The organism is Paenibacillus sp. NAIST15-1 (assembly GCF_001894745.1).
Taxonomy (GTDB): domain Bacteria; phylum Bacillota; class Bacilli; order Paenibacillales; family Paenibacillaceae; genus Paenibacillus_B; species Paenibacillus_B suaedae.
In genome coordinates this window covers 115,343-173,013 of sequence record NZ_BBYF01000002.1, presented here as the reverse complement: position 1 = coordinate 173,013, position 57,671 = coordinate 115,343, and the positions used below count along the sequence as shown (strand labels likewise).

At 45.1% G+C, this 57,671-nt stretch carries 49 protein-coding genes (2 of these 49 running past the window's edge); 13 read left to right on the top strand and 36 right to left on the bottom strand.

Going from position 1 to position 57,671, the window contains the following annotated elements:
- Positions 1 to 2,338, bottom strand: partial view of a bifunctional acetaldehyde-CoA/alcohol dehydrogenase gene (gene adhE, locus PBN151_RS04430; RefSeq protein ID WP_065291931.1) — the 5' portion only. Its footprint begins 290 nt before the window's first position; only the first 2,338 of its 2,628 coding nucleotides appear in the window; it begins with the start codon at positions 2,336 to 2,338; the stop codon falls past the left edge of the window.
- Positions 2,339 to 2,750: 412 nt separating this feature from the next.
- Between adhE and PBN151_RS04425 the strand changes: the two genes are divergently transcribed.
- Complete coding sequence (locus tag PBN151_RS04425; RefSeq protein ID WP_021253026.1) at positions 2,751 to 3,470, top strand: Crp/Fnr family transcriptional regulator; 720 nt, start codon at positions 2,751 to 2,753, stop codon at positions 3,468 to 3,470.
- 159 nt (positions 3,471 to 3,629) lie between these two features.
- Here the strand turns inward: PBN151_RS04425 and PBN151_RS04420 are convergent, their stop codons facing one another.
- The 8 genes from PBN151_RS04420 to PBN151_RS04385 form a co-directional block, all read right to left on the bottom strand.
- Positions 3,630 to 5,039, bottom strand: a complete 1,410-nt coding sequence (locus PBN151_RS04420; RefSeq protein WP_072727872.1) for an alpha-L-fucosidase — start codon at positions 5,037 to 5,039, stop codon at positions 3,630 to 3,632.
- Between the two features lie 272 nt (positions 5,040 to 5,311).
- Positions 5,312 to 6,052, bottom strand: coding sequence for a hypothetical protein (locus tag PBN151_RS04415; RefSeq protein WP_072727871.1), 741 nt, complete (start codon positions 6,050 to 6,052; stop codon positions 5,312 to 5,314).
- Between the two features lie 153 nt (positions 6,053 to 6,205).
- The gene (locus PBN151_RS04410; protein ID WP_072727870.1) at positions 6,206 to 8,197 is read right to left on the bottom strand and encodes an ABC transporter permease; all 1,992 of its coding nucleotides are present in this window, start codon (positions 8,195 to 8,197) and stop codon (positions 6,206 to 6,208) included.
- Positions 8,169 to 8,948 carry an ABC transporter ATP-binding protein gene (locus PBN151_RS04405; RefSeq protein ID WP_021253030.1) on the bottom strand — a complete coding sequence of 260 codons (780 nt, stop codon included), beginning with the start codon at positions 8,946 to 8,948 and terminating at the stop codon, positions 8,169 to 8,171. Before PBN151_RS04405 ends, PBN151_RS04410 begins: the two co-directional genes overlap by 29 nt.
- Before the next feature lie 210 nt (positions 8,949 to 9,158).
- Positions 9,159 to 10,232: a sensor histidine kinase gene (locus PBN151_RS04400; protein WP_072728486.1), complete on the bottom strand. Its 1,074-nt coding sequence runs from the start codon at positions 10,230 to 10,232 to the stop codon at positions 9,159 to 9,161.
- Between the two features lie 8 nt (positions 10,233 to 10,240).
- Complete coding sequence (locus PBN151_RS04395; protein ID WP_021253032.1) at positions 10,241 to 10,945, bottom strand: response regulator transcription factor; 705 nt, start codon at positions 10,943 to 10,945, stop codon at positions 10,241 to 10,243.
- Between the two features lie 232 nt (positions 10,946 to 11,177).
- Positions 11,178 to 12,038 (bottom strand): DegV family protein, encoded by an 861-nt coding sequence (locus PBN151_RS04390; protein WP_021253033.1) that lies wholly within the window; start codon positions 12,036 to 12,038, stop codon positions 11,178 to 11,180.
- 178 nt (positions 12,039 to 12,216) lie between these two features.
- Positions 12,217 to 12,591: a winged helix-turn-helix transcriptional regulator gene (locus PBN151_RS04385; RefSeq protein ID WP_021253034.1), complete on the bottom strand. Its 375-nt coding sequence runs from the start codon at positions 12,589 to 12,591 to the stop codon at positions 12,217 to 12,219.
- Positions 12,592 to 12,821: 230 nt separating this feature from the next.
- Between PBN151_RS04385 and PBN151_RS04380 the strand changes: the two genes are divergently transcribed.
- The 6 genes from PBN151_RS04380 to PBN151_RS30980 all read left to right on the top strand — a co-directional run bounded on the left by PBN151_RS04380 (position 12,822) and on the right by PBN151_RS30980 (position 19,972).
- Positions 12,822 to 14,084, top strand: a complete 1,263-nt coding sequence (locus tag PBN151_RS04380; protein WP_072727869.1) for a CapA family protein — start codon at positions 12,822 to 12,824, stop codon at positions 14,082 to 14,084.
- A 123-nt stretch (positions 14,085 to 14,207) separates the two neighbouring features.
- A complete protein-coding gene (rbsK, locus tag PBN151_RS04375) occupies positions 14,208 to 15,128 on the top strand; it encodes a ribokinase (protein ID WP_072727868.1) in 921 nt (306 codons plus the stop codon).
- Between the two features lie 28 nt (positions 15,129 to 15,156).
- Positions 15,157 to 16,281 (top strand): GNAT family N-acetyltransferase, encoded by a 1,125-nt coding sequence (locus PBN151_RS04370; protein ID WP_072727867.1) that lies wholly within the window; start codon positions 15,157 to 15,159, stop codon positions 16,279 to 16,281.
- A 277-nt stretch (positions 16,282 to 16,558) separates the two neighbouring features.
- Complete coding sequence (locus PBN151_RS04365; protein ID WP_072727866.1) at positions 16,559 to 17,566, top strand: LacI family DNA-binding transcriptional regulator; 1,008 nt, start codon at positions 16,559 to 16,561, stop codon at positions 17,564 to 17,566.
- A gap of 291 nt (positions 17,567 to 17,857) precedes the next feature.
- A complete protein-coding gene (gene nhaC, locus PBN151_RS04360; RefSeq protein WP_072727865.1) occupies positions 17,858 to 19,258 on the top strand; it encodes a Na+/H+ antiporter NhaC in 1,401 nt (466 codons plus the stop codon).
- Positions 19,259 to 19,798: 540 nt separating this feature from the next.
- A complete protein-coding gene (locus PBN151_RS30980) occupies positions 19,799 to 19,972 on the top strand; it encodes a hypothetical protein (protein ID WP_155987320.1) in 174 nt (57 codons plus the stop codon).
- A 76-nt stretch (positions 19,973 to 20,048) separates the two neighbouring features.
- Here PBN151_RS30980 and PBN151_RS04355 read toward each other — a convergent pair whose 3' ends face one another.
- Complete coding sequence (locus PBN151_RS04355) at positions 20,049 to 20,921, bottom strand: AraC family transcriptional regulator (protein WP_072727864.1); 873 nt, start codon at positions 20,919 to 20,921, stop codon at positions 20,049 to 20,051.
- Positions 20,922 to 21,097: 176 nt separating this feature from the next.
- Between PBN151_RS04355 and melA the strand changes: the two genes are divergently transcribed.
- The gene (gene melA, locus PBN151_RS04350) at positions 21,098 to 22,396 is read left to right on the top strand and encodes an alpha-glucosidase/alpha-galactosidase (RefSeq protein WP_072727863.1); all 1,299 of its coding nucleotides are present in this window, start codon (positions 21,098 to 21,100) and stop codon (positions 22,394 to 22,396) included.
- Positions 22,397 to 22,475: 79 nt separating this feature from the next.
- On the opposite strand, the gene PBN151_RS04345 is transcribed toward melA, so the two are convergent.
- Positions 22,476 to 23,198, bottom strand: coding sequence for a TerC family protein (locus PBN151_RS04345; RefSeq protein WP_021253042.1), 723 nt, complete (start codon positions 23,196 to 23,198; stop codon positions 22,476 to 22,478).
- A 389-nt stretch (positions 23,199 to 23,587) separates the two neighbouring features.
- On the opposite strand from PBN151_RS04345, the gene msrA reads away from it, so the two are divergent.
- Entirely contained in the window at positions 23,588 to 24,574 is a 987-nt protein-coding gene (gene msrA, locus PBN151_RS04340) for a peptide-methionine (S)-S-oxide reductase MsrA (protein ID WP_072727862.1), read from the top strand.
- A 245-nt stretch (positions 24,575 to 24,819) separates the two neighbouring features.
- Here msrA and PBN151_RS04335 read toward each other — a convergent pair whose 3' ends face one another.
- Positions 24,820 to 25,689, bottom strand: coding sequence for a protein phosphatase 2C domain-containing protein (locus tag PBN151_RS04335; RefSeq protein ID WP_072727861.1), 870 nt, complete (start codon positions 25,687 to 25,689; stop codon positions 24,820 to 24,822).
- 29 nt (positions 25,690 to 25,718) lie between these two features.
- Entirely contained in the window at positions 25,719 to 26,285 is a 567-nt protein-coding gene (locus tag PBN151_RS04330; protein ID WP_072728485.1) for a hypothetical protein, read from the bottom strand.
- A 281-nt stretch (positions 26,286 to 26,566) separates the two neighbouring features.
- Between PBN151_RS04330 and PBN151_RS04325 the strand changes: the two genes are divergently transcribed.
- A complete protein-coding gene (locus PBN151_RS04325) occupies positions 26,567 to 27,415 on the top strand; it encodes a DegV family protein (RefSeq protein WP_072727860.1) in 849 nt (282 codons plus the stop codon).
- A 71-nt stretch (positions 27,416 to 27,486) separates the two neighbouring features.
- On the opposite strand, the gene PBN151_RS04320 is transcribed toward PBN151_RS04325, so the two are convergent.
- The 10 genes from PBN151_RS04320 to PBN151_RS04275 form a co-directional block, all read right to left on the bottom strand.
- The gene (locus tag PBN151_RS04320) at positions 27,487 to 28,095 is read right to left on the bottom strand and encodes a hypothetical protein (protein WP_072727859.1); all 609 of its coding nucleotides are present in this window, start codon (positions 28,093 to 28,095) and stop codon (positions 27,487 to 27,489) included.
- 62 nt (positions 28,096 to 28,157) lie between these two features.
- Positions 28,158 to 29,915, bottom strand: coding sequence for a sensor histidine kinase (locus PBN151_RS04315; RefSeq protein ID WP_072727858.1), 1,758 nt, complete (start codon positions 29,913 to 29,915; stop codon positions 28,158 to 28,160).
- Positions 29,916 to 29,929: 14 nt separating this feature from the next.
- On the bottom strand, positions 29,930 to 31,510 hold the full coding sequence (locus PBN151_RS04310) for a response regulator (protein WP_072727857.1): 1,581 nt from the start codon (positions 31,508 to 31,510) through the stop codon (positions 29,930 to 29,932).
- Positions 31,511 to 31,678: 168 nt separating this feature from the next.
- On the bottom strand, positions 31,679 to 33,358 hold the full coding sequence (locus tag PBN151_RS04305; RefSeq protein WP_083544924.1) for an extracellular solute-binding protein: 1,680 nt from the start codon (positions 33,356 to 33,358) through the stop codon (positions 31,679 to 31,681).
- An 86-nt stretch (positions 33,359 to 33,444) separates the two neighbouring features.
- Positions 33,445 to 34,341 (bottom strand): carbohydrate ABC transporter permease, encoded by an 897-nt coding sequence (locus PBN151_RS04300; RefSeq protein ID WP_028533157.1) that lies wholly within the window; start codon positions 34,339 to 34,341, stop codon positions 33,445 to 33,447.
- A gap of 31 nt (positions 34,342 to 34,372) precedes the next feature.
- Positions 34,373 to 35,347 (bottom strand): ABC transporter permease, encoded by a 975-nt coding sequence (locus PBN151_RS04295; RefSeq protein ID WP_028533158.1) that lies wholly within the window; start codon positions 35,345 to 35,347, stop codon positions 34,373 to 34,375.
- A gap of 213 nt (positions 35,348 to 35,560) precedes the next feature.
- A complete protein-coding gene (locus tag PBN151_RS04290; RefSeq protein ID WP_083544920.1) occupies positions 35,561 to 37,396 on the bottom strand; it encodes an ABC transporter ATP-binding protein in 1,836 nt (611 codons plus the stop codon).
- 310 nt (positions 37,397 to 37,706) lie between these two features.
- On the bottom strand, positions 37,707 to 38,270 hold the full coding sequence (locus PBN151_RS04285) for a thioredoxin domain-containing protein (protein WP_072727856.1): 564 nt from the start codon (positions 38,268 to 38,270) through the stop codon (positions 37,707 to 37,709).
- Positions 38,271 to 38,280: 10 nt separating this feature from the next.
- Positions 38,281 to 38,772, bottom strand: a complete 492-nt coding sequence (locus PBN151_RS04280) for a MauE/DoxX family redox-associated membrane protein (RefSeq protein WP_072727855.1) — start codon at positions 38,770 to 38,772, stop codon at positions 38,281 to 38,283.
- Positions 38,773 to 39,060: 288 nt separating this feature from the next.
- Positions 39,061 to 40,302, bottom strand: a complete 1,242-nt coding sequence (locus tag PBN151_RS04275; RefSeq protein ID WP_072727854.1) for a metallophosphoesterase — start codon at positions 40,300 to 40,302, stop codon at positions 39,061 to 39,063.
- A gap of 244 nt (positions 40,303 to 40,546) precedes the next feature.
- On the opposite strand from PBN151_RS04275, the gene PBN151_RS04270 reads away from it, so the two are divergent.
- Positions 40,547 to 41,362: a DeoR/GlpR family DNA-binding transcription regulator gene (locus PBN151_RS04270; protein WP_021253081.1), complete on the top strand. Its 816-nt coding sequence runs from the start codon at positions 40,547 to 40,549 to the stop codon at positions 41,360 to 41,362.
- A gap of 43 nt (positions 41,363 to 41,405) precedes the next feature.
- On the opposite strand, the gene PBN151_RS04265 is transcribed toward PBN151_RS04270, so the two are convergent.
- Positions 41,406 to 42,308: a LysR family transcriptional regulator gene (locus tag PBN151_RS04265; RefSeq protein WP_072727853.1), complete on the bottom strand. Its 903-nt coding sequence runs from the start codon at positions 42,306 to 42,308 to the stop codon at positions 41,406 to 41,408.
- 279 nt (positions 42,309 to 42,587) lie between these two features.
- Here PBN151_RS04265 and PBN151_RS04260 point away from each other — a divergent pair, with 279 nt between their 5' ends.
- Positions 42,588 to 43,109 carry an HPP family protein gene (locus PBN151_RS04260; protein ID WP_083544913.1) on the top strand — a complete coding sequence of 174 codons (522 nt, stop codon included), beginning with the start codon at positions 42,588 to 42,590 and terminating at the stop codon, positions 43,107 to 43,109.
- A 70-nt stretch (positions 43,110 to 43,179) separates the two neighbouring features.
- Here PBN151_RS04260 and PBN151_RS04255 read toward each other — a convergent pair whose 3' ends face one another.
- From PBN151_RS04255 to PBN151_RS30975, 10 genes are all read right to left on the bottom strand, one after another.
- Positions 43,180 to 45,087, bottom strand: a complete 1,908-nt coding sequence (locus PBN151_RS04255; protein ID WP_072727852.1) for an ABC transporter permease — start codon at positions 45,085 to 45,087, stop codon at positions 43,180 to 43,182.
- Positions 45,062 to 45,826: an ABC transporter ATP-binding protein gene (locus PBN151_RS04250; protein ID WP_072727851.1), complete on the bottom strand. Its 765-nt coding sequence runs from the start codon at positions 45,824 to 45,826 to the stop codon at positions 45,062 to 45,064. The genes PBN151_RS04255 and PBN151_RS04250 overlap by 26 nt, the downstream gene beginning before the upstream one ends.
- 187 nt (positions 45,827 to 46,013) lie before the next feature.
- Positions 46,014 to 47,921 (bottom strand): ABC transporter permease, encoded by a 1,908-nt coding sequence (locus tag PBN151_RS04245; RefSeq protein WP_072727850.1) that lies wholly within the window; start codon positions 47,919 to 47,921, stop codon positions 46,014 to 46,016.
- Positions 47,896 to 48,660 carry an ABC transporter ATP-binding protein gene (locus PBN151_RS04240; RefSeq protein ID WP_072727849.1) on the bottom strand — a complete coding sequence of 255 codons (765 nt, stop codon included), beginning with the start codon at positions 48,658 to 48,660 and terminating at the stop codon, positions 47,896 to 47,898. The genes PBN151_RS04245 and PBN151_RS04240 overlap by 26 nt, the downstream gene beginning before the upstream one ends.
- Before the next feature lie 219 nt (positions 48,661 to 48,879).
- Positions 48,880 to 49,542, bottom strand: coding sequence for an ABC transporter ATP-binding protein (locus PBN151_RS04235; protein WP_072728481.1), 663 nt, complete (start codon positions 49,540 to 49,542; stop codon positions 48,880 to 48,882).
- A 10-nt stretch (positions 49,543 to 49,552) separates the two neighbouring features.
- Positions 49,553 to 50,830 (bottom strand): hypothetical protein, encoded by a 1,278-nt coding sequence (locus PBN151_RS04230; protein WP_072727848.1) that lies wholly within the window; start codon positions 50,828 to 50,830, stop codon positions 49,553 to 49,555.
- Complete coding sequence (locus PBN151_RS04225) at positions 50,827 to 51,675, bottom strand: ABC transporter permease family protein (RefSeq protein ID WP_175560607.1); 849 nt, start codon at positions 51,673 to 51,675, stop codon at positions 50,827 to 50,829. The genes PBN151_RS04230 and PBN151_RS04225 overlap by 4 nt, the downstream gene beginning before the upstream one ends.
- Before the next feature lie 197 nt (positions 51,676 to 51,872).
- Positions 51,873 to 52,301, bottom strand: coding sequence for a hypothetical protein (locus PBN151_RS04220; RefSeq protein WP_072727846.1), 429 nt, complete (start codon positions 52,299 to 52,301; stop codon positions 51,873 to 51,875).
- Between the two features lie 193 nt (positions 52,302 to 52,494).
- Complete coding sequence (locus PBN151_RS04215; RefSeq protein ID WP_072727845.1) at positions 52,495 to 52,794, bottom strand: hypothetical protein; 300 nt, start codon at positions 52,792 to 52,794, stop codon at positions 52,495 to 52,497.
- Between the two features lie 79 nt (positions 52,795 to 52,873).
- Positions 52,874 to 53,035 carry a hypothetical protein gene (locus tag PBN151_RS30975; RefSeq protein ID WP_175560606.1) on the bottom strand — a complete coding sequence of 54 codons (162 nt, stop codon included), beginning with the start codon at positions 53,033 to 53,035 and terminating at the stop codon, positions 52,874 to 52,876.
- Positions 53,036 to 53,240: 205 nt separating this feature from the next.
- On the opposite strand from PBN151_RS30975, the gene PBN151_RS04210 reads away from it, so the two are divergent.
- Positions 53,241 to 55,433 (top strand): HelD family protein, encoded by a 2,193-nt coding sequence (locus PBN151_RS04210; protein WP_072727844.1) that lies wholly within the window; start codon positions 53,241 to 53,243, stop codon positions 55,431 to 55,433.
- A gap of 129 nt (positions 55,434 to 55,562) precedes the next feature.
- Here the strand turns inward: PBN151_RS04210 and PBN151_RS04205 are convergent, their stop codons facing one another.
- Positions 55,563 to 56,867 carry an ATP-binding protein gene (locus PBN151_RS04205; RefSeq protein ID WP_227774387.1) on the bottom strand — a complete coding sequence of 435 codons (1,305 nt, stop codon included), beginning with the start codon at positions 56,865 to 56,867 and terminating at the stop codon, positions 55,563 to 55,565.
- 5 nt (positions 56,868 to 56,872) lie between these two features.
- A protein-coding gene (locus PBN151_RS04200) for a hydroxysqualene dehydroxylase (protein WP_072727843.1) crosses the window boundary here: on the bottom strand, positions 56,873 to 57,671 show its 3' end. The gene runs 860 nt beyond the window's last position; only the last 799 of its 1,659 coding nucleotides appear in the window; the start codon falls outside the window, past its right edge; the stop codon is at positions 56,873 to 56,875.

Sequence of the window (57,671 nt, the reverse complement as noted above, 5' to 3'; positions counted from 1 at the left end):
CGAAGTGGTCGTATTTCGGGAACGAAGCGTACTTCGTTGGTTTCTTCGCATTGTAGCGAATGACATGAGGCATGAGAATCGCATTCGTGCGACCATGTGCAGTATGGTATTGCGCCCCCCATTTATGCGCCAAGCTGTGGTTGATGCCTAGGAACGCATTCGCGAATGCCATACCAGCAAGTGTCGATGCGTTGTGCATTTTCTCGCGCGCTTTCGGACATGCTTCATGATGAGATTTCACCAAGTTCTCGAACACGAGCTGAATGGCCTTAATTGCCAGACCATCAGTATAGTCGCTTGCCATTACCGATACATACGCTTCAATCGCGTGCGTCAAAACGTCCATTCCCGTATCAGCAACTGCCGTCTTCGGCAAGCTGTACACGAACTCTGGGTCAATAATCGCTACGTCCGGCGTCAGCTCATAATCAGCTAGCGGATATTTCGTATTGCCTTTTTCCTTATCCGTAATAACCGCGAACGAGGTTACTTCCGAACCAGTACCCGAAGTCGTTGGAATTGCGACGAACTTCGCCTTCTGGCCAAGACGTGGATACTTGAATGTACGCTTGCGGATGTCTAAGAACTTCTGCTTCAGGTTATCGAATTCAGCATCTGGATGTTCGTAGAACAGCCACATGCCCTTCGCTGCATCCATCGGCGATCCGCCGCCCAAGGCGATAATGCAGTCTGGCTCGAAGCTGAGCATCATTTCTGTACCGCGTTCCACTGTCTTCGTCGAAGGATCTGGCTCGACATCCGAGAACACTTCAATGACGACTGGGTTGCGGCGTTGACGCAAATAGTATTCCAGCTTCTCCACGTAGCCCAACTTCACCATCATTGGGTCGGTAACAATCATGACACGGCTAATATCCGGCATCTTCGCTAAGTATTGCGTTGCACCCTTCTCGAAGTAAATCTTATTTGGCACCTTGAACCATTGCATATTCACTGTACGCTTCGCCACCCGTTTAATATTCAGCAAATTGACCGCTGTTACGTTCGAAGAAGTTGAGTTGCGGCCATACGATCCGCAGCCAAGTGTCAACGAAGGAATATTGGTGTTGTACAAGTCTCCAATCGCGCCATGAGTAGAAGGAGAGTTGACCAGAATGCGGCCTGTTTGCAGACGGTCGGCGAACTTACGAATTACCTCGTCATCATTCGAGTGGATGACCGAAGAGTGACCCATGCCGCCAAAGGCCACGATTTCAGCCGCGCGGTCAACGCCTTCTTCTGCGGTCTTCACCTTGTAGCAAGCAAGCACGGGGCTCAGCTTCTCTGCAGACAGTGGGAACTTCGGCCCCACACCATCCAGCTCAGCTACAAGTATTTTCGTTGTATCTGGTACTTGAAGTCCGGCCATCTCAGCAATTTTCTTTGCAGATTGGCCCACGATGTTCGGATTCACCGCACAGGTGTCTGTCTTCATTGCCATCGCTTGGAGCTTGCCGGTCTCTTCCTTGTTCAAGAAGTAGCAGCCCTGAGCGGTCATCATTTTCTTCGTTTGCGCGTAAATCGGCTCTTCAATGATGACAGCTTGCTCGGATGCGCAGATCATGCCATTATCGAACGTCTTGGACAGAATCAAATCTGTTACCGCTTGATTCAGATCTGCCGTCTTCTCGATGAAGCATGGAACGTTGCCTGGGCCAACGCCTAAGGCAGGCTTGCCGCAGCTATAAGCGGAGCGAACCATACCAGCACCGCCTGTCGCCAGGATTAGCGCCACATCAGGGTGGTTCATCAAGCCGTTAGTCGCATCCATCGACGGATACTCAATCCATTGGATACAATGCTCAGGAGCACCATATTTCACAGCTGCCTCATGCAGGATGCGAGCTGCTTCCGCACTGCATTTCTGAGCGGATGGATGGAAGCCGAAAATAATCGGGTTGCGTGTCTTTATCGCGATGAGCGCCTTGAACATGGTTGTTGAAGTTGGGTTCGTTACCGGCGTAATCCCCATGACAATTCCAACCGGTTCCGCAATCTTCATATAAGCGCCCTGCGGATTGTCCTCGATGACACCTACCGTTTTGTCATACTTGATATAGTTGTGGATATATTCAGTTGCGAAAATGTTTTTCGTAATTTTATCTTCATACACACCGCGGCCCGTTTCTTCAACAGCCATCTTGGCAAGCATCATATGCTTATCCAAGCCAGCGAGTGCCATTTGCTGTACGACCTTGTCGATCTGCTCTTGGTTCATGTCCATAAATGCTTCCTGCGCCTTATTCGCGCGGTCAATCAGTTGCTGAATGTGCTTCGTAACATCGACTTGCTCCGTTTTTTTCTCTACAGTTGGTTTCGTTTCTTGTTTTGTCGCCATTCTCTCCGCCTCCATTCATGGATACCTTGCAATGAACCTAAGAAAGGGGTTCTCTATACGGTGTGTCTGCTGTTCTGTTACGGTCCTTTTCTGAGGTTCGTGTTGGACACAATTGTTTGTGAATCATTTCACACTTTCATTGTACCCATCTTTTTCGTATTGGTATGTGATTATTTTCACAACATTGATTGATTTTGCTTATTTTTTTATTTCTCCCCGATTTTATTTGATTGGCGTGATATTAATCACTCGATTTAACCAAACTGTAAATAATTTTAATCGTAAATAAATTGACAACTGCGTGCGGAACATCCATGATAGTAATACGTATTCATATAGTGAAACTTGTCACATGGAATTCTTTGGGTCAAAATTACTAAAATTTGAAATATGTAAATTGGAGGGGAACAGAGTGACTAACATCACCGACAAATTTGGAGAGCCCTGCAATACCTCTTGTTTCTCAGAACAGAATGTAGAACGATTAATCAATATCGGTAAAGAACGTACCTATCCTGACAGCTCTCATCTCTTCTGGGAAGGAGATCTATCTGATAAGCTGTTCCTCCTGAAGAGCGGACGTGTAAAAATCACAAAGTCTACGGATGAAGGCAAAGAGCTAATCCTGTACATGTATCAAGCTGGGGATTTGGTCGGCCAAGTTGATCCATTCCATAGTACAAAGCACACTTTCACAGCGGAAGTCCTTGAAGAAGCTGAGGTATTGCTTATTGAGCAGAAGGATATTGAGATTCTCATATGCCAGCACTGCGACTTCTCAATTGATTTCATGAAGTGGATGGGTATCCATCACCGACTGACTCAGACCAAGTTCCGCGATCTAATGATGTATGGTAAACCTGGCGCGCTATGCTCCACTCTCATCAGATTGTCCAATACTTACGGTGAAGAATTAGAAGACGGCGGTCTCCTGATCAACAAAAAAATTACACATACCGATCTATCGAATATGATCGGCGCTACTCGTGAGAGCGTCAATCGTATGTTAAGCGATCTTCGCAAACGCGATGTTATTGAATATGAGAATGGTATGATTGTCATTCGCGAATTAGAACACCTGCGGGAAGTATGTCATTGTGAAATGTGCCCGAATGAAATTTGCCGCATCTAATACAAAACGCCCTCATGCAAGTTCATGGCATGAGGGCCTTACTTCTGTTTACCTCTACAGATAGGGTACTGCTAACGGTTTCCCGGTATGAATAAGGAACATGTCCATTCCATTCTACTCCCTACCCACTGTACTTACCTCACTGATCTTCTAATACACTTAATTGGCTGTGAGACGGAAAACATGTGCAATTGGTGCCTTGCCCCCTACTTCATGTGCGGGCAGCTTTACATGCAATCCTGCTTCGTCAGAATGGAACGGAAGCTTCTCCTCTGTCCCTACCAAATGAATTGCCGTTACCTTGTCTGTATACGGAAGAATGATGTTATCGTTAACATTAGTATCCTCAGACGGATATAAATACGTGCAATATACCGTATCGTCCTTGCGTGTAAAGGCGCAGCGCTGTGTAAAGTAAGGAGCGCAGATGCGCGTTCCATAGACGGCTTCCCCATAGGTGCCCATCCACGCGCCAAGTTCCTTGATGCGAGCAATCGCACCCTCAGGAATCCGACCATCAGGCTGTGGCCCAACATTTAGAGCCAGATTTCCTCCCTTGGCGACTACCTCCATCAGAATATGAACAAGCTGTCGGGTTGTCTTGTACTTGTCCTCAAAACGGAAGGAGAAGGATGTTCCCATCGTAATGCAGCTTTCCCATGGTACATTCATCGCTTCACTTGGAATCGTCTGTTCCGGCGTAATAATGTTCTCATATGGTCCTCCAACCGTACGGTCGGCAGATAGCAGCCATGGCTGCTTCTCTCTAGCCTTCTCCACGACTTCTCCGAGACGGATATCCTGAGATACACGGCTCTCCTTGCATACCCAGCCAGCATCCAACCACAATACATCGATACGCCCGTAGTCTGTTAACAGCTCCATGATCTGTTCATGAGTAAACTGAACGAACTGCTCCCACAATTCAGGATACTCCTGTGGATTATAGGACGGGCCCCGCCACGTTGGGTTGCTTCGCTCCATCCCTGGTGCCCAATAGGTAGGTGTATGCCAATCTGCCTTAGAGAAATAGGCTGCAATCGCCAATCCTCTGTCACGGAATGCATCAAAAAGATGCCTACATACATCTGCGTACTTATGGGTATGGAATGGCGTCTGTGCACCCGTTATCCGATAGTCTGTTGTTTTTGTGTCCCACATGCAAAAACCATCATGATGCTTCGTCGTAAAAATCAAATACTTGAAGCCGCCTTCAACAGCAAGATCCGCCCATAATTCAGGCTGAAAGCGCAGCGGATTAAATGTCTTATTTAGATCGAAGTATTGCTGCTTCAGCTCTTCGGCATCATAATCCCAATCCACACTATCTCGCGACCACTCTTCATCGACATCACTAAGCGCCCACGACTCTACGATACCGAGCTGGGAATAGGTTCCCCAATGCATCATTAAGCCCAGCTTCTGATCCTTGAACCATTCCAGCTGTTCAAGCAACTCAGGGCGATCTGGCTTCACCCATTCGTCCTCCGCACTGAAGTTATGTACCCCTTGCTGAACGATCTGCTCATCCTCACGTTGTTCTGCCTGTTGCTGAATGGTTTCACTCATCTCGCTTATCCTCCTCTGTCTGTTCATTGATGAAATCGAACCATTGTACTAACAAAAATATCTATTTCTAGTTAACCAGAAACCGCTCTCAATCTGCAATACAAAAACAAGGACACAAGAAATTTGCGGGGAAAATGAATAAACGAGCGGAAAATTCTATAAATGATGTCTTTGTCAAGGATCGTGCACATCATGCATCTCAACGCAAAAAAGCCCCCAACATGAGACGCGCGTCCCGCGCTCACATTGAGGACTGTATGGATATGCATCATTTATGGAGTGATGATGAATTCAATCTGGTCCTCTGGCTTCAGAACAAGCTTCCGTCCCTCGACCACCGTCATCTTCTTCCCATTTACCTTTAAGGCAAAGTCTATCGTTTTTTCCATTTTCCGCTGACCGATGTGCAGCACTTGCTTGCCGTCATCTGACAAGGAGATTTGTGCAAACTCATCAATTAAATCGTTTACATTCATATTCTCTTTCCAGCTGACCACATAGGTATTGGTCATTTCTGGGATCGTAGTGCCTCCGTCGATACTCAATGTCAGTCCTGCAGCAGGCAGGGAATTCGTCTTGACATCCATTCGCTTCACAAACACAACAACTGTATCACCGGGGCCAACGATCTTCTCCATCGCTGCAGGTTGCCTAAGTTCTTCATCATTGACCACGATGCCCCATCCCATCTTCGTATCCAGGGCAACATCTCCGACGGACATGATCACACCATCCTCTTCAGAGATCTTTACAATTCCTGTCTGCTTCAAGGAATCGGTAACGGTCATGCCTGACTTCCAATCAATTTCAATGCGTTCTGACAAGTTCGGTATATAGGAACCGCCCTCGATAGTAACTGTCACCTTCGAAGCCGGACTAGATTGCTCTTCTGCCTGCTGCTCCTGCTCAGTTGTCTTGGAGCAAGCAGTGATTATGCATATCAACAACATCAGTACAACAAGAACTTTGGAGTGTTCGGCGTAGTTGCGAATGCGTAGCCATCGTCTTTTCATTACGTCAACTCACTTTCTTGCCTTCTCTACCTATAAACATACAGGTTTCTTAGTCTATTATGCAATAAGATGAGCAAGAAATCGTATCAATCCCGTAACAAAATCCGTCGGATTTACAACTCGTTCGACATAAATACGAGAGTTGGCCCTTATTTATACAACTACTTCCTCCAATATTTTCCTCATATAGGTTTTTCGTGCAGCGAAGAAGAAGAGCGCCTGCATCACAACGAACATGCTCACGACTGTCAATGCATACCCCATCATGTTCGAATTAACCAGGTTGCTCAGTGTCTTCAAGGCGAACAATGTATGAACGCTCCCTACCATGCATGGTGCGAAGAAGATAAGTCCTACTTGGAACGTAACAACACGACGGATTTCCGCAATCGACAAACCAATTCGCGTTAACCCCTTGAAGTATGCCTGATCATCCTGCAGTTCGGTGAACAATTTGAAGTAGATGACACTTCCGCTCGCGATAAAAAATAACAAACTAATAAACAATCCGATGAACATCCCTAGAGAGGACACTTGGTTCGTGCTGCTCCAATCATACACCCTGCTTGAGATTCTGATACTGTCATCTTCCTCTTCGTTAAACGACACGTGCTCCCGGATCTTTTTGTCTAAGGCCAAGGAATACTCCCAATCCGACCAATTGAATGCATGTCCATATCGAGCTCGGTCAGCCGGCGCCTTATCGAAAAATGGGGCAAACAAATCATCGCTAACGACTAACACATTGTAAACGCCTACGCCTGAATTGATTACATTTCTTGTGGTCTTTTCCCGAATATGCCCGGATACCTTTGTATACGTATCACGAATATGCCCCGATACCTTTGCAGACGTTTCACGAATCATGATCGTTACAGGCCCTGGATATCCCAAATATAGTTTCGAATCACTTGGTTCATCCACATTCAGGGGCTTACGAAGAACAAGAACCATCTCATTGTTCATAAGGGAAAGGGGTTGTCCCCCATCCATTGCAATGATCCGATTATAATCAGACACACTAACCATAGCTCCATAGTTCTCAGACAACTCTTGCGTATAATACACTTCAACATACCTGAAGTCAGCATCTTGTTCTATCTCGTTCTTTGTGCTGTCCCCCCAAGCCTTTATCATTTCTGGTTTGATCGGTTGCTGTCTGTCCTTCGTCCAGGTAATGACGTAGCTTTGCGGCATATCATTCAACTGCTGCCGCTTCATTGTCTGATCGAACGCATAAAAGCTTGCGGTAGCTGTCAACACTACTGCACACAAAATGGATACATTGAACAGCACACGGGCATTATCCTTCAGCTTGAATGCTGCTTGTGAGATATTCAACAAATTGGTTCTTCGATAATAGACGCGCTTATTTCGCTGCAGTATGCGGATAATGGCTACACTGAACTGCGTGTAGAAGAAATAGGTGCCCAGCACCGTGAATCCTAATATCGGTAACGCGGTTAGGCCGAACAACTGTATAGTTGTAACATAAGCCAGACTATATCCCAGCGCTAGCGAAAATACAGAGAGAATGACGAGCACCCATGAGAATTTAGGCGGTGATTTCGGCTCTTTGTGCGCCCGTATGAGCTCAACAATTTGACTGCGCCCTACTTTTCTCAATGAATACACGGTAATACACGTAAACAAAATCAAGTAACCTGCCGATGTCAGTAGAATCGCTTTCGGAACAATATAAAAAGTAATCGGGGTATCGACAGCCAGTATGTGGGATAAAGCCATCAAAAACAGCTTCGTCATAAAGGCGCCGATTCCCATTCCTACTGCAATGGCTAGGATGGAAATAATCATGTTCTCATAAAATACGAGTCTTCGTAACTGCAGCTTGGTCATTCCGAACAGAGTGAGTAAACCGAATTCCTGCTGTCTGGATTTCAAAAATGCAGAGCTTGAGTATAACGTAAAGAAAAAAGAGAAGATGATGATCAAATACTCGCACATCATCATTACTTCTCGAATTCGATGTCCACCAGGCACTTGTCCATTAACTACGTCAGGATGGTAAATAAATGCTGCATACATAAAGAAAATCATTACCGCGAAAACACTGCTCAAAAAATAAGCGCTGTATCGATGCCAATTCCCCTTGATATTACTTGTAGCGAGCTGTCGGAATGTCATCGAAGTTCCCTCCTAGCAAGCTTAGCGAGTCTAAGATGTGCTGGAAGAAAATCTGTCGATTGGCACCACGTCGCAGTTCGGAGAACAATCTGCCGTCCTTAATGAATAAGATTCGTTTGCAATAACTCGCCGCAAAAGCATCATGCGTGACCATCAATATGGTCCGATTCGATCGCTCATTCAAATCTTCGAGCGCAGTCATAACATCCTTCGCAGCCTTGGAATCTAAGTTTCCTGTCAGCTCATCCGCGAGAAGCAGAGATGGCTGATGAATGACTGCTCGTGCAATCGCCGTCCGCTGCTTCTGACCACCTGAAATTTCATAAGTACGCTTATCCAATATATGATCAATGCCAAGCCAGCTCGCCGTTTCCAACAGTCTGCGCTCAATCTCTCTAGCCGAGATGCCGTCAAGAGCAAGCGGCAATATAATATTCTCCCGAATACTTAACGTATCCAGCAGATTGAAGTCTTGGAAGACATAACCGAGTTCTCTTCTACGAAAATAGGCCAACTTCCGATTGCTCAGCTTCGCCGGATCCGTCCCGTTAATAAACACATCTCCAGAAGTTTGCTTGTCTATCGTAGCTAATATGTTCAACAGTGTCGTCTTGCCACTGCCTGATGGCCCCATAATCCCAACAAATTCCCCTTCATCGATCGTTAGATTGATATCTTGAAGAGCCGTATAGGTCATGTTTCCTCGTGTTCCATATACTTTGGATAATTGCTTAGCTTCTAATACAGGCATAGGTGTCCGCCCCTTCCTCCTTGCTTACGCTCCAGAATCCTCATGTATACACACAGTATACCCTTTCCCTTCTTCCTGCCAACATCGAATTGGCTTTCAATCCCCTCTACCACCTTACAAAGTTGTCACATTCGCCTGATCCTATAACAATAGCCCTCTTCCTCATGGAAAAGGGCTTCAGGGTAAGCGTTTGTTCATCGGGTCATGTACTTAGTGCAATCGCTCCAGCAACTGATGGTGCATAGCTCTAGACTCGAACTTTATCGTTACTGTCGTGCCTTCATTCAGCTTCGATGCAATACTGATTGTGTGTCCCAGCTTGGCGCAAACTTGTCTAACCAAGTAGAGTCCCATACCGGTTGCATCCCCTTCCTTACGGCCATTCTGACCGGTGAAGAATGCATCAAATACACGCGGCAAATCCTCAGGAGCAATACCAATTCCTTCGTCTTGAACATGCAGGAGTATTGAGTCACCTTCCCGCTCCACCTTAAACATTAACGATTTGGAGCCCTCTTTGTCCCTCATATATTTAATCGAATTCGTTACAAGCTGTGTTAAGACGAAGTTCAACCATTTCTCATCACTATCGACAATCACATCATCGGCTTCAATCTTCGGGAAAATTTTATGCTTAATCAGCGATTTTTTATTCTCATTCACAACCTGCCGGATGACCTGCTTTAGATTCAATCCCCCAACATGAAGATCCAGCTCGAACTTGTCCAGTCGTGCCGTACTCAGCATCATGTCCAGACCTCTCGTAAGACGATCAGCCTCTTCACTCACACTCCGCAGCAGCGACTCAATCTGAGACTGATCAAGCTCATATACTGGCTGCTGTGTAAGCAAATGAATAACAGACACCGGAGTCTTCATATGATGAACCCATTGGTTCGTGAAGTGAACATGCTTCTCTCGGTCTTTCCGCATCGTAAGCAGTTCGTTCATAAATGAGCGATATTGACGTGATAGAAGCGCATGCATTCGTCTCTGCTCTAATGTGCTTGGATGCTGCAAACAAAGCGTGAAGTCACTATCACTTGCATTCGTCTCTGCATTGTACATTTCCTTGTACCAGCGCCGTTGATTCGTATAATCATAGACTAAACCAATCATAAGAATGAACACAGCAAGTATGAAGATATAGATGAGACTTTCCTTCGCAGCAAATCGCTGCCCAATGCTAAGATCTAGCCACACAACAAGCAATGCAATCGCTATCGCTAAGAAGCACGTTAAGATAATTACAGTTCGGTCTCTTACATATTGGAGAAAGGTCATTCCCGGCTTCATTCATTCACCCATGTAGCTGACATGCGATACCCTTGGCCTCGCACTGTCTCTATTGCCTTCGCAATTCCAATCTCCTCCATCTTCTTGCGAACGCGGGTAACATTCACGGTTAGCGTATTGTCATCGACGAAGTCCACATCATCCCATAACGTCTCCAGCAATGTCTCTCGAGATACGATATAGCCAATCCGTTCCATAAGGCAAGCAACGAGAAGAGCCTCATTCTTCGTCAAGTCCACACGCTTGCCTGACCATTCAAGGGTGTTCTTCGCCCGGTGCAGTGTTAAGCCTTGGACAATCAGCTCTTCACCATTGCCCCCACCATTAGCTGCGTATTCCCCATAGGTTCGGCGCAGAACTCCTTTTACTTTGGCTAGAAGGACGTCGAGATGGAATGGCTTCGTAATAAAGTCATCGCCGCCATTTTCAATCGCCATTACTTGATCCATTTCTCCCGTACGTGCTGAGACGAATATGATGGGTACATTCGTCTCACTGCGGAATTGTCGACACCAATAGAAACCATCGAAGGCCGGCAAATGGATATCAAGCAAAATTAAATCTGGATTGATTTCCAGCATTTCATCCTTTAATTGGCTGAATTTTGTCGCACGAGCTACATTGTAATTGTATTTTTCAAGAGAAGACTGCAAGATCGATGCAATCTTATCATCATCTTCCACGATCATAATTGTATACATAACAATACCCCCAGTTCGCGAACGTACTTCTATCTATTTTGTTGCTTTCTTGTTTCCATCATAACATAAACTTCTTTTAATCTAGAAACGAACTATCCACCTGAATGCCTATGTACGCAGATTCAGTAGAGCTGAATCTCTCCATACAATGAACACAACAGAACAAAGCTCCCGCTTCTTAAGACGGGAGCTTATCGATGTGTTCCTTCAATAAATCATATGTTGGAAATATTTACGTTGTCTGTGGCAGTTCTTGATACGTGATGAGTACCCCGCCTTCACCTGCATAGGTGCCGATGACTGGGCCCATATTCACGAACAGAACTTGATCGAAGTGATATTTGTCGAGCAATTCCTTCATAAAGGCCTTGGCCCGCTCTTCACAATTGGAATGTGCAAAGGCAATCCACTCTTTGTCAACATGGTTCCATGCGTCCCCAACCTTCTCAATCAGTCGGCGGAGCGTTTTCTGTGTGCCTCGTATCTTCTCCATCACCTCTATGGAACCCTCTTCGCTTGCCTCCATGAGCAGCTTGATGTTCAACATAGAAGCGACCGTGCCCTTGAACTTGCCCAAGCGTCCGCCACGAATGACATTATCGAGGGTATCCAGGGTGAAGTACGTGCGAGTGTGCTTCACTTGGTGGCTCACGGTATAAGCAACCTCATCAAGTGTCTTCCCCGCTCCAGCCAGCTGTGCCGCACGCACGGCAAGCAAGCCAAGGCCAGCAGATGCTGTCTTCGTATCTATAACTTCAATCCGGTTCGGATGACCTTCTTCCTCGTACATCGTCTTTGCCATTAATGCATGATTGTAAGTGCTGCTTAAGCTAGAGGTCAAGGAAAGGACCAATATATCTTTATCAGTGCCAAGCGATTGATACATATGGTAGAAATCAGCTGGCGACGGACTGGATGTCTTCGGCAGATCCTCCTCCTCTCGCATACGCCCATAGAATTGAGCGGTATCCATATCAGAGGTCAGCACCTCTTGTCCGAAACGTACATATAGAGGTACTACATGGATGCCGAACTGCTGGACGATCTCTGGAGTCAAGTCTGAACTTCCGTCCGTAATGATGTGAATGGTCATGTCATTCTCCTGTCCTAAAGTAAAAGTAAGTTAGTATCGCTCATTCCGCTTAATTATACGAGCTTGTCCATACGTTTACAACGTCAAAAAGTAGGCAATCTTGTGGACACAGCAAAAATGCCGAGCACTAACCTGCTGTCAAGTTAGGCTCGGCATCCGATGAGCTGTCCACTGCGCATTATTCTTGATCCGAATGCTGTAAGGTAGAGCTAGTCTCATCGCAGCATCCGATTGATTCGTTCACCCACTGCTCCGCCCACTGCCCTATGGCTTCCATTACTGGCTGAAGAGCCAATCCTTTGTCCGTAAGCGTATATTCAATGCGTACAGGCGTCTCTGGATACACATTACGAACTACAATCCCTGCCGCTTCCATGTCTTTCATGCGTTCACTCAACATTTTGTCGCTCATGGTAGGAATGAGTGCGGAGATATCCTTAAAGCGCTTCGGCCCGCTCAATAGCACCTGAATAAGCAGCCCGTTCCAACGCTTTCCCAAAATGCAGAATGCCGCTTCGAATCGGGGACACATTCCCAACTGATCTGATTGCATCCGTTCATCCCTCCTTCTATACTTACAAAATGTAAGCATATTTATTTTACCATAGCTGATTCGAAAAGAAAACGCGACTGACATCATTTATTACAAAATTTAATGGACTTGCAAAGAATCTGCAACTTTTTTGGTACGTACGATCATTATAATAGTATGGTGAAAACTTACAATCCATTATTTATTTAATCCGAAAATATCGGGTACTTGCAGAGCTGAGGAGGCTTCCATTGAATTCATATCGCGAGAGCAGGAAAGAGCGGCATGCCCGCATAAAGAAGCAGAGGGCGCGCAAACTGAAGCAATTAGCCGGGGTGGGATTGCTGGTAATTATCGGCCTTGGCTGCATGCTCGCGCTGACAGTGGCCATGCGCACTGTAGAGAACCAGCCTGATTTGGTTTCTCCACCTAATGAAAGTGTGACTCCTACGTCCCCACTGGAGCCAAATCACGAGCAAAAAAAGAAGAACATTGCAGCAAAGGACGAATCAAGTAAATTTGTGTTGCCTCCTTCGCATGATCCCATCCGAATTGTCTTTGCAGGAGATGCACTCATGGATTGGTCCGTCAAGGAAACCATTCGCAAAAAAGGACCTGATTATCCATTTGAATACGTCAAGGACGAGGTCAGCAGCGCCGATTTTGCAGTTGTAAATCTGGAGACAGCTATCACACACCATACCGAGAAGGATACGAATCAACTGTATAATTTCAAGTCCGATCCGGAATCCTTGCAAGGAATTAAAAATACCGGGTTTGATCTGGTTACGATCGCTAACAATCATACCCTCGATTTTAAACAGAAGGGATTTCTCGACACACTATCATACTTGGAGCAATATGACATCCCCTATGTAGGCGGCGGAAGAAATAAAGAAGAAGCGTATCGGGCGCATACGGTGAAGATTAAGGGTCAAACAATTAAGATCCTCGCCTTCTCCCGATTTATCCCTCAAACGTATTGGTTCGCCGGAGAGAAGCGGCCAGGAATTGCGGAAGCGTATAATAAATCAAGTGTTCTCCCTGTTATCAAAAAAGAACGTAAAGACTGTGATTACTTGCTTGTGTATCTCCATTGGGGGGTTGAGAAAAGTCATCGTCCAGAACCATGGCAGCGTACCTATGCGCGTGAAATCATTGATGCCGGTGCAGATGCCATCATCGGCAGTCATGTCCATGTTCTGCAGGGATTCGAATTTTATAAGGGCAAGCCAATTGCTTATTCGATCGGCAACTTCTTATTTCCAGATTATGTGCGAGGAGACAAAGCGGATACAGGGCTGTTGAATCTAACGCTGAATCAAGGAGATATCTCAATGCACTTCACCCCTTACTTCATCTATAAAGACCAAATAATTAAGAAAGATGAGGCTTATGATCGAAAGCAATTAAAGTATTTGGAATCCATCTCGTTTGATGTTAAAATGGACGGCAAACAGGTACGGGATGCAGTGAAGGCAAATGGGCGCGCAACTGCTCCGCCAACACGCTAACCATGCTAGATATGCCGACATCTCGGTCATAAGACGCGAACCTGTACGCAGGATTCGCGTCTTATTGTATGTAAGGCATAATGCCGCAGCATACACAGCAAGCAAGAGGAAGGAAGATGTAATGTGACACAGCCAAAAATAACAATCATCGGAAGCTTGAACATGGATCTCGTAACGGTCACCTCCACAGTGCCAGCACAAGGTGAAACGGTAACTGGTCAATCGTTCGCGACCATGTACGGAGGGAAGGGCGCCAACCAAGCGGTAGCCTGCGCACGTCTAGGGGCTGATGTCAGCTTCATCGGATGTGTCGGTAATGACACATTCGGCACAATGATGTTAGATAACTTGAATCGTGAAGGCATACATACTGAAGCTGTTGAAGTACTTCGTGATGTATCTTCAGGAACCGCTTCCATTATTGTGAAGGATGGAGATAATCGCATTATTGTTGTACCGGGTGCAAATGCACAGGTAACAGCTGAACGAGTTCGCAAACACGCCGATGTCATTCGCCAATCGGACATCATCGTTCTGCAGCTTGAGATTCCTCTTCCTTCGGTACGAGCTGCCATCGAGATCGCGGCTGAGTCAGCAATCCCTGTCATCCTTAATCCAGCGCCAGCAATGGAACTGGATCATCAATTGCTCAGCCAAGTCACTGTGCTCACGCCGAACGAGTATGAGCTTGCCGAGCTTCTCGGGCAAGCGGATCAGGCAGGCGCCTTCGATTGGCAATCTGCTCTGCAAGCGATGCCAGGTAAAATCGTGTTAACCAAAGGGGCTGATGGAGCCTATTGGTCAGACGCCAAGGGACAACTTCACCATAGTCCAAGCCACCGGGTCGACGTTGTTGATACTACGGGAGCTGGTGACACATTCAACGGCGCTCTGGCCGTAATGCTTGCGGAAGGCCGCTCTATGGAGGAAGCAATTCCGTTCGCGACAGCCGCAGGGGCATTGTCTGTAACCGTATTCGGCGCGCAGGGAGGAATGCCGACTCGAGAGCAATTGACGCATTGGATCGCGCAGCACCAAGAGTAATAGCCCATTTATAAGGAGGAAGCAATATATGGCAACGATTCGCATGCTGCAGGCACTTGATTATGATGCTGCAGCCAGATTGTCTGATGAAGTGTTTCGCAATGAAAAGCAGATGTCGATGGCACATAGTTTTTCGTACTTGTTCTCCCCTATTACCGCTCACTCATTTGGTGCGTTTGAGGACGGGGAACTGCTCGCACATATGGGATTGCTTCCATCGGTTGTCCGTATCGGACGATCTCGACTACCTGTATTCTCACTCGGCTCGGTATGCACATCCGAGGCTGCTCGCGGCAAAGGATTCGGTACGGATCTGCTGCACAAGGTTCAAGATCATGTTGCTTCTACAGGCGGAGTGATGATGTTCGTGTCTGGAGGACGATCGCTCTATACTCGCAATCGTTGTTATCCTTTCGGTCAAACACAGATTTATACGGTTACCGCAGATGCAAATGTTGCTGAAGAAGCGGGTGTTACAGCTCGCGTTCTTACTGAGAATGACTGTTTTGCTTGGTATGAACTTGCGCAGGAACGAGAAGCTGCTTTTGACTTAAGCTTATGGGATATGCACGGACTTGAGCATGGCGGTGCATTCGCTTCCTGCGTCATGATGAAGCCTAAGGTATACGTACTGGAACGCAACGGTCACATTACTGCATACATCTATATCCTATTCCCTTCTGCCAAACAGCAGGATGCTGCACCTCGTGTATATGAGTATGGCGGCGCCGCTGAAGAGGTTGTATACTTGCTGCAGCTTGTAATGAAACAGAAGCAAATCACTGCTTCCAAAGTGAATGTACCATGGCAGGATACGGAAGTCAGCACTTGTCTGCGCGGCTATTCTTCGGAAGAGGAGCCAAACCAAGGGACGTTGTATGTTCCAAGCATGGAGCGACTATTCCGCTATATGCAGAACTGGTGGAGTGATCAAGGGGCGCTGGCCGTGCATATTCAGGTCACAGAGCTTGAAGGCGGCACCGTTCGCCTTGAGTATCCAGATGCAGCGTCAGTTGAGCTTACTGAGAGTCAATTGTTCTCCCTGCTATTCGATCCGAAAGCAACTGACATTCTCCCGCCTGAATGGCCTTCTGCCGAGCAATTGAAGATCACAATACCACTTCCTTATACGATCGGACTTTTTTACGTATAACTTAATGTTCTCATCATCATTTCTTCTATCGCAGTAGTACTGCTTCAAAGCGCACTAAAATTAGTGCGCTTTTACTTTTGAAGTATACAAAGTTCCACACTGTTTCGCCTTTCCTCAAGCTTTCCTCTTGATGTGAACCTGAATTTTCGCATACAATGAACAAAAGTAGTAGGATATAATCAGAAGGTGAATCCTAGAAATGACTACCCCTTAAACTTCCAAATACCCACATCCCGATGCAGCCTTCTTTTAATTTGTATAATAGGAGCATTTTCATATGGCTACCATTTATGATATTGCGAGACAAGCCAACGTCTCTGCAATGACCGTATCACGCGTCATTAATAATACAGGCAGGGTCAGCGAAAAGACCCGAACCAAAGTTAAGCAAGTGATGGAAGAGATGCAGTACATACCAAATTCAGTTGCTCGCTGTCTCGTCACCCAAGAGAGCAAAATATTATCTCTACTAATTACAGATATCACAAACCCATTCTTCACAACAATGGCCCGCGGAGCGGAAGATGCCGCCATGCAGCATGGATATCGTCTTATGTTCGGCAATAGTGATGAGAGCTTAATGAAGGAAAAAGACTATGTTCAAATGATACTGTCCATGCGGGTGGATGGTGTCCTATTCGCGCCCAGTGGAGACCAATCCAAAGAACATCTGGAATGGCTGACAAGACAAAATGTCCCGTTCGTGCTGCTTGATCGTGAGGTTCCAGGGATCGATTGTGATGCAGTACTCGGGGATAGCCGTGGCGGTGCCAAACAGATGGTCAGTGAATTAATTCGGTATGGACATCGACGGATTGCCCTATTGAACGGGTCTGAAGAAGTATCGACCGCCAGGGAGCGCAAAGCAGGCTATATCGCCGCCTTGCAGGAAGCCGGCATCCCATTTGACGAACAACTATGCATGCAAATGGGCTATTTACATGATCGGGATGCGCTCGATTTATCTCATTGGACGGAATTGGAGCCGCAATCTCGCCCTACGGCTATCTTTGCTGCCAACAACATGCTTGCGCTCTCTATCTTTACTGCGCTGAATCATGTCGGACTGCGAGTTCCGGATGATATCTCGATCGCTTGCTTTGACGATTTTGGGTGGGTAGAAGAAGCGAATCCGTTCTTTTCTGTTGCTTCACAGCCTGCATATCAATTTGGAGAGACCGGAATGCAGCTGCTGCTTGAGCGAATCAAGGATCGGGATCAAGCCTCCCGCCGAATTATTTTACCCTGCCAAGTCCACATGCGGCAATCTGTACGACAGCTATAGAACCATAATAAGCTCGAGCACGTTCACGGCCTATTCGAACGGGATTTCATCCCTGTTCAGAACAGGCCGTTCTTTTTTGTCCAGTGAATACCACGCAGCTGCCCCAATCATGTTCCTTGCCTCATTCTCCGACTCGAATGTATTTTCTTACCTGTAGACCTATTAGATCAAGCGTACTAGAATGAAAACATTGACGCTTCTTTTGCTTTTATGCATAAAAGCGTGTATGTATAAAAGTATCTATCCGATCTTTACATACTAGAACGTTATCCATCAAGGAGTTGAATAACTATGAATACGAATGATGAACAATCGGTAAAGCAGCCACTCCGCTTCGTGCAGAGTGTTACCATCTTTGCAGTCATCATCGCCATTTTACTGCTTACGATACTTGGCTGGGGTGCACAGCCGCACATCCCACTGCTAACAGCAACTGTTGCCGCAGGCTGTCTGCTCTTGCTATTCGGACAATCGTGGAATCTAGTAGAACGAGCATTGATTAAGGGACTTCAAGCTTCTGTTATGCCTGCCTTGCTCCTATCTCTTATCGGAATCCTGATTGCAGTATGGATGATGAGCGGGACAGTTCCTACGCTACTCGTATATGGAACCTCCTGGTTTCAGCCTCAATGGTTCACGATTAGCGCTCTGCTGCTTACGGTTATCGTCTCCATGTTCGTCGGCAGCTCAGTGACGACAGTCGGAACATTCGGCGTAGCCTTGATAGGCATGTCGGATTCCATGGGCGTCCATCCCGCAATCGTAGCAGGGGCTGTCGTGTCTGGTGCCTGCTTCGGGGATAAGATGTCTCCGCTCTCTGATACGACGAATTTCGCCTCTGCCGTTGCACGTGTCAGTATGCCTGATCATATTCGCAATATGACGAAGACAACCGTACCTGCTTTCCTTATTACCTGCATCGCCTTTTTATTTTTCGGTTCTTCCGCTCAATCCAATATGGATCAATTGCTGGCGATGCAGCAGGATATCCGCAGTGTATTTCATATTCATCCGCTAACCTTACTGCCGCTTGCTGTCGTGCTTATCGCTGCATTTAAGCGATTGCCAATCATCATTACGATGCTGTTCGGTATTGGATCGGGTCTGCTAGTTACTGCGCTCATTCAAGGAGACGTAAATGTCCCACAATGGATGGAAGTGATGCAGGGAGGATTCCAAGGGTCATTCCAGATGGAGGAAGTAAGCCGCATCGTGAACCGAGGTGGCCTTCAGTCTATGACTTGGGCAATATCGCTCATTGCGATTGCCTTCGCTCTGGGAGGATTGCTGCAGCATGCAGGCATCATTGAAACGATGTTCAATCGTCTGATTGCACCTGTAAAGACCAAGGAAGGACTTGTTGTCACAAGCGGACTTAGTTCAATCGGGGTGAACATGATTACAGGGGAACAATACATGTCGATTCTGATTCCGGGCCAATTGTTCGAATCCGAATATGATAAGCGCGGCATTCCACGACTCACCTTATCTCGTACATTGGAGGATTGCGGAACATTAGTGAATCCACTTATTCCTTGGGGGGTCAGCGGTGCAATGATGACAAGCGCTCTTGGTCTTACCGTACTGGATTACATGCCATATGCTTTCTTCCTGTGGGTATCCCCACTGGTTACATTTGCTTTTGCACTATTGCCCGGGTTAAAACGTGTGACACTCGGTAATTCACAATAGCAACTTCATTGCAGGTCATCAGTCGCAACGAGATGATGACTAAGCGGTAGGATACAGAAGACCCTATTGCTTCTTCCAATCCAGTTATGATACTGTCTTCTTAACTAGTCATGGATTATAGACAGGAAGGAGGGGATAAGATGCGCCTTATACATGCCCGTATGCCAAGGTATATATTGCTTGTACTTAGTGTGCTTGCTATCGTATGTACAGCACTTACCCCTCTTGCTTCGAATGAAACGATGTTCATGCATCCTGATGAATCCGCATTTACGTATCCCGAGCATGTAAGCTCTGTAGTAGGCATTCATCAGGTTCAGTCTATTAAGCATTTTTCCATGCCTTTATGGTTCATCTTATTCATTCTCTATATCGCGATCGCCCTCTTGAGGAGCCGGCTGCCCAGTTACAGATTTGATACGCCGTATATGATTTTACTGCGCAGTCAATTCTTGAGGCCTCTCAAATTCACTTCTAGGTTCGTGGCTCGTCCCCTCGCCTGTACAACTCAACAATCACTTACAGACGAGGAGAATAACAATGACGACAACGAACACGAACACGGAGAAACAAATGAAGCAAGAGAGCGGGCCTTCCGGCAAAGAGCAAGCATTGAAAACAGATATACAGGTTCTTAATCGGGATTTGAAGCATATGATATGGTTTATTATCCTGTCAGCGGTAGTCATTACCGCACTTTATTTTCTCATGTAACGAACGAACTACAAGCATCCCATTCAGCAGAGGCTTTGTGGGATGCTTTTTTATGGATCATATCGCGAAAGCGCATTCAAAAATATAGACATCCTGACGGCTTTCCACTCTGCATCTCAGTTCGATGTGAGGAAGGAGAGTGTGAATACCATTTTTTATACAATTTCGAGAAATAAAGAGCATCTTCGTAGCCGACAGCCGCAGCAATTTGCTCGATTGTTAACCTTGTCGTCATCAGCAATGTTTTGGCGCGCTCCATCCGGATGCGCAGCAAAAACTGCATAGGCGATTCCCCCATTTGTTTGCGGAACATCTTCGATAAATAGGTGCGGTGATAGCCTAGCGTATGTGCAAGTTCGTCTATGGATATGGATTTATCAAACTGCAGCGACAGCCAGCGAGCTGCTTGTTCTACCTGACGTTCGATATCGGAGCGTTTATCATCGTTATTCGCATCAGAACCTTTGTCAGTAGTACGTGCATATTCAGCAAGAACAACACGCATATAGCCCTCAGCTTCCATGTCCCCAGCACTGCCTCCTATTTGAAGTGCTTTATATACATTCCGGAACAACGCTTCTACTCGATGTATGCGATAGCCTTGAACAACTGGTGCATGCGGCCCAATACCGATTATCGCCAACAGCTGTTCGACACCGCTGCCGCGATATCCTATCCAGCGGTACTGCCAAGGATCTGCTTCATCAGCTACATAATGATGAAGCTCCCCCGGGAAGATGAAGAAGCTCTCTCCTGCCCCAACTTCATAGGCAACCCCTCTAATCGTAAATTTCCCTCTGCCAGACTGTACACAATGCACGATCCCGTAATCATGAACGCTAGGACCTACGTGGTGCAGAGGTTCCGTGATTGATTGGCCGCAGAACAATACGGACAGTTCTCCCCTGGAAGGTGCTTCATTAATTGCGAGATTTGCTCGTTCACCCATCCGGTTCCCTCCTAACTGACAACAATCCTCCATATTCACATTCGTTTTCCCCATACCAAGCCTTAATCGATTCAGATACATTAATTGTACAACAATCATTTCCAAGTTGCATCACACCATGCCGATGTTCCCTTACATTTCATGACAGCAGCTCGGAACGAAAGGAGACAAGATGTATGAGTAAAATTACATTTCTCGGAGCAGGAAGCACCGTATTTGCCAAAAACGTATTAGGTGACTGCATGCTCACTCCATCACTGCAAGGATTTGAGCTTGCCTTGTTCGATATTGACCACGAGCGTCTTCGTGATTCCGAGAGCATGTTGACCAACATGCTTGGAACGACTGGCAGCACCTGCCGAGTTGTTGCCTACAGAGACCGCAAAGAGGCACTGCGCGGCGCTAAATATGTAGTGAATGCGATTCAAGTTGGCGGGTACGATCCATGTACAATTACAGACTTCGAAATTCCGAAGAAGTATGGCCTTCGCCAAACCATTGCAGATACGCTCGGAATTGGGGGTATCTTCCGCAATCTGAGAACGATCCCTGTCATGCTTGATTTCGCCAAAGATATGCAGGAAGTATGCCCAGATGCTTGGTTCCTGAACTATACAAATCCAATGGCCGTGTTGACCAATGTGATGAATACATACGGCGGGATCAAAACAGTAGGACTCTGTCATAGTGTTCAAGTATGCGTACCTTGGCTGTTCCATGATCTTGGCATCGACAGTGAAGGTGTAAGTGCGAAGATTGCAGGCATTAATCACATGGCGTGGCTGCTTGAGGTAACTCGCAACGGCGAGGACTTATATCCAGAAATTAAACGCCTTGCCTTGGAGAAACAAAAGACAAAGCACACCGACATGGTACGTTACGAACTTATGTTCAAATTCGGCTATTACGTGACGGAATCCTCCGAGCATAACGCTGAATACCATCCATACTTCATTAAGAAACAGTATCCAGAACTGATCGAGAAGTATAACATTCCTCTTGATGAATACCCTCGACGCTGCATCAACCAAATTGAAGGTTGGAAAAATATGCGTGAACAGCTCGTCAATAACCAGCATATCGAACACCACCGTACCCATGAATATGCCTCATATATTTTCGATGCTATGGAAACAGGAACACCATTCAAACTAGGTGGTAACGTTATGAATACGGGACTTATCACCAATTTGCCGCGCAATGCATGTGTTGAGGTTCCATGCTTCGTTGATCGCAACGGAGTTACACCTACCTATGTTGGCGATCTGCCGCCACAGCTTGCAGCGTTGAACCTCACGAATATCAATACTCAGCTTCTTACGATAGAAGCTGCAATTACAGGGAAGAAGGAGCATATCTACCACGCGGCCATGCTCGATCCGCATACGGCAGCAGAGCTTAGTCTAGATGATATCGTCTCCTTATGCGATGATCTGATCGAGGCTCACGGAGATTGGCTTCCGAAGTTCGTATAGGGAAGAACTCATGCAAAAGCGGTACAGTTGATCGACAACTGTACCGCTTTTTCTACTGCTATATCTTGATGACCGTACATCATTCCCCTTGTGCGCGTTTATGCACTTGTGATGCCTGCGCTGCTTTCTTGGCCTGCTGGCTTCGTTTAATGGACAGTCCAGCTGCCACGACAACGATCACCAGTGCGATCTCAAATCCATACTTGATGAATGGATTCGAGAAGAGACCGGCTAGCGAATCGAACTTCATGAACTCACCGACGAACATTTTTGCTGCGGTCCACGCTAGCACCGCTGATCCGATGATAATAATGATCGGGTAGCGCTCGATGAATTTCAGTACAATTGTGCTTCCCCACACGACAATAGGGACGGAAATTGCAAGTCCCAGTACGACTAGCAATCCATGTCCATTCGCCGCACCCGCTACAGCTAGCACATTATCGAGCCCCATCGCTGCATCCGCAATAATAATCGTTCGAACTGCCGCCCAGAAGCTGCCTCCCGCCTGCACATTATGCTCTTTCTCTTCGACCATGAGCTTGATCGCAATCCATATGAGCACGGCTCCGCCAATCACGAGCAAGAACGGAATTTTGAGCAGCCATACAACCCCTAAAGTGGCCAGCGCTCGAATGATTACTGCTCCGATCGTACCGAAGATGATGACCTTCTTCTGATCTTGCTTCGGTAGGTTGCGAGCCGCTAGACCGATAACAATCGCGTTATCTCCTGCTAACACCAAGTCAATGACGACAATGGACAGCAGCGTGGTCCAGAACTCTAATGAAAATAGCTCCATTGATAGTTCCCCCTTGACGTTAGTATGTATAAATACTGTAAAAAACATGAACGCCGCTACCACGTTCGTGGTAACGGCGTTCCGATCAGAAAGAGACCTTCACCAACGCAACCATCGTGGCAAAGGTCTCGCAAACAACGTTATACGTTGCCAGTAGCGCCGAGGATGCGCGTTGTGGCGTATCCCGTAATGACGACGGTTACTGTGCTAGCTACTCCCCTTTGGAGTATTCGTTTTTTCAGTGAACTAATCATAACACCGGCAATCGAATTGTTCAACCATCATTTCTCTCTATTTTCTCGCTCTATTACAGATCTGGCGTTGTTCGAATGATAACAATTGGGTATGATGAAGATATACGTATTTAATCATAAGGAGGCTTCCCCATCGTGAGCAAAGAACTATCCAATCATCATCCTTCACTTGAAAAAGCAACCTTTGCCGGTGGCTGCTTCTGGTGTATGGTCACGCCGTTCGAGGAGCTTCCTGGCATCCATTCGATTGTGTCTGGCTATACAGGAGGACACACTGACAGTCCTACATACGAAGAAGTATGCTCAGAGACAACCGGGCATGCCGAAGCCGTTCAAATTACATTCGACCCTGCCCTATTCCCTTATAAGAAGCTGCTCGAGCTATTCTGGCAGCAAATTGATCCTACAGATGAAGGCGGACAATTCCATGATCGCGGTTCGTCTTATCGAACAGCTGTCTTCTATCACAATGAGGAACAACATCAGCTTGCACTGCAATCCAAGCAAGAATTGGAGCAGAGCGGTAGATTCGATAAACCAATTGCTACTGAGATCGTTCCCGCTGGCACGTTCTACCCAGCAGAAGAGCATCATCAAAACTATCATCAGAAGAATCCGGCCCATTACAAGCGCTATCGCTCTGCATCGGGCAGAGATGCCTTCATCGTGAACCATTGGGGAATCTCCGATGAAGAGCGTACAGCCCTTCAAGGGAAGCTGACGCCAATCCAGTATCGGGTAACCCAGCAGAATGGCACAGAGCCCCCTTTTTCCAATGAATACTGGAACCATGAAGCAGAAGGAATCTATGTGGATATCGTATCTGGTGAGCCGCTCTTTAGTTCGTTGGATAAGTTCGATGCAGGCTGCGGCTGGCCAAGCTTCTCGAAGCCGCTTCGTTCCAGTCATGTGGAGAATAAGCTTGACACTTCTCACGGCATGGTTCGTGTGGAAGTAAGAAGCAAACTGGCAGACTCCCATTTGGGTCATGTATTCGATGATGGCCCTACCTCAACTGGACTTCGTTATTGCATTAACTCTGCAGCCCTGCGGTTCATTCCGAAGGAGAAGCTGGAGCAAGAAGGTTATGGGGAATTCGCATCCATTTTCTCCTCCAAATAGAGGTTGTTCAAAAAGTCCGCTTTTGATCACGAAGTAAATCATGAAGTGGACTCGGCATCGAATCTTGAATTCAGCCAGGCCTTCCGGTGCTCATGTACCCAAATCGTACGCTCCGCTCCTCAGGCCCTAGCTTCATCCAACTTTCTCGGAGCTGAAAACCGGCCTTTTTGAACCGCACAAATAGGATTCTCTAGTACGAAGGCCCAAATGAGGAACGACCTAACCGTTCTCATTTGGGCCTATATTTAGATTCGCTCAATTGTTAACAAAATACCGCTCTTGTCGTCGCATATTTTGAATCGGGGTATTTGATTGCAGTAGGCATCCATCCGTTCACGTGCCTCCAAGGCGGCGGCACATTGCTCCATCCCAGTAGTAATGATGTATTGGAACCACCGCTCCATACTGCTCTGTTCCTCGTCAACACGCCAAGGATAAATGCCATCCGATACAAGCAGAATATGCGTAACTCCCTGGAGTGGGAGGGCTCCATATTCCATGCGATGCTGCACGGCCTCATCTCCATTAAGGACGCTGTAACCGAACTCTGTATTCGCACGGGAACGATTCTGCTTCAGCCGCTGCCGAATCTCTTCTGGCTGCCTATGCTCTCTCCAATCCTCCTCATGCTCCATCCACGCTGACAAGGCTCGCTCATCGAAGGGAGCAACTCGGTCATAAGTTACAGCTCGAACCTCCCCGGATTCATATAGCGCGTATATCATGCAATCGCCCGTCTGCGTCCAATATGCATAATGCTCATCAAGCCACACAGCGGCATGAACCGCACCGAACCTTCGTCCTGTATCCTGTGGAGCGATGCCGTATTGGCGCATCGTATTATCCAATTTGCGATTAGCATCCATGAGTCGAGCACGCATCACATCAAGTGGAGAATCGATAGCTGCTGTAGTAGTGATAGTTTCCAGACCACGAGCAATACTTAAGGCAGCCATCTCTCCCGCTGTATGCCCTTCCTCATCTGTAATCGGCTCTAATCCAGATACACCATCGATGACCGCATATAGCTGCTGTTCGGGAAGTGCAATCATCCGGTCTTCATTTCGTCTGCCCTGCCCCTGTCTCGTTGCTGCATCACAATGAATTCGAATCACTGCTATTCCCCCTTCAATTGTTCTTACGCTCAGCTACCTGACTTCTGCACCATCTTCGCAGCTTGGCCGAACAATCCCATTAGCATGAACACAACGATAATATATAGCAAGAACATCGGCGCCGCCATAGCGGAGAATACCATCGGTGATGCAAACGCGAATCCGAGCATACTTAATGAACAAGCGAGTGCAACTGTAAAATAGATGGATCGTCTACGGGCCATATGTGCGATGTAGCCCCAGTCACGGCGCAGTGCATATTCCCGCAAACCACTGCACATGAAGGTTACTAGTGTAATGTTCAACCCCGTCTCTGCTATACTGCGAAACACTCCAATCCATGCTCTCGCTTCCGCACTGACTCCGCCTAACAGCATCGGCTGCAGCAGCTCATACACCGCTAGAACGATCAGCGGGATACATAATCGCTTCGCTAGCAAGAAGCGATCAGATACGGATATCAATTGTGTTACACCGCTAAATACCAAGGCAAAGCCTACGATGTCCGGCAGCAGATCAACGCCCCTCGGCGCATAATCAATAAAAAATAACAAACCCCATTGAATTCGTCTAAATGCCTTTGCTTCCATATTCATCTTGTTCATCTTTGTTGTCTGCATGTCCTTTCCGTATGTACTTCCACAAGCAAGCTGTACCCAATCATGAAACAGTTCAGCATGCTGTTATCTTGCTTCAGTATAACGTGACGTCTTAAGCGAACGCAATCTCGCGGCCTATTTGGAATATTTTTTCAGCCTATTCGCTCAATTCGGATTATGTAAGTCCATTCCTTTTGCAGTATAATGGTTAAATGTCTAGTTGAGTAACATTTCTTTATAGCCTAATAGTAGCTACATACCTTTCAGGAGGAAGCATAATGAATCACATTAAAATATTTTCGGACAGCACATGCGATTTGCCGAAATCACTACTTGAACGTTATGACATTGGCATTATCCCTTTATATGTTACTTTCGGTGACGACGCTTATCGTGATGGAGTGGATATGACCCCTCCGGAATTGTACAAGCATGTAGATGCATGCGGCAAGCTGCCGAAGACATCTTCGCCATCTCCAGCTGATTTTGTAAAGGCATTTGAGCCATTTGTGAACGAAGGCCGCAAAATTCTGTATATCGGGTTGTCTTCCCACTTATCGTCCACCATTCAGAATGCCATTATTGCCGGGGATATGCTCGGTGAAGGTACTGTAACTGTCATTGACTCCTTAAATTTGTCTACCGGTATCGGGATTCAAGTTCTCAAGGCAGCGATGGCACTGGAATCTGGTTCATCTCTGGAGGAAACTGTAGAGCTTGTTGAGGACGTTCGCGGCAAAATGGAAACCGAGTTCATTATAGATACATTAGATTATCTATATAAGGGCGGACGCTGCAATAGTCTGCAGAACTTGATCGGCAGCCTGCTTCGCATTCGTCCTGTCATTAAAGTTGTCGATGGAAAAATGATTGCGGCTAATAAAATTCGCGGCAAACGCGAGAAAGCACTTGAGCAGTTGAAGCAAAATGCGCTGGATCATGTGGATGAGATGGACAAGGATATCGTATTTGTCACTCATTCCTTATCGCCTGAAGATGCCAATATGATTCAGGCCGAATTGCAAGAGAAGACGGGCGCAAAACATGTGATCCTGTCGGATTGTGGTTGCGTCATCTCCAGCCACTGTGGACCAAACACAATTGGAATCGTATACGCGCGCAAATAAATATACAGCGGCTGACCTCGCCAATAGAGCAAGGTGCAGCCGCTGTATTTATGTAGAGAACTAACCGTATTTTATTCCGTTGTGCGAGTAAAAAAACGAGCAATCCCCCCCGCCCCAACTGCAAGGCAGATCCCAAGAAGCATCTGTACAATCACTTCTATGAACTTGGCGCTGTCATCCGTCCAAGCCCGCTCTGCAAATAAAGCCACTTCTTGATTCGAGAGCATAATCAATAGCTTGATAAATTCCGGGATGCTGTTCACGAGAAGCATAATACCAGCAATACCTAGTCCGATTTGAAGGGTGGTGCGAAGCACCGGGTTCGCAGAATGCGTCTGGCTGCGCATCGGAAGGACACTTTTCTCGCCGCTACTCGATACGTCTGCATCTTGTGTCTTCACTAGAGTCACATCACGTAGTTTAGACGGTGCTAGCGCCTTCGATAATGATCCTGCCGTGCACCATAGGATGATTCCTCCTATAAGCGGAACAAGGACAGGGAGGAGCAGTATGACGAAATTGGTGTATACCATATTTTCACTTCCAACCCCCATATGAATCATCGAGGAGATCATATTTACCAGCGCAGCCGCAATCTTCGCCAACTCTAGGAAGGCGGTCACGATCCAATAGAGAGCGCCGAGCCGAACAGCCAAGAAGGCCAATGATCGAGCATTCAATTGATTTTCCTCCATTTCTGAGCATGGATTCATAATCATCTATTATACAGGATGTCTGGCGCTTATTGGGAAGTTATTTGCTCTGATGCCTCAGCTGGTATACGTATGGATACAGATGTGCCAATGCCAAGCCCGCTCACAATTGTAACTCCATACTCTGCACCGTAGTGCAGTTTAATACGTTGATCTACATTTCGAATGCCGTAGCCTGTATTCACATGGTCTCTTCCATCAAAAATATCATGGATTCGCTGAGCGGTCATACCTACCCCATCATCGATGATCCGGAACAGCAGGTCATCCACATCCTTCTTTGCTACAATTCGAATGAAAATTCGATCTCCACACCAAGCATGTTCCAACACATTTTCAATAAATGGCTGTACAATCAGCTTTACCGTACGATACGGCCATACTGCTGGGTCAATATCGAACATAACACTAATGCGATCACCGTATTTAATCTTCTGTATATCTACGTAAGCCTGTGCCTGCTCCAACTCATTATGTACCGGTATCATCAGTTTGCCGTTGTTAAGCGCAAGTCGGTAGAACTTAGCCAGGCCTAATACCATCTGCTGCAGCTTCTCATTATCCCCGAACTTCGCTAGCCGATTAATAGAGGACAACGTGTTATACAGGAAATGCGGATTGATTTGCGATTGCAGCATCTCCAATTCCGCTTCCTTCTTCTGCAGCTGTGTCAAATACACTTCCTTAATTAGCGCTTCAACATTTTCGCCCATGCTATTCAATGCGGTGGCAATTTGAGAAAATTCATCCTTGCCCCGATAGGAAATTCGTTTGTGCAGATCGCCTTCCCGAAAAGCATTGAGCACTGACACGAACTTCGTAATCCGAATCGAGAAATATCTTGATATGAACACTCCTGCGAATGACAACACAATAAAGCAAATCAAGCAAATAAAAATAACAAACAACCGAACCTTCATCGAATCTTCTTGGATGATGGAGAGAGGCACATGTGCGACCAGCTGCCAAGATTGCTTCCCTACCGTCTCCTGGATCGTCAAATAGTTGCTCTGCGTATCCGCTTCATTAGCAGGCAACTTGCCAGACTGATAGATGCTTCTCCCCTGTTCATCCACTAGGTAGATTACGCTGTCATTTCCAATCTTCGAATAATTAATACTATCGAACAGCTCCGAGATCGCAACATTAATGCGCAAAAATCCAACTTCTTGAAGCTTCAGAGGATTATTGGTGTCCACAAGCCGACGAAGCAGGGAAATTCGACTATTCTCCGCATCACGCTCAATTTGGCTCCACTTCATTGTGATGCTGTACTTCTCGGGTGGAAAGCTCTTATACCAATCCTTATCTGTAATTCGATTCAAATGATAAATTTCATACGGCCAGTTATAATCCGTAGGATTCTCTTTCCCAAATGTACTGTGATGGATCTCATTTATGGATTCATTACGAAAAAAAACAGAAATCCACAGCTTCATTCCAGTTGCCGAAGATGCCGCTTCTATCTTAGGAATAACATACTTCGTAATGCGATCATAATTTTCCCAGCCTTCCTCGTAGCTACGCAAATATCGATACAGCTCATAGTCGCCGTACAATATAGAAGATATGCGAATTATATCCTGCATCTTATATTCAATATTATCGCGAATCTGCAGCAGTGTTCCTTGTATATTGTTCCGTGTATGCTTGCGAATCGATTGATCATACATGGAATGGGAGACAAGTCCTATGACTAATACCGGAACAATGATGAACACCATATAAGTCAGCATGAGTTTGTAGCCAATCGGCAAATAGCGGAACTTCGGTCGCTGTTCGTTCATTGACTTCTCCCCTATCATGTTTCCCGCTTGCGATATTCCATCGGAGTCATGCCGTATGCTTCCTTGAATTGTCTGCTAAAATAGGGAAGGTATCGATAGCCTACCTGATTCGCAATTTCATAGATTTTGATGGAGCTCTCATGGAGCAGCTCGCGTGCCCGCTCCATACGAAGCTGTATAAGGACTTCACTGAACGATTTCCCAGTCTCCTCCCTGAACATGTACCCCAAGTAGTTCGGTGAGAATGAGAATTGATTCGCCACGTCCTTCAGTGTAATGTTCTCGCTCATTTTATCCTTCATCACTTGAATCATTTCTCGAATGAGCCGATTATTCTTGGAGGTAGATTTGCTGCGCAAATATTCAGATATTTCAAATGTCTTCCTGACGAGCCAGGAGCGAATATCGCTCACCGTATCAAATTGCAGCAGAATATCCAAGTTATGCAGCTCCATACCCAATATATCGAACAGATTCTCATCCTTTGTCTTCAATTGCTCATCCAGCTTCCATATGATGAACATCGCGAGATTATGAACGGTAAACTTAGAACGGAGCATGCTCACAGATTCGAAGAGCCTCTCTATCTCATCGTAAATACAAACCAGCTCATATTCCATCAAGGCGTGAAATAGTGCCTCCATACGTTGTTCCAATGTACGCGCATCCATCATTTCGGGCTTCAAACTTACCGCTTCGTAGCGGATAAGCCTCCCTTTGCCAATAAACATTTTACCATCAACCGCTTTGGTTGCCTGTTGGAACGAGAGATAGAGCTGTTCCAATCCGTTTACTGGTTCCCCTACCCCAACTGTCATCGTCACGGAGAACTGAGTCTCAATCACCTTATATAAATCATCAATAAAAGGGTCTAAATACTGATCATGAATCAGCACCATCATCCGATGAGGCGTCAACTTGCAGCAATGTGGCATATGATGCTTCAATCCAACCTCATTGACCGCATACAGGAATTCCTTCGTTGTAACCTCGTGTGACAAGCTCGTATGCTCTTGCGTCCAAGTCATATAGTCAAGCTCCATAACAGCAACTCGGACAGGCCAATTCAGTTTGTCAAGCCCATAAGAGGCAACTAGCTTCATCATTCCATCCTGCTGCTCACTTCTCCACTGCCCGTCAACCAACCGCAGCAGCAAGTCATTCTTCGCCATCGGAATCATATGCTGATAAGCTTCCTCCACATCGCGACGCTTCCGGTCATCATCAAGATCCTGCTTCACCTTCTCGAGTGCAGCGATAAGCTCATCATCATTCATCGGCTTGAGTACATAGCTGTAGGCCTTCAAAGATAATGCCTGTTTCACATAACTGAAATCTTGGTGACCGCTTACAAAAATAATTCGGATATTGGAATTTATCTCAATCGCCCTGCGGGCCAGCTCCAACCCGGACATATTCGGCATATTAACGTCACTGACGATAATATCGATAGGCGTACTATCAATAATATGACAAGCCTCAAAGGCGTTATTTACCGCTGCTGCAACTTCTAACCCAAGCTCTTCCCAAGGAATGAATTGCTTCATTCCTTCCAGATCAAGCATCTCGTCATCAACTAACAACACGTTATACATGAATGAGGCCCCCCAAACGATGCAGTCATACAATTCTCATTCCAGCATTTCCCTAAACAAAGTATAACAAGTTCAACTATCATTTGAACAGTCAGATGATTTCAAAATAAAAGATTTGATCAAAAGAACGAAGACCCGCTGGCAGACAGCGAGCCTTCGTTCCGAAGATTATTTACCCATTGCTTTCTTATTCTCCGTCCAAACTTTTGTAACATGGTCAAGGAACTTCTGATAACCAACCTTCATGGAATCATCATGTGCTTTATCCAGAATTTGCAGTGCTTCTTCATCGGATTTCGCGTACATGGATTTTGCTCTAGCTGTCAACCAAATATCTCTAACACTTTGTCTAGCAATCCCCTCTTCACTATCTGGAGTCGGCTCCCAGCCGAGGAACTCCGTGAAGTCACCTTGCGAAGCCCATGTTACTTCCATTTGCCAGCGGTTGCTGAAATCAATCTTATCTGCTGGTACAGTAGACAACATTTGCTTTTTCGTATTATCCATGAACATTGTATTGCCCACCCATACCAAGTCGCCAGCTTTACCATTTATTTCAGAAAGCGTTTTCGGATCATTCATGTATTTATCCTTATTAAATTTCGGTGTCAGACCATCAGCTTCAAATCCATCCCAATAACCATCCGCTCCTGGAGGCCCCCAGTTCAGCACCATGCTGCCTTCAGGGCCAGTCATCCAGTCAAGCATCGCGAATATGGCCTCTGGATTTTTCGCATTTGTCGTAATGGCAGCTACGTTCCATCCAAGTTGGTTATATGTTCCTGGATAGATTTTGCTAGCATCCAGACCTTGTTTTACAATCGGTTTAATAAACATATAGCCGTCTTCCGGATCCTTCTTCTTCAATTCCTCATCTGCTACAGCTAGCATCTTCATCGGATCGAAAGTTGCAATAACAGCAAACTTGCCGTTCATCGCTTTTTCTCTTACTTGATCTTCTGTCTGCGTATTCGCATCTTGTGTCATCAACTTCTCACGCATCAGCTTCGCTGTATATACAACGGATTCACGGAAGCCTGGATCCTTATAGATGGAGACCATTTTATCACCATCTGGTACAGCAAAGAAACGAGTAAGGGACAAGTTGTTTTCTTTAAAGGAAGAGAAGATTTGGTCAATACCGTGACCGTCTTTCGCCAATCCCGTTTCAAATGGAGTGACGTCAGGGTACTTCTTATGAACAGCTTGCAAGTATGCATACAAGTCGTCAGTCGTTTCCAATTTTGGAGAGCCGAGCTCTTTATAGATTTTTTTGTTGATTGCATAGCCCGCGTTTCCGTTTGGCTGCTGTGTATAATAGTTCGGTACCTGATAGATCTTGCCGTCAGGCGAACGGAGCAATGCTTTGTGATTTTCAGTCAAATACTTCTTGAAATTCGGGTACTTGTCAATATACTCATCCAATGGTACGAGCATACCAGCCTCACGAAGACGTTCTATATCGGGCCCTCTGTCAGTCCAGATAATATCAGGAAGCTCATTGCCCGCAATCATCGTTTGCAGCTTCTGTGCATTGTTGCCACCTGAACTGATTCCATTGACCGTAATTTTCAAGTTGTCCTGTATCCACTTCGAAGCAGGGTCCTTACCCCATTTCGGCAGCTGGTACCAACCATAGTTGCCATAGAACGATACTTCAAGTGGTTCCTTGCCCAATTCGTACAGGTCACTCTTCGGAGTTTCACTTGATTCTTTGCCCGTATCGCCTTGCTTCACAGGTTCATTCTCAGGTGGAGCACTTGTCTTCCCACTGCCGCATCCTACTAACAGAGTGAATACCATAAAAACAGACAACACACTCAGCAGAAGATTTTTTTTGTTCTTCACGGCTTTTTCCCCTTTCAATTTTGTAATCTATGTTTAAAGCAAGGTTGCTCTAAACGCATCCAAATGTCCAGCAGATTAAACAATCGCTACTCTTTCAACGAGCCAATCAATACACCTTTTACAAAGAAACGCTGCAAGAACGGGTACACACATACAATTGGAAGCGTTGCTACCATAATCGTCGCCATCGTCAATGCCTTAGAGGTTATTTTCTTCGCAGCATTGATGTGCACAAGCGCACTCGTATCTACATTGGACAACTGTTCAGATGCGATGTTGGAGAATAGTATCTGTCTTAGTATCGTCTGAATAGGAAGCAGATTCTCGTTCGTAATATAGATACTGGCTACGAACCATTCATTCCAGTGCGCAACCGCTGTGAACAGAGACAAGGTAGCAATAACAGGGCCAGATAACGGGAAGACAATACGGAAGAATGTACCCCAGTTACCGCAGCCGTCAATCTTCGCTGACTCTTCCAAGCCTTGCGGCAAGCCTTGGAAGAAGGTTCGGAATATAATCATATTCCATACACTAATAAGTGCCGGAATAATGAACACCCAGAAAGAGTTGAACAAACCAAGTCCACGAATGAGCATATAGCTCGGAATGAGACCGCCTCCAAAATACATGGTAACGATACACATAATCATATAATACTTGCGGCCCATAAGCCCTCGCTTCGACATCCCGTATGCAAAAATGGCCGTCGCTAAGATGGATGCTACCGTTCCAATGACCGTTCGCAAGAGGGCAATCACAAACCCATTCATTAATCGCGAATCTTCGAATACAATTTTATAGTTCTCCAATGTAAACTCGCGCGGCCAGAAAGTAATGCCGCCCTTAGACGTATCCAATCCTTCATTAAACGATATGACAAGTGAATTCCAGAATGGATAAAAGGTCGAAAAGGCCAATAAGGTTAACACTACATAGATAAAAACCGTAAAGATGCGATCTCCTATACTATCACGTATCATTATTCAGTCCTCCTAGTTATGGAATGATTCATTACCATAAGCTATTGCCCGTCTTTCTGGCAATGAAGTTCGCAAATGTAAGCAACGTGACGCTGACAACAGCCTTGAACAGGCCGATTGCCGTTGCATAGGAGTACCTGTAATTATCAATACCGACACGAACTACATATACATCAAGCGAGTCTGATACTTCTCTCAAGGCTGGATTCGAAGCGAGAATGAGAATGTCCTCGAAGCCTGCATTGAGCAGGTTGCCGATTGCAAGAATCATAAAGATGATCACAACTGGCATAATGCAAGGCAGTGTAATGAGCGTCATCTGCTTGAATCGACTCGCACCATCTATCGATGCTGCTTCATACAAATGAGGATCGATCCCTGCAATCGCTGCCAAATATACAATGGAGGCAAACCCTATTTCCTTCCATACATTGGTTGCAACGAGAATCGACCAGAAATATTCTGCCAATGACATGAAGTTAATCGGCTCATCGATAATCCTGAGCTTCTCTAACAGCATATTTATGCTGCCATTGTCTACGGACAGTAAGGATGTAACCATGGATCCGATAACTACCCATGATAAGAAGTGAGGCAAGTACGTAACGGTTTGAATGACCCGTTTAAAGGCCATCTTACGCACTTCATTAAGCATAAGCGCTAACACAATTGGCGCTGGAAACCCGAAGATAAATTTCATAAAACTGATAATAATCGTATTGCGCATAACAGGTACAAATTCTGGTGAATTAAAAAAATCAATAAAGTGCTTTAATCCTACCCATTCATTGCTAAACAGATTGAAGCCTGCCTTAAGCTTATAATCTTGAAAAGCAATAAGAATGCCATACATAGGGATATAAGAAAATATAAAGATTAGAGCAAGTGCGGGCAGCACCATGAGCTGTATGTCTATTTGCATAAAAAATCGTTTTAATGCGCTTTTCTTATGCTTATCCAGGTTCAGGCCCGGTTCTATCTCTGCTCCCGTGGTTGCCTTCGCCATATGAAAATCCCTCCTTGATTCAAAATAACTCTTGCTGAATAAATCTTAACTCCTTCCAGATGTTGTCTTCTTCATTGTAAAAGCAAAGCGCTTTCACGGATATATGACAAACCAACGATTATTGATACTTTGACACGTTCTTTTATAAAAAAAACAATACCTTTCATCTCAACATGACAGAGACTTCCGGTATTGTTTCTTTAATACTCCTATTTAAGCACTATATCTTCCGGCTTGCGAAGCGAACATTTCTGCATAGTTGCCCTGTTTATGAATTAACTCCTCATGACTGCCTTCTTCGATGATTTCACCATCATGAAGTACAATAATTCGATCAGCATGCCGGCAGCTGCTCAATCGATGGGAGATCATAATGGTTGTCTTCCCCTCGCATAATTTCATAAAATGATCATATACCTCCGCTTCAGACTTAGGATCCAGAGCTGCCGTTGGCTCGTCCAATATCATGAATTGTGCCTGCTTCATAAACGCCCGACTTAATGCAATTTTCTGCCATTGTCCTCCAGACAATTCATGTCCGCCTTCGAACATAGCCCCAAGCGCCGTATCCATGCCTTGCGGCAGTTTGCGCAGTATCTCCCCTGCCCCGGCATTGTCTGCCGCTTCCATAATCATTGCATCGTCATGAATATGGCCCAACTTTCCCATGGCAATGTTCTCACGTGCAGTTAGCTGGTAATTGACGTAATCTTGGAACACAGCAGACACATTCTCCCGCAGGCTTGCTGTATTTATTGCACGAATTTCTATCCCATCATATGTGATTGAGCCTTCGTTCGGGAAATAGAGTCCTAATAAACATTTCACAAGCGTACTCTTGCCTGCCCCATTCTCTCCTACGATTGCAATTTTTTCTCCAGCCGCAACACGGAAAGTAATATTTTTCAATATAGGCTTGGATTGATTCGAATATGAGAAAGTAAGATCGCGCACCTCAATACAATCATGCAGCTGACTTGGAAACATAACTGTGTCCTCTTTACTTTCCTTGTCTTCTTCTGTTTCTATATGTAAATATTGCAATACTTCACTGACAAATAAGGATTCTTCATAAATCCCAGCTATATTGCGTCCCAATCCTGATATGAACCCCTCTATTTGCACCAAAGCCTGCGTCAGTGAAACATAATGGCCTATTGTCAATAACCCCTGATAACCAAACCATACTAATATACCGAAAGTACCTATGTTCAAAAATGATTGTACAGAACCAACTAATAAGGCTCTCCAACTCGCTGTTTTTTCCAATTGATATCGTTCATCTGTTGTTTTCCAAAATAACTCAGTCCATTTTCCTATTATATAATCTGTATGTTGATAGATTCTAAATTCTTTAGCTGCATGCCGGCTATGCAAAAGTTGGAGCAGATAGTGTGTTTTTCTTTGTGTTGGGGTTTGATTAATCATTTGCATGTATTTGCGCTGGCCGAAGTATAAATTGACCCACAAACTAGGAATCAGCATAAGCAGCACAACAAGTGCGAGTATCCAATGAAAGGATAGTAAGACAGACAACATTCCGATTATAGATATGGAGTTCCGCAGCGCGTTCATAAATAATACAAATATCGAAAATCCTCTAATATCCATGCCGAGAGCTGCTCGCTCAAGCTGATCAAAGTACTCGGGACGGTCAAAATAACGAAGCGGAAGCTTAGATGACTTGTGGACTAATAAGTGTTCAAAATAAAACTTTAAGTGCTGCTGCGCACGAAACCCTACAATCTTCTCACCAAATTGAATTAGTTTATCGAGAAGCAGCAGTGTACCCTGAATCCCTAACAGCAGATAGATCGTCAGTAGGGAACTGGAGTGGCTTTCGAATAGTGCGGTTATCTCATCAATGAGTTCCTTTACTAGATAAATTTGAACGACAGGGATTAACGAACTTATTATATTGCACACAACAATAATCAGAGTCATTCCAGGAATGACCTTCATCATCGTGGGGAAAAACTGAAATAGTACACTGATAACAAGTCTTCTTTTTTCTTTAAAATTACGTTTCCCATCACTTGAAATTTCCATCGTTTATTCTCCCGTTTATACGATCTTTAGAATTCTCTACACTACTTGAATCAATACAATGAAAAAGAGAAGAGAGGGAGTCCCTCTCTTCTCCGGCTAGCTACTAGCAAGTACAGTAATAAGTAGTAGTAGAAGAACCTGCGCATACATAAACGCTTTCATAAACAAATTTCTCTTGTGGATAGTGTGCACATTTCTCGGAAGTGCAGCCTCCAGTCGTGAAGCATCCTGAACTCATATGTCTTGCCTCCTTTCTAAATCGTCATATTTATAGTCAAAGGCTTAGCCTTTACTACCTTTTTCAATTGATTTAAGCAGCAACTTTCACCTGTCCTTTTTCAACTAACAAATTTAACTGCTCTTCGAAATTGATAATGCTCTTTGTTCGTACTTCTGCGGCAGGGGATAAGTAATAGATGAACGGATAGTATCCTGTCTGGAGTCTGGCCATATCTGAAGGAATGATGGATACAATCGGCATCGTCAGTTGATATTGATCAATTATTTTCTCAACGTCAAAATCATTGCCCTGCATCAATAAAATAATTTCTATGTCTGGCCTTAATTGATAGAAGCGTTTAAGTATTGGGTATACGAGTTTGCATTGATCACAACTTACAGAGGTAAAAGCTATGAGGAATCCTGTTTTTGTCATGCTCTTCAAATCAATTGATCCTTGATTAATCGAGTCAAATTGGAGCTGAGGAAACAGTTCACCCGCAGGCACTCCATGATGCTCATGCACCAACACTGGACCTTGATTCGTATTGGCTTGTTGGACATTTCGTTTTTTTCCAATTTGGACAATATAATAGGTTTGCAATGTGACAATAATCCATAGTGCAAAATAAGAAATGTTAAAAACCTGTTCCATTCATGTCCTCCTAACTTAATAGGCTGCGATTATTCCATAGCGTATAGACATTAATGAGCCCGATAGTGATACCAGCAACACTGATCCATTCGATAGCTGCTATTCCGCTCATGGAAGCAGGACTATGCAGCCAGATGCATAATAGAGAGGCTGCGAAGAATGGAGTGTTTCTTAACATTGTCCCCCAACCTAGTTGCTCTTCTGTCGTTTTCCCGAAGCAATTGCATGTAATCTTCTTCTTGTCCCATAGTGCTTTGCCGGCTACGAAATAGAATGAACCAAATAGGAGAAGCGAACCTACCGCCCCAGCAAAATGAGTTGTATCAAACACTAGTAAAACTGTAACTAGCAGTTCGAACACTATTACACCCCAAGCCGTAAAAGAAGGAAAGTTGAGCTGTTGTACGGTTTTTTTAAAATCACGATAACTTACTAGCTTCGCAATTGAAGAGTACACAAGAATTGTACACAGAAAAATACTCAATGCTGCTTCAAGTCCCATATGTTCCCCCTCTTCATTCAAAAATAGTACAGCGTCATAGTCAGATGTTTGCTAGCTCGCACGATCCTAGTTCTTTAGTTTCACCACTCTAGTTACATTGAAGTATATGTCTTGCAACGAAATGTTGAAATATGACAAAACAACGATTATTGATACTTTTACAAGTTTTTTCATCATAATGCATAAAAATACGAATATGAAACTAGGGTGAAATACGAAAAGTGCCCAAAGCATTGGTTTGCTTTGGGCACTTGGATTATACAATATTCGAATACTAATTAGGATAAATTAATTTTCCACCTTCAGCACTTCAACAGGACGAGTACGACAGCTTCCCTGCAGCACACGCTTGCTCCCATTGCCGAATGCATCTATTGCCTGTACCGCGATGGAGTATTCACAATCTGGCTTCAGCCCTGGTATCTCCAGACGAAGCTGCTCTGGAACCGGATATTTATAAGATTCGGAAAATGCAGCGTAATGTACAATCTCTTCTACATCACTACGATTCTCAACCGTAACGTTATAGGCATGCACAAGCTCATTATCGGACGCCTGATCGAAGACGATAACGATAGAATGTGAAGTTGTACACTCCTCTTCTACATGCAATTGTGCGTGATCTGGGAAGCATGGCTCCTCTGTGTCACGATGAATGGTATATGTAAAGGTTGAAGTTGACGCCGGCAGCGACACAATCCAAGCGTCTCCAATCTGACGATCATATTCGAAATCAAGCCTATGAATCGCAACGCGATCCTCATATACCTCGACAAGCAAGCCTTGGCTGAACTTCTCGAACCCTAACGGCAAATTCCCTTGCAGCTTGCCATGTTCCACTTCCATATAGCTAAGCGAAGCCGTTCCAACAGAAGTAAAGTCCTCCTGATGAATACTGCGCGGATCCTGAAGCGGATAGTGGGAGTGCCCGGAGAACGTAATAACCTGCGGATATGGCCGCAATGCCTCCATAAGCGGTTCAATATTGTCCTGAATGCCCCAGTCCTCGCTGCCGTACACGGTGTCCTTCAAGTGCTGATGCAGGAAGACGAATATAGGACGCTCTGCTGAATCTGCTGCAGCCACCTGCAGTTGTTCGCGAAGCCATGCAATCTGATCCAATGAGAAGTACCCTGATGTAACCTTATCCTCTGTCGCCATGACAATGAAATGGTAACCCTTAATGACCTGATGAAAATATAAGGATGGCATCTCCGTTTTTGCAAGAAAGCGAGCCTGCGCTTCTTCAATCGGAAGTCCGTTCCAATAGTCGTGATTGCCGATCGTGATAAGCGGTGTCGCTCCTGGCAGCTTATGCTTGCGGAATACTTCCAAATTGCGATCGTATTCCTCCTCAAGTCCATTGTTTGTTAAATCCCCTACAATAACAAACGCATCCTGATGAGGCGCCCTTGCATTCAACTGCAGCATCGCTCGTTCGAACTTGGCGACACTACCTTCACCCGAAGGATCAATATGTATGTCACTGATTACCGGAAAGACGAGTGTAGGCTGCATATGTGTTGACATCGATCGTTCATCTCCCTTGTCCTGTTCATTCTATTCGATCTGCAATGCATGAAGCATGGATTAATTCACCTCTAGTCTATAACCTTTTTCTAGAGATGACCAGAGTAGAATATTTACTTAATTCGTGTTGTGAAATAGTTATGCTTTCTTAACTCGTCAAAAATACCATATTTCGCTATAATAGAGGTCTACATGAAGCAAGATGCCACCATTGTCCACCTTATCGTGAGGATGTGTAAATGCCTTGTTAGCCATTGAACGCCGAAAACGCATCATGCAGCACCTGTTCCAGGACGGCAGAGTTCTCGTCGCAGAGCTTAGCAAGCAGTTTCGAGTGACGGAAGAAACAGTGCGAAGAGACTTGGATCGTATGGAGAAAGAAGGTCTCCTGCTAAGAACACATGGGGGAGCATTTTTAGCAGAGACATCCGTAAGCTCTGACGTCCCTGTATGGGTGCGCGAGGACTGCTATTTGTCTGAAAAGAAATGGATCGGAACAAAGTGCGCTAGGCTTATCCAACATGGGGATACGATTATGCTTGATTCGAGTACAACTTCACTCCATATCGCCAAAATAATAAAAGCGCGCAAGCAATTGACTGTAATCACAAATTCACTAAATGTCATCATGGAACTATCAGATGCTGAACATATTAAATTAATTTGTACCGGTGGTACTCTTCGCCGCCGATCACTGTCCTATTCTGGACATGCTGCTGCCAACGCCCTCGCCCGATATACTGCCGACAAAGCCTTCCTCTCGTGCTCCGGTATCGATCTTACACACGGCGTAACTGACGCCAATGAAGAAGAAGCTGAAATACGCAAGATTATGCTGCATCATGCGAAGCAGAGTATATTAGTCGCAGATATAACGAAGTGCGAGAAAATAGGGCTTGTCAAAATTGCTGAATTGTCCAGCTTCCATACGCTGGTTACCAATTGTCCGCTGCCATTGCAATGGAGAGAGGGACTGGCGGCACAATCCATTATTCTCGATGATCAGTGCGATCCAAATAAGCAATATGCCGCGACGGCTCGATGCAGTATGAACAGTTAAATGAAAACAATGATTGATGATTACTCCCTAATTGGAGACCTCATCAATCCGCTTCCTGCTCGTTCTTGAACTTTTCTACCAAAATATCGCGTATCGTAATTGCCGCGGGGGATAATTCATCCCCCTGCTTCCATACAAGCCCATGGATTAGAGTTGGTACTTGTAGCGGAAGATAGCCAAGCGCTTCCTGCTCGATCTCCTCCTTTACCGTTCGATAAGGCAATAACGCCATGCCCATTCCCACCTTGATTGTCTGCTTCATCATCTCTAAGCTATGAAAGGTACTATATTGACTAGGCTTGATCCCGCTCTCTTGGAGAAGTTGAGATGCTACTGCTTGATAGACGCATTGCGAGCCAAATCCAATGACTCGAACATCATCCAGTGCTTCCCAGCCTTCCTCTTCCCAGCGGAGCTGCATCGACATAGGAACGACCCACACCATCCGCACATTAACAAGCGGCAGGAAGTCAACACCGCCCATTTGCGGCCGACCGGCCACAATTCCAAGCTCGCATTCCCCTTGAAGTATTCGCTGGCATGTATCCTCCATAAATCCCGGAAGCAGGTGAAGCTTGATTCGTGGATACTTAAGGAAAATTGCTGTTAACAAGTCCGTCATTCGCGTCGTGCAAAAGGATTCCAACACACTTAATGTAACTGTTCCCTCTATCGATTGGCCCGCCGGAAGCTCTTGGGTCAGCTCTCTGCCCAGCAGACTCCATTTCTCACTATAACGCAGGAAGATAGCCCCGGCCTCGGTCAGTTCTACACCACGCGGCAAGCGATGGAACAATGTTTGTCCAACCGTCTTCTCCACCATCTTTACATGTGAGGTAATTGTTGATTGTACGTATCCTAATTGCTCGGCCGCACGGCTAATGCTCTTCGTGTGGGCGACCACCCGTACGGTTTCGACTTGCTTCCCATCTAATAGTTCAAACATCCCTCTTCCCCTTTCATGAAACAGCTTCATACAATTCATGCACTTATCTAAGCGTGAATGATACTCTCTCATCCCGTGATCGATACCACATAATACATCCCTCATACCGTAACGAGAACAATACATCTCGCATCGATAAGAATTTGATATCGGAAAATGAAATGTGAGATATCATAATTATTCGTATTACAAATACCAAATCACATTATACAATATATTTCAAGCACCGGTGCAATCAATCCGAGACACGAACTCATTACTTAGAAAGGAAACTATAGGATGAACAATTCTAACGTAACAGAGAAAATGCTTGAAATTGGCCGAAAACGTCCATCACTTCAATATGTAAAAACATCGCTACTCGCAGGTACAGGAGGGGGACTTGCTATCCTGGTACTAGCACTCCTTGAAGGCTGGTTGTCGTCCCCTTTTTTGATGGCTCCTTTTGGAGCGTCATGTGTTATTTTGTTTGCTCTGCCAGACAGTCCATTGGCACAGCCGCGCAATGTAATAGGGGGCCATCTCATCAGTTCACTGGTCGGGCTGACCATTAGCTCATGTGTTGGCGTGCATGTCTGGAGCCTCGCGCTAGCCGTCGGTCTGTCCATCGCCTTCATGCAATGGACCAGAACCATTCATCCACCTGCGGGCGCCGATCCTCTGCTTATTATGATGACAGGCGCCCCTTGGACTTACCTGTTGTTTCCGGTCGGAATTGGAGCCGTTGTCTTAGTACTGGCGGCGTGGACATATCATCGCACACAGGGAAATCAATATCCTAAGCATTGGTTCACCTCATAATGTTGCAAATAAATAATAAGGAGCAGATCGCAACGGCGACCTGCTCCTCTATCTTTTTTGGACTGCTTGATTACAGTACCTTCTTCAGTTTTTTCACATAATTTGCTCGAATGAATAAGAAATAGACAACCTGAATAACGAAGAATGTACCTAATACTAGAATGATTTCTTTTAAAATAGAGATTTGCGAGAACAAATTTTGCAGTGTGTTCAATGCAACGGCACCATGAATGATAGCTACGACAATCGGTACAAAGAACAGCAGTCCGATTTGAGTGGATACAACCTTTGACAGTTCCCCTTCAGTCAGACCCAGCTTGGAGATAGCTCGATACTGCACGATATCGGAATCCAAATCCGAGAATAGTCGGAAATAAAGGAAGCTGCCTGCTGCCACGAAGAAAACAATTCCTACGAACAAGCCTGTCAGCAGAATTTGGCCCATACCCTGATTCACTTCCTGCATCGCAAGCGCTCGCGCCTGAAAACGATAGTGGGGATTGGTACTATCAGCATTCAACTGTGTAGTCAACTTCTCCGCTACTGCCTTCGTTCCCTGCCAGTCATCCATCGCAAATACATGCATATCCATATCGGTTTTCGATTTTGGAAGTGCGTTGAAATCTGAATCCGACATCACAAGCACATGATTTCCAGTGATGTATTGGCGGACATCTTTGCTCATGTCCGGTACATCTGTCAATTGAAGCTTGCTTCCACTGCTCAGAGTCAAAGTCTGCCCCTTCGACCAGTCCTTCTTTCCTCTGTTATATCCGAAGTCATCCATCTTGAATTGCATCAATACCGCACTTCCTGCATCTACACGAATCTTATCCTCCGAGATCAGGTTATAATCCGTTACGGAAATTGCATTGAATGAGTATTTATCCTTAAGCTCCGCATCTTTATTATGAATAACGAAGCTGTCATAGTTAACGTTTTCTTCCTTCAACCCTGTCTCAATGTATGCAAGATGTTTTTGCTCCTGCTTATTGTCGGCATAGGACTCATAAGACATCGGCGGCATCGATCCTGCAACGCCTTCAGTCAGCATCGCTTTGAACCCAACAAGCGTGCCGATGGCTGTAAACGCAACGGTTGAAATAATCGCGACAAGGAAAAACATGCGCGCATTATCCTTCATCCGATATGCCAAATCGGACAGTGTCAACATGTTTGTATTCCGGCGATACAACTTCTTGTTCTTCTTCAATTTATGAATGATGTACACACTTAGCTGTGTGAATAAGAAGTATGTACCGATCGACACAAGAATAACGACAGGCAGCAGTGCAAACATAACAAGGGTTCCGCGTACGATAAAAGCTATCGCATAACCGATCAGCAGCAGCATGGCAGCCAGAATAGCCAGCCATACCGACGCCTTCGGCTCGGGTTTTGGCTTCGTCGAGGCTTTCAATAGGTCAATCAGTGAACTTGTTCGCAAGATTGTCGCCGTAAAGAATGAGATTGCAAGGAACAACAGCATAAAAGCCACGAATGTAAACCAAAGCGCCTTTGTTGGGAAATAGAACGATAACGAATGCTCCAAATACAACATGGATGAACCGAGCATAAGCATCCCTTTGGACAAAATCAGTCCTGCTACTATACCAGTTACAGTCGAAGCGAATCCAATGATCGTATTTTCAAGAAATACGAGACGCTTCAGCTGCATATTGGACATCCCCTGCATGATGCAGACACCGAATTCTTTCTTCCGAGTCTTCAAGAAGACGCTCATCGAATAAAGAATGAAGAAAAACGTAAAGACGTAAATGATATACTGGGCAACCTGCATTCCAGTTTGTGCGCCTTTTCCGAATCCCCCACTCTCCGCCAAATTCAATTCTGGATGGAAGGCCAGCATCGAATATACGAAAAAGATCATAACAGAGAAAGCACTGCTTATAAAATAACCGGCATACAGCCGCGCGTTGCGAATAACGTTTTTAAACGCGAACTGACGAAAGTTCATCTTCCGCGCCTCCTATTGCCGACAACACATTCATAATTTCCTGGAAGAACACTTGTCGTTGATCATGCTTGTGCAGTTCTCGGTACAGCGAGCCGTCCTTGATGAAGATGACACGATCACAGTAACTAGCAGCAAATGCGTCGTGGGTTACCATCATCATCGTCGTGCCGTCTTCCTTATTGATTTTCTGCATCATTTCGAGAACATCCTTCGCAGACTTCGAATCCAGATTCCCCGTCGGTTCATCCGCTAGAAGCAGCTTCGGATTGTGGATCATAGCACGCGCAATTGCAGTCCGCTGGCATTGTCCCCCAGAGATTTCGTACGTGCGCTTGTCCAAAATTTGCTTGATGCCCAGCTTCTCCGCTATCGCTTGCACACGCTGCTCCTGCTCCTTAATGCTCACATTTTCCAATGTTAATGGAAATACGATGTTTTCCTTCACCGTTAAGGTTTGCAGCAGGTTGAAATCTTGGAACACGAAGCCAAGCTGACGGCGGCGGAACAGTGCCAACTTGCGTTTATTTAAGGCGTGCGCATTGCTCCCACCAATCAATACTTCTCCTGATGTGGGCTTGTCGATTGTCGATACCACGTTTAAAAATGTCGTTTTCCCGCTTCCGGACGGCCCCATAATCCCAACGAACTCACCTTCGCCAATGGTTAGGTTTAAATTCGATAATGCTTGATAAGAGACTTTACCCTCGTATACTTTGGATACATTTTTAACCTCTAGCATAGTAGAATTACACGCTCCTTGTTGTTTTCGGTACCTTCACTTTACTCCCGATTAGCAAATACAACCATTGTTATTGCTTACATTTTCCTTTCAAAATTGTCACGTTCATTCCTAGTAGCTGCGATTCAAATAGAAAGAGAGCAAGCCACGATACGGCTTACTCTCTGATAAGGATATAACTGTATTATTACAATACTTTTTTCAGCTTTCTTACATAGTTCGCACGAATGAGTAAGAAATATACGACCTGTATGATGAAGAACGTGCCTAATACGAGTATGATTTCTTTCAAAATCGATACGTTCGGGAACAAATTCTGCAACGTATTCAGTGCAACCGCTCCATGAACGATAGCTACAATGATCGGAACAAAGAACAGCAGTCCGATTTGCGTAGTAACAACCTTGGATAGTTCCCCTTCTGTCAGTCCCAGCTTCGAAATTGCCCGATACTGGACAAGATCATTATCCAAATCTGAGAAGAGGCGGAAGTACAGGAAGCTGCCTGCTGACACGAAGAACACGACTCCGACAAATAAGCCCGTCAGCAAGATTTGTCCCATCCCTTGATTGAGTTCTGACATGGATGTCGCTCTGGATTGGAAGCGGAAGTCTTGCTGCTTTTCTTTTTGGAACTGCTTTTCCAGGTCTGCTGACAATGTCTTTGTCGCCTGCCAGTTGTCCATGTTGAAGATATAATTTGTCTCGTCGAACTTCGTAAGCGGGATTGCCTTAAAGTCCTCATCTGACAATACCAGCACTTCTCCGCCCGATACATATTGTCTCACATCGTCGGTCATCTCTAATGAGTCAACAAGCTTCAACTTGCCTGTATGCTTCAATGTCAAGATCTGCCCCTTCGACCAATTCGAAGCTGTGCTCCTATTGCCAAAATCATTGCTTGTCGTTTCCAGTATGAATCCTTCACCCTGATGTAGCTGAATGCGCTCTTTGGCGAATGAATTGTATTCCGTTGCTCCCATCACCTTCATAATCGATCCATCTTTGAATTCTGCTGTTTTGCTATGAATGATGTAGGCATCATACTTGATGTTTTCTTTCTTAAGTGCTGACTCAATCGAATCTACATGTTTCTGCTCTTGCTTATTGCTCATTGTATTCGATTCATATGACATAGGCGGCATCAAATCTGCCACACTATTTGTCAGCATTGCCTTGAAGCCAACGAGTGTACCAATAGCCGTAAATGCTACAGTGGAAATAATGGCGACGAGGAAGAACATCCGTGCATTGTCCTTCATCCGATAGGCCAAGTCTGACAATGTCAGCATATTTGTATTTCTGCGGTACAGCTTCTGCTTCTTTTTCAGCCTAGTAATGATGAACACGCTTAGCTGCGTAAATAAGAAATAAGTGCCAACCGAGACAAGAACGACTACAGGCAGCATGGCGAATAAGACCTGTTCCCCACGGACTACGAACGCGGTTCCATAGCCGCCCAAGATGCACAGTGCTGCAAATATCGCGAGCCCCGCATTAGCCTTGGGCTCTGGCTTCGGCTTCGTTGAAGCTTTTAGCAGGTCGATCAAGGAACTTGTACGCAATATGGTAGCCGTAAATAATGAAATCGCAATAAACAGCGCCATGAAGGCTGCGAACGTGAACCACAACGCTGTCGTTGGGAAATAGAATGACAATGGGTCATCCAAATACAACAAGGATGAGCCTAACATGAGCATTCCCTTTGACATTGCTAATCCAGTAACTATCCCTGCAACCGTTGAAGCAAATCCGATAATGATATTTTCTACAAATACAAGGCGCTTCAACTGCATGTCAGACATCCCTTGCATAATACACACGCCGAATTCTTTCTTCCGTGTCTTCAAGAAGACGCTCATCGAATACAGGATGAAGAAGAAGGAGAACACATAAATAATGTACTGCGCAACCTCCATCCCCGCCTGTGCACCCTTGCCGTACTTGCCGCTGCCGGCCATGTTCAATTCCGGGTGGAAGGCCAGCATCGAATACACGAAGAAGATCATGACTGAGAAGGCGCAGCTTATGAAATATCCGGCATACAATCGCTTGTTCCGAAATACGTTCTTAAACGCGAACTGACGAAAGTTCATCTTCCGCTCCCCCCAATGCTGACAAGACATTCATAATTTCTTGGAAGAATACTTGCCGCTCATTATGCTTGTGCAGCTCTTGATACAGCGAACCGTCCTTGATGAAGATGACGCGGTCACAGTAACTTGCAGCAAATGCATCATGAGTAACCATCATCGTCGTGGTTCCGTCTTCCTTGTTGATCTTCTCCATCATCTCAAGCACGTCCTTGGCTGACTTGGAATCCAGATTACCAGTCGGCTCGTCCGCAAGCAGCAGCTTCGGCTGATGGATGATTGCCCGCGCAATCGCAGTACGTTGACACTGACCACCAGAAATTTCAAATGTGCGCTTGTCCAGTATATGTCCAATCCCGAGCTTATCTGCGATTACCTTTACGCGCTGCTCCTGCTCCTTAATGCTGACATTCTCCAGCGTCAATGGAAAAATAATATTTTCCTTCACGGTCAAGGTCTGCAGTAAATTGAAATCCTGAAACACAAAGCCAAGCTCTCTGCGACGGAACAAGGCTAGCTTACGCTTACTAAGAGCGTGTGCGTTGCTGCCGCCAATCAATACTTCTCCTGATGATGGCTTATCGATCGTGGACACCACGTTCAAGAAAGTAGTCTTACCACTTCCAGATGGCCCCATGATGCCGACGAATTCGCCCTTGCCTATCGATAAATTCAAATCGGAAAGTGCTTTGTAAGACACTTTGCCTTCATATATTTTGGATACATTTCTGACTTCCAACATAGATGCTAATTACACTCCTTCGCTTACCTGTTATGTACCACATACTTTACTGGGTATGAAGAAATGTAACCATTGTTATGCCTTACATTTTCCTTTCATTTTTGTCATGTAAAGTTTTTTGGGTTGTAATGAAAAAGGATCGCATCATGCTATGCATGAAAACGATCCTCTATTATTTTGGAAATAAGTTAGTGAAATGAAACAAACGTAACGAACTTCTTAACGCTCAAGGGATAATCCATCTTGGTTCAACGTATAAATTTTATCGCATTGACTTGATATAGCCTCGCTATGGGTGGCTAATATCGTCGTAACCCCTTCCGATTTTAAAGCATGAAAATGAGTCAATATAATCGATGCCGTCTCATCATCCAATGCACCGGTAGGTTCATCCGCGATAATGAGCGTCGGCTTGTTGATTAGTGCTCGAATGATACCAGCTCGCTGCAGTTCCCCGCCAGATAATGTCTTTACATTTTCGTTCAGCAGATGGTCGATCTCAAAAAGATGGCCTAACTCTTTCACATGGTTCATTGCTTGTTTCTTGTGATCTTCATTTTTTTCGAACCAAAGCGGCACGCATATATTGTCCATTACGGTTAATTCGGGAATCATCGGACTGTGCTGCGATATATAGCCAATATGCATTCGGCGGAAATTCGTTAAGAAAGAAATGCTTTTATTGTTCATTTGCGTGTCCTGATAGAAATAATCTCCAGAAGTAGCCCGTTCCAATCCCGCCACAATATTCAGCAGCGTACTCTTTCCAATACCACTTTTCCCTTTTATCGCAATAATCTGCCCTTCCCCACATTGAAAATCGATACCATTTAAAATAACTTTATTGTTATACTGTTTCGTTATCTTTTTCAATCGAACCACCAAGGAGCATTCACCCTTTCAATTCTCGAACAAGATCCATTTTTGTGAGTAATTTTTTGGAAAATACATAAGAGACCGTAAAAATAATTATCAAGAACAATATGACAAGCAATATGTAAACAGACAGTATGGAAATCGAAAAGTTCGTTAATAAAAGGATGATAAGTAAAGGGAGTATACTTCCGATGAAATAAGTCATGACAAATTGGAAGCCCAGCATTTTGCATACGTGTTCAAGTGAGGCACCGCTTATAAGCAGTACCTTATAGGTCTCCACATTTTTTTTGGTATTCATGAAAAGCGTAATAAACAGTGCGCATATTACAAGGAGTAATAATAAAGTGGAAAGTATGATTAGTGTCGTTCGATTCGTTTCCGTCATTTGAGCTAATGTATTGATTATTGGGCCGTCAGCACCTATGATGGCAAATTGGTCAAATCCCGCTTTATCCGCAATTTCTCCAACGACCTTTCTGATTGCTAACGGATCGAGTTCGGATAAAATTACTCCATTCGCTCTGCTAAGTAACGATGCTTTAAAAAAGACTGGATATTTTGTTGCATTTTTCAAGAGTCGGGACGGCGCGTCGGGTAGTGACAATGCTGGGATGATCATGTATCGATCCAAAATAAGCTCAGGTCGATTGGTTGTTACAATTTTTTGTGAAGGCTGTAAGATGCCTACTACAGTTCCAGTGAATTGTTTGAAATAATATTCTATCTTAATTTCATCACCAAGCTTATAGATGGAACTATATTCTGCTCCTAAAATGATAGGAATACTGTTTTCCTGAAGCACATATTCATTCTCATCAAAAAATCTGCCTTGGATTAGTTGTACATTATTGATCGGAATCACACTTTTACTAATTTGAATAGATTTAACAAAATGATATCCCCTATCATCTTTTTTAAAATGTTCCGTATCCCCAGATTCATAGTAAGCACCGAATATTTTGTCCCCTTTAAAATCCAGTACATCAATTGGTTGCCAATTTGCTTTATAGTATTGAAAAGCAGTAGATTGTTCCAGCATACTCGCAAATTCATTTAGTTTGTCATAATTATATTTTTTCTTAAAAAACTCCCCTTCGATTTCATTGACTAAGTTATCAGATATTTGATATATATTTTTATCTTTAAAGTGCTTCATTGCATCAACTTCAAGACTTGCTTGTTGCATATTAACAGCAAGAGCCACTAGAAATAAAAATAAGGTTAAAGCAATCGCGCTATTCAGTAAATTTAGAATTTTACTTTGTTTAAATAATAACCTGATTATCTTCAATATTTTCTGCCGCCTTTTCTTATGGAGTAGATCAATACCATAACAAGACATTGAACGATCAAAAATAAAACAAAGCTGCTTATCGTAATAGTAGAGTACTCGATCCACCCACTGCCCCACGTCGGATATAGATGGTTCTGTAGCGTTTCAGCCAACACTAGAGCAATAATACCACCGCCAACGCAAGGGACTACTTTATATCGTACAAGTACGCCATATATATAAAGCGGTGTATATCCGCTTGTATACATGATATTTATGATGTGTTTTTCCCGATTCATCCAAACAACGCAGATGAAGAGAAATATTGCGATGAGCAACACAAAAAATAATCGCATCCCCATAAGCAGAAAGCGATTCGAATTCAAAGCGTATGTTCCATGCTGTTCCGCGTCAATGAGTTCAATAGAATTGCCATTGATGATGTTATTCAGCGCATCCAATTTGTTGTGGGCTGTCGTATTGAACACGAAATAATGGCCTTGCGCCAAATCGATCTGAAACGCCGCTGGCAAGAGCCATACTTCTGAATTCAACTTGTATGACGTAGTGGGCTCGAAATGGCCGATAAGTTCATAATCAGACGGAAAGTCTCTCGTTGCCGCATCTTTCCCAGCGATTGCTATATTTCTCGAATGGTTCGTTATATCTGATATACGATTTTTTTGATTGAATGTTATTGCCGGTAGAGAATGATTTCCATTCATCCAGACCGTTTTATTTCTAGGCAAATGATATTCGTACTGAAATAAGAGAAATGCCTCCGATGTCCTGCGAAATGGCTTGTCCAGCTTATCGAGAGTAAAGGTAATAGCATCCTTATGAACAAATCCGTTGTTCATCATGTTGATATAATCAAGCCGAGAAACCGTGTATAAAAGAGATAATACGATGAAACAAATAGAAATGAATAGGACATAGAATCTTGCACTTTTCCTTAACATCAAATTGATCATTATATACAACAGCAAGATTATCCTGGAAGAATTCATCGCAAGTTGTTATGTAATCCAGGATAATCTGTTGCTATCTCCCTAGTAAATTACTCATTTCCCCAGTAGGTGTGAGCGGTTGTAAGATCGGCAATTAGATAATCCGTTTCTGCTGTGGTTTTATCACTTCCCCAAACCCGATCTGTATCACCCAAATATCCGGAAAGAGGCCAAATGTACTCAAATCTAGCTCGTGTATAATGCCGCACCCCTTTCCACCAAGTTTCCCCAATCAACTTAGTTTCCACATTTGACCCACCTGCTTGCCTGTATTTCCTTGTTGCTTTGTGATCATCTGGTTCTGAGGAAGATAATGCAGCAAAATTGCTACTAGCATTAATGTAATAACCGCGCTCCTCGCTCCAGCCGCCAGACAAGCTTCCTGCTTTTGAAAGAGTTTCTTCATTTCCAAATGCAGTAACTGAAGAAACGATCAAAACAGCTGCAGAAACCAAGACCGTAGAAATAAATTTCTTCATCTCAACAACCCTCCATAATCCATAATTTGGCTGATCAACCACCTTTATTGTACCTTATTGACCATATTATGTAAATAAAATTATTGTATTATTTTGATAGATTTTGAGATAATTGAATTGCTTCTAAATTAACCAAAACTAAATCGCGTCCACTTTCGCCTTCGATACTTATCTTTGACATCTCAGCAACAATTCAATGATGATCCCCTTTTCTTCGTCCGAATGCGATGCCTCCAAAACCGCCTATAATCGCTATATAAAATCCGAGATCATACCACCAGCCTGTATTATTGATCTCGTATACACGGATTCCATCCTTGAAAAGCCCAAAAATCAGCGAGATCGGCGCAATCCAGCCATGCCAGATCCCCCAGAAGAAACCTGCTGGTGATTGATCCGTGTACGAACCGTCTCCAGGCATACAGCCGCTTAGCAGAATCGTCATGGTGATAAACACTACACATAAGAGAATAAATCGCTTGGAATTCTTCATTAAAATGTCATCCCTCCTATATTGAAATTACGCTACTGTTCAGATGATACATTAACAGCGATGTCCCCTTGACCATTTCTCAACAATGGCGCATCGCATACATCATAATCGCTTCGTTCTCACCTATAGGCTCGTCTTCGCAGCACTCTCCTGTCTCATTATATATGGCTCGGTACAGTACATTATGACGAACATAGCCTCCCCGTGGCTCTTGCTGAATCCATTGTTCCTCCTCATACAATTAAGTTTGTAAATTTGAAGGAACCGTACATCTCCATTCACCATTTAAATACTGCTCGTCATGATATAGTCGCAATGACACATTGAAATTTCATTGCTTTTTCAGGGTCAATATGATATATTAGTTCTTCTCTTTCCATATTTTGATGTGTTTCAACAAAGAAGTGGGAGAGATCACACAATCCTTTCTTAGGAGGTAACTGAAGGTGAGCGACACGTTTCAAAGTGCCTTTCAAGAAGAGCAGCACCGTCTGAAAGACACGCTCGACATCATCGAGCAGCAATACGACAAAGTTCATAATGTAGCCCCTTATACTGGGCACGACTTTACGCTGCAAGTATTAGAGGACAACCGCAAGCAGCAGGAAGAACGCTTGGCTCAAGCCCGGAAAGAGCCTTATTTCGGAAGAATCGATTTCGAAGAAAACGGAAAAGATGAAGCACTCAAGCTGTATGTCGGCAAACGAGGCGTTCATCGCAGTGCAGAAGTCGAGAATGAAGCGTACCCGCTAGTGATTGACTGGAGAGCCCCGATTGCGAGCTTATTCTATTCCTTCTCCGGCGGCACCGCTCCGGTATCTTATGATTCATTAGACGGCCCTATCGAGGGCATCGTACATCTCAAGCGCAATCTGGCGATACGCAGCCAACAATTGCAAAGAGTCGTCGATACCTACAATCGCTCGGAAGGCGACAGCCATGTCACAGACGAATTTCTCGTCTACCGATTAGGAGAGAACAAGGACAATCGACTGCGCGATATCGTATCTACGATTCAAGCGGAGCAGGATCGCATCATTCGAGCTCCGAAGAATACTGCCTTGTTCATACAAGGGGTCGCTGGTAGCGGTAAGACAACCGTTGCTCTGCACCGACTTGCTTACTTGCTTTATCAATATCAGGAGCAGATTCGTGCCGAGAAGATGATGATTTTTGCGCCCAACCGCATGTTCCTGAACTATATATCCGATGTCTTGCCTGAACTGGGTGTCGGCAACATCCAGCAGCAGACGTTCCCTGAGTGGGCTTTAGCGGTAATGGATATGGAGTTGTCCGTAACACTCGCATCTCCGATGGAGCAAGTGGAGAAATGGTACGGTTCCTTGGATTCGCGTCCAGTTCTTGACGACCAAGTCTCTGGACGATTCAAAGGTTCCCTATCCTTGCTGTCTCATATGGATCAGCTTATGAAGGAGTACGAGCAGAACGCGGTGCCAAGCGGCGACTTCTCTCCTTGGGACGGAACCGTTCTCCCATATGCAACCATATACAGCTGGTTCCATGAAGAGTACCGCTCTTACGAGCCAGCCAAGCGCAAGGAGCGCGTTATGGCCCGCATTCAGCGCTGGATTCAGATGGAACTGAAGCGAGTACACTCCAAGACTGTGCTGAAGGATAAGAAGAAGCTGTCAACGCAGCGTCTCAAAGCCTATATGAAGAAATGGCCTGTCCTCGATACATGGCAAATGTATCGCTCCCTGTTCGAACCGAGGAAACAGGGCGACACGGATAGCGACAGCAGTATCGCCATTCCAGAGCCCGTGCGCAAAGAAACCTTAGCGTATTTGAAGAAAAAAGTGGTTCGTCACGAGGATCTGGCAGCACTGCTCTATTTGCATTCCCGCTTGCACGGGATTCCATCTGAGTACCGATACGACCATATCGTCATCGATGAGGCGCAAGACTTCTCGCCATTACAAATTGCTGTACTCGACCACTTTGCCAAAAACCACTCCTTTACCATCTTAGGAGACCTCTCACAAGGGATTCATGCGTATGCCGGTATTCACGACTGGTCAGAGATGCGAGAACTGTTCGAAGAGGAGGCAACGGATTACTTCGCCTTAACACGCAGTTACCGTTCGACGATGGAAATCATCCGGTTCGCAAACGTCATCCTAGAACGAGGTGTAGGAACAGACATGTTGGCCGTTCCGGTATTCCGCAGCGGTCAGAAGGTTCGTATTGTCAGCAGCAAGGCGAACGAGAGACCCGGACAGCTGAAGCAGATTATCACTGATTTCCAAGACAATGGGCATAATACGATTGCCTTATTGACTCGAACAGCGGATGAAGCCAGGGAACTGCACGCAGCACTCCATGCAAATATCGATGGAGAACTGAAGCACAGCATCCACCTGATTGATGGCAACGAGCAGCAATACGAAGGCGGAATATCTGTTCTTCCGGTATACTTGTCCAAAGGCTTGGAATTTGATGCGGTTCTTGTTCTTGACGTCGATGAGCATCGATATCCATGCAGCTTGCTTGATGCGAAGCTGTTGTATGTCGGCTGTACTCGTGCGCTGCACGAGCTGTGGATTGTTCACGAACCTGCGAATCAGCTATCGCCGCTCGTGTGCACAGATGATGAAGATACGGTCGAATTGATGTCTTAACCGATTTGATCACTAAACCTATCAGCTTGTTCAAACAAAGGGACATTCTCTAGCAGCAGTAATATCTAGATGAATGTCCTTTGTTGTATGTTTCGCCATTATATGAACTTGCAAAACCATATTCCGCCCTTACAAGTGAACTTGCTTATACTGTAGCACACAGGTAGTGCCCTCGTCTGGGCGGCTGTAGTACGATATCGTGCCATTCATCGATTTCACCAGACTAATAACGACCATTAGACCGAGCCCTGTTCCCTTCTCCTTCGTCGTATAGAATGGCATGCCAATTCGTTTAATTTGATAATCGCTCATGCCAACCCCAGTATCCTTAATATGAATATGCACTCCCTCATTATCCGACCAGGTGGTAACCTTCAACGTGCCTCCATCCGGCATGGACTCGACTGCATTTTTCATTATGTTTAGCAGCGACTGCTGAAATTTCTTCGACTCTCCCATTATGTACATCGGTTTTTGAGATAGATGCTGGACAACTACCTCCACCTTCGCCAGTAAACAAAGTGGAGATACCATGGGCACGACGGTGTCTATTTCTTCCTGAACATAGAGTGGACGAGCCACCTCGACCGTTGGTTTGGCGTAATTCAAATAATCTGTAATGATCGAATTCGCCTGTTCAATGCCGGAAGCTGCGTAATTCCGATAGGTCTGAATTTGTTCCGGGGTCAAGTTTTTACGGTTCATAAGCTGTAGAAAGCCTTGTGCAGTTGTCAGTGGATTGCGAATTTCATGAGAAATGGAAGCGGCTAGCTGACCGATAACTTGATATTTTTCAGCACGAAAAAGCTCTTCCCGCATCCGTTCCTGATTTTTGACATGATGATAGATGTAGCTTACATACATCGAGGACAAATAGGTTCCAATGACAGCAATCACCACCTCTACTCCCTGCACTTGATCCCATTGATCGAAGAAGAACAGATAGCCAGCTAAATATACCGTAATCAGCAGCAGCGACATGAGGAAAATCTTCAAATAGGTACTTTGCAGCACCTGCTTATAGTGCAGGATAAGTCCAGCTGCGAGCATCATCGTGGAACCAATGATTGTCGGTACCGAGTAAATCTGCAAGTATAGCAATGTGCACAGATTGAATGCCAACCATGTACATATCCCTGGAAGCAAACCCTCGAACAGAGCAGCTAGCGCAAGAGACACAGGAGTTAAATGCAGCCCGTACAGTAATGGATCGATATCCTCATACCCAATATAGAAACAAGTCAGCAAAAATAAGATAAAGATAAATAACAGCTTGCGACGGTAATGAGCGAACATGAATTTCGGCGTGATGATGAGAAACATAAGACTTGCGCTCATAATATAGAGCAGCCCTTTGAATTCATGCGCTAATATGGAATGGATCAACATCATTATTCCTTTCCCTATCGATTCAATGCCTTGAACGTTGAGCATTCGAGTCAGCCAATGATTTTCCCGTTCCATGGAAGCCCTTTATGGAATCGGGAGCGGTCATTGGAACGCCATGCCGATAGCAATGGATAATCATACATATCCCATATTTTGCAGGGTGGGGCATCGATCGACGATCGTTCGATGATGCAATTGACCGCTCTTCGCGCAGCCTCATTCGCCCCTTCCATCGTAGCCAAATCTGTATTCGTTCGAACATAATCCGACGCAAGGAACAGATTCGGAATTGCTGTATATGCATTCGGCCGCAAGTTCCACGTGTGGACATGATTCACGAGCAGCGGCTCCATGTTGATCACTTCATGCGGGTTCGGGAATTGAATATCTTCATCGAGATACCAATGCACAATCATATCATCGTTTAGTATGGTCTCACCTTGATTCAAGCTCCGCTTCAGCTGCTCCCACACTTCTATCTTAATTTGCTCGCTAGTGCAGTGCATTGCCGGCTTCCCGAATACAATACCAGGCGTCTTCCAATCCGATACATCGATCGAGATGATACCTGCCACATCCCCATTGCCGAAATCACTCATCTTGAAATGCGGCCAGAACTGAGCTTGGGATACGGAAGTCAATGCCCAAGGGCTATCCATATAGATGACATGACCATGGATGATAGGGACATCTTCTTTCAAATAAAATTGGACGCCGTTCATCCATTCTACGTTCTTCGCCAGCTCGGGCAGTCTGCCCAGCAATGGATCACCCTCGATTAGATCCTCTGTAATCAGTTCCGCCATCACCTCAACGGGCAGTGCTGCGATATAGTAATCTGCGGTTACA

Coding starts and splice junctions, on each gene's coding strand:
- PBN151_RS04345 (WP_021253042.1), bottom strand. CDS start 23,198: ATGGAGCTATTTTCATTAGAGTTCTGGACCACGCTGCTGTCCATTGTC.
- PBN151_RS04220 (WP_072727846.1), bottom strand. CDS start 52,301: ATGAAGAAATTTATTTCTACGGTCTTGGTTTCTGCAGCTGTTTTGATC.
- PBN151_RS04355 (WP_072727864.1), bottom strand. CDS start 20,921: ATGGGTGAACGAGCAAATCTCGCAATTAATGAAGCACCTTCCAGGGGA.
- PBN151_RS04225 (WP_175560607.1), bottom strand. CDS start 51,675: ATGATGAACAACGGATTTGTTCATAAGGATGCTATTACCTTTACTCTC.
- PBN151_RS04330 (WP_072728485.1), bottom strand. CDS start 26,285: ATGAATATGGAAGCAAAGGCATTTAGACGAATTCAATGGGGTTTGTTA.
- PBN151_RS04295 (WP_028533158.1), bottom strand. CDS start 35,347: ATGGCGAAGGCAACCACGGGAGCAGAGATAGAACCGGGCCTGAACCTG.
- PBN151_RS04250 (WP_072727851.1), bottom strand. CDS start 45,826: ATGCTAGAGGTTAAAAATGTATCCAAAGTATACGAGGGTAAAGTCTCT.
- PBN151_RS04300 (WP_028533157.1), bottom strand. CDS start 34,341: ATGATACGTGATAGTATAGGAGATCGCATCTTTACGGTTTTTATCTAT.
- PBN151_RS04385 (WP_021253034.1), bottom strand. CDS start 12,591: ATGCAATCAGATCAGTTGGGAATGTGTCCCCGATTCGAAGCGGCATTC.
- nhaC (WP_072727865.1), top strand. CDS start 17,858: ATGAATACGAATGATGAACAATCGGTAAAGCAGCCACTCCGCTTCGTG.
- PBN151_RS04390 (WP_021253033.1), bottom strand. CDS start 12,038: ATGACCATTCACATCATTACGGACGGAAGTTCAGACTTGACTCCAGAG.
- PBN151_RS04405 (WP_021253030.1), bottom strand. CDS start 8,948: ATGCCTGTATTAGAAGCTAAGCAATTATCCAAAGTATATGGAACACGA.
- melA (WP_072727863.1), top strand. CDS start 21,098: ATGAGTAAAATTACATTTCTCGGAGCAGGAAGCACCGTATTTGCCAAA.
- PBN151_RS04400 (WP_072728486.1), bottom strand. CDS start 10,232: ATGACCTTTCTCCAATATGTAAGAGACCGAACTGTAATTATCTTAACG.
- PBN151_RS04370 (WP_072727867.1), top strand. CDS start 15,157: ATGGCAACGATTCGCATGCTGCAGGCACTTGATTATGATGCTGCAGCC.
- PBN151_RS04410 (WP_072727870.1), bottom strand. CDS start 8,197: ATGACATTCCGACAGCTCGCTACAAGTAATATCAAGGGGAATTGGCAT.
- PBN151_RS04215 (WP_072727845.1), bottom strand. CDS start 52,794: ATGAAGAATTCCAAGCGATTTATTCTCTTATGTGTAGTGTTTATCACC.
- PBN151_RS04265 (WP_072727853.1), bottom strand. CDS start 42,308: ATGTTTGAACTATTAGATGGGAAGCAAGTCGAAACCGTACGGGTGGTC.
- PBN151_RS04290 (WP_083544920.1), bottom strand. CDS start 37,396: ATGGAAATTTCAAGTGATGGGAAACGTAATTTTAAAGAAAAAAGAAGA.
- PBN151_RS04365 (WP_072727866.1), top strand. CDS start 16,559: ATGGCTACCATTTATGATATTGCGAGACAAGCCAACGTCTCTGCAATG.
- PBN151_RS04325 (WP_072727860.1), top strand. CDS start 26,567: ATGAATCACATTAAAATATTTTCGGACAGCACATGCGATTTGCCGAAA.
- PBN151_RS04285 (WP_072727856.1), bottom strand. CDS start 38,270: ATGGAACAGGTTTTTAACATTTCTTATTTTGCACTATGGATTATTGTC.
- PBN151_RS04315 (WP_072727858.1), bottom strand. CDS start 29,915: ATGAACGAACAGCGACCGAAGTTCCGCTATTTGCCGATTGGCTACAAA.
- PBN151_RS04310 (WP_072727857.1), bottom strand. CDS start 31,510: ATGTATAACGTGTTGTTAGTTGATGACGAGATGCTTGATCTGGAAGGA.
- PBN151_RS30980 (WP_155987320.1), top strand. CDS start 19,799: ATGACGACAACGAACACGAACACGGAGAAACAAATGAAGCAAGAGAGC.
- PBN151_RS04240 (WP_072727849.1), bottom strand. CDS start 48,660: ATGTTGGAAGTCAGAAATGTATCCAAAATATATGAAGGCAAAGTGTCT.
- PBN151_RS04395 (WP_021253032.1), bottom strand. CDS start 10,945: ATGTATACAATTATGATCGTGGAAGATGATGATAAGATTGCATCGATC.
- PBN151_RS04260 (WP_083544913.1), top strand. CDS start 42,588: ATGAACAATTCTAACGTAACAGAGAAAATGCTTGAAATTGGCCGAAAA.
- PBN151_RS04205 (WP_227774387.1), bottom strand. CDS start 56,867: ATGCTCAACGTTCAAGGCATTGAATCGATAGGGAAAGGAATAATGATG.
- PBN151_RS04245 (WP_072727850.1), bottom strand. CDS start 47,921: ATGAACTTTCGTCAGTTCGCGTTTAAGAACGTATTTCGGAACAAGCGA.
- PBN151_RS04420 (WP_072727872.1), bottom strand. CDS start 5,039: ATGAGTGAAACCATTCAGCAACAGGCAGAACAACGTGAGGATGAGCAG.
- PBN151_RS04415 (WP_072727871.1), bottom strand. CDS start 6,052: ATGAAAAGACGATGGCTACGCATTCGCAACTACGCCGAACACTCCAAA.
- PBN151_RS04280 (WP_072727855.1), bottom strand. CDS start 38,772: ATGGGACTTGAAGCAGCATTGAGTATTTTTCTGTGTACAATTCTTGTG.
- PBN151_RS04255 (WP_072727852.1), bottom strand. CDS start 45,087: ATGAACTTTCGTCAGTTCGCGTTTAAAAACGTTATTCGCAACGCGCGG.
- PBN151_RS04275 (WP_072727854.1), bottom strand. CDS start 40,302: ATGTCAACACATATGCAGCCTACACTCGTCTTTCCGGTAATCAGTGAC.